The sequence below is a fragment of the Nonomuraea sp. NPDC005730 genome, from assembly GCF_040630865.1.
Lineage (GTDB): Bacteria > Actinomycetota > Actinomycetes > Streptosporangiales > Streptosporangiaceae > Nonomuraea.
Genome location: NZ_JBEXYK010000035.1, coordinates 1 through 54,362, shown reverse-complemented (window position 1 = coordinate 54,362; position 54,362 = coordinate 1). Strand labels below are relative to the sequence as shown.

At 73.8% G+C, this 54,362-nt stretch carries 61 protein-coding genes (1 of these 61 running past the window's edge); 41 read left to right on the top strand and 20 right to left on the bottom strand.

From position 1 onward, the window contains the following. Positions 1 to 239: the 5' end (the start) of a thiamine pyrophosphate-dependent enzyme gene (locus tag ABZ444_RS31650; protein WP_358004743.1), read on the bottom strand. Its footprint begins 1,375 nt before the window's first position; the window shows 239 of its 1,614 coding nt (coding positions 1-239); the start codon lies at positions 237 to 239; its stop codon lies beyond the left edge, outside the window. A gap of 305 nt (positions 240 to 544) precedes the next feature. Between ABZ444_RS31650 and ABZ444_RS31645 the strand changes: the two genes are divergently transcribed. Together ABZ444_RS31645 and ABZ444_RS31640 are read left to right on the top strand one after the other, a co-directional pair. Next, positions 545 to 1,681 (top strand): FAD-dependent oxidoreductase, encoded by a 1,137-nt coding sequence (locus ABZ444_RS31645; RefSeq protein WP_358004740.1) that lies wholly within the window; start codon positions 545 to 547, stop codon positions 1,679 to 1,681. A gap of 41 nt (positions 1,682 to 1,722) precedes the next feature. Then, on the top strand, positions 1,723 to 2,175 hold the full coding sequence (locus ABZ444_RS31640) for a hypothetical protein (protein WP_358004738.1): 453 nt from the start codon (positions 1,723 to 1,725) through the stop codon (positions 2,173 to 2,175). Between the two features lie 457 nt (positions 2,176 to 2,632). On the opposite strand, the gene ABZ444_RS31635 is transcribed toward ABZ444_RS31640, so the two are convergent. Beyond that, positions 2,633 to 3,403: a hypothetical protein gene (locus ABZ444_RS31635; protein ID WP_358004734.1), complete on the bottom strand. Its 771-nt coding sequence runs from the start codon at positions 3,401 to 3,403 to the stop codon at positions 2,633 to 2,635. Further along, positions 3,400 to 3,759 (bottom strand): hypothetical protein, encoded by a 360-nt coding sequence (locus tag ABZ444_RS31630; RefSeq protein WP_358004731.1) that lies wholly within the window; start codon positions 3,757 to 3,759, stop codon positions 3,400 to 3,402. Before ABZ444_RS31630 ends, ABZ444_RS31635 begins: the two co-directional genes overlap by 4 nt. Before the next feature lie 68 nt (positions 3,760 to 3,827). On the opposite strand from ABZ444_RS31630, the gene ABZ444_RS31625 reads away from it, so the two are divergent. After that, positions 3,828 to 8,387 carry a CHAT domain-containing protein gene (locus ABZ444_RS31625; protein WP_358004728.1) on the top strand — a complete coding sequence of 1,520 codons (4,560 nt, stop codon included), beginning with the start codon at positions 3,828 to 3,830 and terminating at the stop codon, positions 8,385 to 8,387. A gap of 17 nt (positions 8,388 to 8,404) precedes the next feature. On the opposite strand, the gene ABZ444_RS31620 is transcribed toward ABZ444_RS31625, so the two are convergent. The 6 genes from ABZ444_RS31620 to ABZ444_RS31595 all read right to left on the bottom strand — a co-directional run bounded on the left by ABZ444_RS31620 (position 8,405) and on the right by ABZ444_RS31595 (position 12,734). Next, complete coding sequence (locus ABZ444_RS31620; RefSeq protein ID WP_358004725.1) at positions 8,405 to 9,316, bottom strand: hypothetical protein; 912 nt, start codon at positions 9,314 to 9,316, stop codon at positions 8,405 to 8,407. Further along, a complete protein-coding gene (locus tag ABZ444_RS31615; RefSeq protein WP_358004722.1) occupies positions 9,313 to 10,167 on the bottom strand; it encodes a hypothetical protein in 855 nt (284 codons plus the stop codon). Before ABZ444_RS31615 ends, ABZ444_RS31620 begins: the two co-directional genes overlap by 4 nt. Before the next feature lie 159 nt (positions 10,168 to 10,326). Continuing rightward, on the bottom strand, positions 10,327 to 11,190 hold the full coding sequence (locus tag ABZ444_RS31610) for a hypothetical protein (protein WP_358004719.1): 864 nt from the start codon (positions 11,188 to 11,190) through the stop codon (positions 10,327 to 10,329). A gap of 284 nt (positions 11,191 to 11,474) precedes the next feature. Continuing rightward, positions 11,475 to 11,867 (bottom strand): hypothetical protein, encoded by a 393-nt coding sequence (locus ABZ444_RS31605; protein WP_358004716.1) that lies wholly within the window; start codon positions 11,865 to 11,867, stop codon positions 11,475 to 11,477. After that, on the bottom strand, positions 11,861 to 12,079 hold the full coding sequence (locus tag ABZ444_RS31600; protein WP_358004713.1) for a hypothetical protein: 219 nt from the start codon (positions 12,077 to 12,079) through the stop codon (positions 11,861 to 11,863). Before ABZ444_RS31600 ends, ABZ444_RS31605 begins: the two co-directional genes overlap by 7 nt. Before the next feature lie 79 nt (positions 12,080 to 12,158). After that, entirely contained in the window at positions 12,159 to 12,734 is a 576-nt protein-coding gene (locus ABZ444_RS31595; RefSeq protein WP_358004710.1) for a TetR family transcriptional regulator, read from the bottom strand. 63 nt (positions 12,735 to 12,797) lie between these two features. Here ABZ444_RS31595 and ABZ444_RS31590 point away from each other — a divergent pair, with 63 nt between their 5' ends. Further along, on the top strand, positions 12,798 to 13,751 hold the full coding sequence (locus tag ABZ444_RS31590; RefSeq protein ID WP_358004707.1) for an SDR family NAD(P)-dependent oxidoreductase: 954 nt from the start codon (positions 12,798 to 12,800) through the stop codon (positions 13,749 to 13,751). A gap of 140 nt (positions 13,752 to 13,891) precedes the next feature. Next, positions 13,892 to 14,290: a hypothetical protein gene (locus ABZ444_RS31585; protein ID WP_358004704.1), complete on the top strand. Its 399-nt coding sequence runs from the start codon at positions 13,892 to 13,894 to the stop codon at positions 14,288 to 14,290. Here the strand turns inward: ABZ444_RS31585 and ABZ444_RS31580 are convergent. Beyond that, positions 14,287 to 14,658, bottom strand: a complete 372-nt coding sequence (locus ABZ444_RS31580; protein ID WP_358004702.1) for a nuclear transport factor 2 family protein — start codon at positions 14,656 to 14,658, stop codon at positions 14,287 to 14,289. The two genes, ABZ444_RS31585 and ABZ444_RS31580, sit on opposite strands and share 4 nt — an antisense overlap. Before the next feature lie 70 nt (positions 14,659 to 14,728). Here ABZ444_RS31580 and ABZ444_RS31575 point away from each other — a divergent pair, with 70 nt between their 5' ends. The 17 genes from ABZ444_RS31575 to ABZ444_RS31495 all read left to right on the top strand — a co-directional run bounded on the left by ABZ444_RS31575 (position 14,729) and on the right by ABZ444_RS31495 (position 30,728). After that, complete coding sequence (locus ABZ444_RS31575; protein ID WP_358004699.1) at positions 14,729 to 16,123, top strand: LysR substrate-binding domain-containing protein; 1,395 nt, start codon at positions 14,729 to 14,731, stop codon at positions 16,121 to 16,123. A gap of 47 nt (positions 16,124 to 16,170) precedes the next feature. Then, complete coding sequence (locus tag ABZ444_RS31570) at positions 16,171 to 16,809, top strand: TetR family transcriptional regulator (protein ID WP_358004696.1); 639 nt, start codon at positions 16,171 to 16,173, stop codon at positions 16,807 to 16,809. Between the two features lie 12 nt (positions 16,810 to 16,821). Then, entirely contained in the window at positions 16,822 to 17,106 is a 285-nt protein-coding gene (locus tag ABZ444_RS31565) for a DUF6204 family protein (protein ID WP_358004693.1), read from the top strand. A 27-nt stretch (positions 17,107 to 17,133) separates the two neighbouring features. Further along, positions 17,134 to 17,694, top strand: coding sequence for an XRE family transcriptional regulator (locus tag ABZ444_RS31560; protein WP_358004690.1), 561 nt, complete (start codon positions 17,134 to 17,136; stop codon positions 17,692 to 17,694). A gap of 30 nt (positions 17,695 to 17,724) precedes the next feature. Next, positions 17,725 to 18,255 (top strand): GNAT family N-acetyltransferase, encoded by a 531-nt coding sequence (locus ABZ444_RS31555; protein ID WP_358004687.1) that lies wholly within the window; start codon positions 17,725 to 17,727, stop codon positions 18,253 to 18,255. Between the two features lie 79 nt (positions 18,256 to 18,334). After that, positions 18,335 to 19,633: an alpha-amylase family protein gene (locus ABZ444_RS31550; protein ID WP_358004684.1), complete on the top strand. Its 1,299-nt coding sequence runs from the start codon at positions 18,335 to 18,337 to the stop codon at positions 19,631 to 19,633. Between the two features lie 174 nt (positions 19,634 to 19,807). Then, a complete protein-coding gene (locus ABZ444_RS31545; RefSeq protein ID WP_358004681.1) occupies positions 19,808 to 20,446 on the top strand; it encodes a DNA/RNA non-specific endonuclease in 639 nt (212 codons plus the stop codon). A 61-nt stretch (positions 20,447 to 20,507) separates the two neighbouring features. After that, positions 20,508 to 21,101, top strand: coding sequence for a biotin transporter BioY (locus ABZ444_RS31540; RefSeq protein ID WP_358004678.1), 594 nt, complete (start codon positions 20,508 to 20,510; stop codon positions 21,099 to 21,101). Then, entirely contained in the window at positions 21,101 to 22,441 is a 1,341-nt protein-coding gene (locus tag ABZ444_RS31535; protein WP_358004675.1) for an AMP-binding protein, read from the top strand. Before ABZ444_RS31540 ends, ABZ444_RS31535 begins: the two co-directional genes overlap by 1 nt. A gap of 1 nt (position 22,442) precedes the next feature. Next, positions 22,443 to 23,567 (top strand): thiolase family protein, encoded by a 1,125-nt coding sequence (locus ABZ444_RS31530; protein WP_358004672.1) that lies wholly within the window; start codon positions 22,443 to 22,445, stop codon positions 23,565 to 23,567. Continuing rightward, entirely contained in the window at positions 23,564 to 24,238 is a 675-nt protein-coding gene (locus tag ABZ444_RS31525) for an ABC transporter ATP-binding protein (RefSeq protein ID WP_358004669.1), read from the top strand. Before ABZ444_RS31530 ends, ABZ444_RS31525 begins: the two co-directional genes overlap by 4 nt. After that, a complete protein-coding gene (locus ABZ444_RS31520; protein WP_358004666.1) occupies positions 24,235 to 24,840 on the top strand; it encodes an energy-coupling factor transporter transmembrane protein EcfT in 606 nt (201 codons plus the stop codon). The genes ABZ444_RS31525 and ABZ444_RS31520 overlap by 4 nt, the downstream gene beginning before the upstream one ends. Positions 24,841 to 24,973: 133 nt before the next feature. Further along, on the top strand, positions 24,974 to 27,232 hold the full coding sequence (locus tag ABZ444_RS31515) for an exo-alpha-sialidase (protein ID WP_358004663.1): 2,259 nt from the start codon (positions 24,974 to 24,976) through the stop codon (positions 27,230 to 27,232). Between the two features lie 86 nt (positions 27,233 to 27,318). After that, complete coding sequence (locus tag ABZ444_RS31510) at positions 27,319 to 29,358, top strand: prolyl oligopeptidase family serine peptidase (protein WP_358004660.1); 2,040 nt, start codon at positions 27,319 to 27,321, stop codon at positions 29,356 to 29,358. A gap of 32 nt (positions 29,359 to 29,390) precedes the next feature. Beyond that, entirely contained in the window at positions 29,391 to 29,729 is a 339-nt protein-coding gene (locus ABZ444_RS31505) for a metalloregulator ArsR/SmtB family transcription factor (RefSeq protein ID WP_352356418.1), read from the top strand. Beyond that, positions 29,716 to 30,333 (top strand): SRPBCC family protein, encoded by a 618-nt coding sequence (locus ABZ444_RS31500; protein WP_358004657.1) that lies wholly within the window; start codon positions 29,716 to 29,718, stop codon positions 30,331 to 30,333. Before ABZ444_RS31505 ends, ABZ444_RS31500 begins: the two co-directional genes overlap by 14 nt. Beyond that, positions 30,330 to 30,728, top strand: a complete 399-nt coding sequence (locus ABZ444_RS31495; RefSeq protein ID WP_358004655.1) for a VOC family protein — start codon at positions 30,330 to 30,332, stop codon at positions 30,726 to 30,728. Before ABZ444_RS31500 ends, ABZ444_RS31495 begins: the two co-directional genes overlap by 4 nt. A gap of 19 nt (positions 30,729 to 30,747) precedes the next feature. On the opposite strand, the gene ABZ444_RS31490 is transcribed toward ABZ444_RS31495, so the two are convergent. After that, positions 30,748 to 31,500 carry an SDR family oxidoreductase gene (locus ABZ444_RS31490; RefSeq protein ID WP_358004652.1) on the bottom strand — a complete coding sequence of 251 codons (753 nt, stop codon included), beginning with the start codon at positions 31,498 to 31,500 and terminating at the stop codon, positions 30,748 to 30,750. Here ABZ444_RS31490 and ABZ444_RS31485 point away from each other — a divergent pair. Both ABZ444_RS31485 and ABZ444_RS31480 read left to right on the top strand, forming a co-directional pair. Beyond that, positions 31,433 to 32,056, top strand: coding sequence for a TetR family transcriptional regulator (locus ABZ444_RS31485; protein WP_358004649.1), 624 nt, complete (start codon positions 31,433 to 31,435; stop codon positions 32,054 to 32,056). The two genes, ABZ444_RS31490 and ABZ444_RS31485, sit on opposite strands and share 68 nt — an antisense overlap. A 58-nt stretch (positions 32,057 to 32,114) precedes the next feature. Continuing rightward, positions 32,115 to 32,753, top strand: a complete 639-nt coding sequence (locus tag ABZ444_RS31480; RefSeq protein ID WP_358004646.1) for an SDR family oxidoreductase — start codon at positions 32,115 to 32,117, stop codon at positions 32,751 to 32,753. On the opposite strand, the gene ABZ444_RS31475 is transcribed toward ABZ444_RS31480, so the two are convergent. After that, entirely contained in the window at positions 32,750 to 33,346 is a 597-nt protein-coding gene (locus ABZ444_RS31475; protein ID WP_358004643.1) for a TetR/AcrR family transcriptional regulator, read from the bottom strand. The genes ABZ444_RS31480 and ABZ444_RS31475 overlap by 4 nt on opposite strands. Before the next feature lie 44 nt (positions 33,347 to 33,390). Here ABZ444_RS31475 and ABZ444_RS31470 point away from each other — a divergent pair, with 44 nt between their 5' ends. Further along, positions 33,391 to 34,338, top strand: coding sequence for a GNAT family protein (locus ABZ444_RS31470; RefSeq protein WP_358004640.1), 948 nt, complete (start codon positions 33,391 to 33,393; stop codon positions 34,336 to 34,338). A gap of 8 nt (positions 34,339 to 34,346) precedes the next feature. Here the strand turns inward: ABZ444_RS31470 and ABZ444_RS31465 are convergent, their stop codons facing one another. Beyond that, the gene (locus ABZ444_RS31465) at positions 34,347 to 34,844 is read right to left on the bottom strand and encodes an FBP domain-containing protein (RefSeq protein WP_358004637.1); all 498 of its coding nucleotides are present in this window, start codon (positions 34,842 to 34,844) and stop codon (positions 34,347 to 34,349) included. A 68-nt stretch (positions 34,845 to 34,912) separates the two neighbouring features. On the opposite strand from ABZ444_RS31465, the gene ABZ444_RS31460 reads away from it, so the two are divergent. Then, entirely contained in the window at positions 34,913 to 35,482 is a 570-nt protein-coding gene (locus ABZ444_RS31460) for a WHG domain-containing protein (protein ID WP_358004634.1), read from the top strand. A gap of 7 nt (positions 35,483 to 35,489) precedes the next feature. Here ABZ444_RS31460 and ABZ444_RS31455 read toward each other — a convergent pair whose 3' ends face one another. Continuing rightward, a complete protein-coding gene (locus ABZ444_RS31455) occupies positions 35,490 to 35,996 on the bottom strand; it encodes a ricin-type beta-trefoil lectin domain protein (protein ID WP_358004631.1) in 507 nt (168 codons plus the stop codon). Positions 35,997 to 36,103: 107 nt separating this feature from the next. Here ABZ444_RS31455 and ABZ444_RS31450 point away from each other — a divergent pair, with 107 nt between their 5' ends. Continuing rightward, positions 36,104 to 37,576 (top strand): pyridoxal-dependent decarboxylase, encoded by a 1,473-nt coding sequence (locus tag ABZ444_RS31450; RefSeq protein WP_358004628.1) that lies wholly within the window; start codon positions 36,104 to 36,106, stop codon positions 37,574 to 37,576. A gap of 23 nt (positions 37,577 to 37,599) precedes the next feature. Here the strand turns inward: ABZ444_RS31450 and ABZ444_RS31445 are convergent, their stop codons facing one another. After that, positions 37,600 to 38,748 (bottom strand): SWIM zinc finger family protein, encoded by a 1,149-nt coding sequence (locus ABZ444_RS31445; protein ID WP_358004626.1) that lies wholly within the window; start codon positions 38,746 to 38,748, stop codon positions 37,600 to 37,602. Continuing rightward, entirely contained in the window at positions 38,745 to 41,468 is a 2,724-nt protein-coding gene (locus ABZ444_RS31440; RefSeq protein ID WP_358004623.1) for a DEAD/DEAH box helicase, read from the bottom strand. Before ABZ444_RS31440 ends, ABZ444_RS31445 begins: the two co-directional genes overlap by 4 nt. Before the next feature lie 101 nt (positions 41,469 to 41,569). Between ABZ444_RS31440 and ABZ444_RS31435 the strand changes: the two genes are divergently transcribed. The 3 genes from ABZ444_RS31435 to ABZ444_RS31425 are packed head-to-tail and all read left to right on the top strand — an operon-like array spanning position 41,570 to position 43,906. Next, a complete protein-coding gene (locus ABZ444_RS31435) occupies positions 41,570 to 42,187 on the top strand; it encodes a DedA family protein (protein WP_358004620.1) in 618 nt (205 codons plus the stop codon). Next, the gene (locus ABZ444_RS31430) at positions 42,171 to 43,271 is read left to right on the top strand and encodes a histidine kinase (protein ID WP_358004617.1); all 1,101 of its coding nucleotides are present in this window, start codon (positions 42,171 to 42,173) and stop codon (positions 43,269 to 43,271) included. The genes ABZ444_RS31435 and ABZ444_RS31430 overlap by 17 nt, the downstream gene beginning before the upstream one ends. Then, on the top strand, positions 43,262 to 43,906 hold the full coding sequence (locus tag ABZ444_RS31425; RefSeq protein ID WP_358004614.1) for a response regulator transcription factor: 645 nt from the start codon (positions 43,262 to 43,264) through the stop codon (positions 43,904 to 43,906). The genes ABZ444_RS31430 and ABZ444_RS31425 overlap by 10 nt, the downstream gene beginning before the upstream one ends. Before the next feature lie 181 nt (positions 43,907 to 44,087). On the opposite strand, the gene ABZ444_RS31420 is transcribed toward ABZ444_RS31425, so the two are convergent. Next, a complete protein-coding gene (locus ABZ444_RS31420; RefSeq protein WP_358004611.1) occupies positions 44,088 to 45,029 on the bottom strand; it encodes a chlorophyllase in 942 nt (313 codons plus the stop codon). A gap of 161 nt (positions 45,030 to 45,190) precedes the next feature. Between ABZ444_RS31420 and ABZ444_RS31415 the strand changes: the two genes are divergently transcribed. Next, positions 45,191 to 45,751 (top strand): helix-turn-helix domain-containing protein, encoded by a 561-nt coding sequence (locus ABZ444_RS31415; RefSeq protein WP_358004608.1) that lies wholly within the window; start codon positions 45,191 to 45,193, stop codon positions 45,749 to 45,751. 81 nt (positions 45,752 to 45,832) lie between these two features. Beyond that, a complete protein-coding gene (locus ABZ444_RS31410) occupies positions 45,833 to 46,441 on the top strand; it encodes a dihydrofolate reductase family protein (RefSeq protein ID WP_358004605.1) in 609 nt (202 codons plus the stop codon). Between the two features lie 76 nt (positions 46,442 to 46,517). Here ABZ444_RS31410 and ABZ444_RS31405 read toward each other — a convergent pair whose 3' ends face one another. Next, positions 46,518 to 47,210: a TetR/AcrR family transcriptional regulator gene (locus ABZ444_RS31405; RefSeq protein WP_358004602.1), complete on the bottom strand. Its 693-nt coding sequence runs from the start codon at positions 47,208 to 47,210 to the stop codon at positions 46,518 to 46,520. 147 nt (positions 47,211 to 47,357) lie between these two features. On the opposite strand from ABZ444_RS31405, the gene ABZ444_RS31400 reads away from it, so the two are divergent. The 5 genes from ABZ444_RS31400 (at position 47,358) to ABZ444_RS31380 (ending at position 50,363) form a co-directional block, all read left to right on the top strand. Continuing rightward, positions 47,358 to 47,705: a hypothetical protein gene (locus tag ABZ444_RS31400; protein ID WP_358004599.1), complete on the top strand. Its 348-nt coding sequence runs from the start codon at positions 47,358 to 47,360 to the stop codon at positions 47,703 to 47,705. A gap of 50 nt (positions 47,706 to 47,755) precedes the next feature. Then, positions 47,756 to 48,355, top strand: coding sequence for an SRPBCC family protein (locus ABZ444_RS31395; protein ID WP_358004596.1), 600 nt, complete (start codon positions 47,756 to 47,758; stop codon positions 48,353 to 48,355). A gap of 105 nt (positions 48,356 to 48,460) precedes the next feature. After that, positions 48,461 to 49,378, top strand: coding sequence for an RNA polymerase sigma-70 factor (locus ABZ444_RS31390; RefSeq protein WP_358004593.1), 918 nt, complete (start codon positions 48,461 to 48,463; stop codon positions 49,376 to 49,378). 50 nt (positions 49,379 to 49,428) lie between these two features. Next, positions 49,429 to 49,857 (top strand): HIT family protein, encoded by a 429-nt coding sequence (locus tag ABZ444_RS31385; protein ID WP_358004590.1) that lies wholly within the window; start codon positions 49,429 to 49,431, stop codon positions 49,855 to 49,857. A gap of 68 nt (positions 49,858 to 49,925) precedes the next feature. Further along, entirely contained in the window at positions 49,926 to 50,363 is a 438-nt protein-coding gene (locus tag ABZ444_RS31380; RefSeq protein ID WP_358004587.1) for a GNAT family N-acetyltransferase, read from the top strand. A 31-nt stretch (positions 50,364 to 50,394) separates the two neighbouring features. Here the strand turns inward: ABZ444_RS31380 and ABZ444_RS31375 are convergent, their stop codons facing one another. Next, on the bottom strand, positions 50,395 to 51,219 hold the full coding sequence (locus ABZ444_RS31375; protein ID WP_358004584.1) for an alpha/beta fold hydrolase: 825 nt from the start codon (positions 51,217 to 51,219) through the stop codon (positions 50,395 to 50,397). A gap of 80 nt (positions 51,220 to 51,299) precedes the next feature. Here ABZ444_RS31375 and ABZ444_RS31370 point away from each other — a divergent pair, with 80 nt between their 5' ends. The 3 genes from ABZ444_RS31370 (at position 51,300) to ABZ444_RS31360 (ending at position 53,261) form a co-directional block, all read left to right on the top strand. Beyond that, a complete protein-coding gene (locus ABZ444_RS31370; protein ID WP_358004581.1) occupies positions 51,300 to 51,929 on the top strand; it encodes a TetR/AcrR family transcriptional regulator in 630 nt (209 codons plus the stop codon). A 392-nt stretch (positions 51,930 to 52,321) separates the two neighbouring features. After that, positions 52,322 to 52,858: a dihydrofolate reductase family protein gene (locus ABZ444_RS31365; protein ID WP_358004578.1), complete on the top strand. Its 537-nt coding sequence runs from the start codon at positions 52,322 to 52,324 to the stop codon at positions 52,856 to 52,858. Between the two features lies 1 nt (position 52,859). Further along, a complete protein-coding gene (locus tag ABZ444_RS31360) occupies positions 52,860 to 53,261 on the top strand; it encodes a hypothetical protein (RefSeq protein WP_358004575.1) in 402 nt (133 codons plus the stop codon). Positions 53,262 to 53,394: 133 nt separating this feature from the next. Here ABZ444_RS31360 and ABZ444_RS31355 read toward each other — a convergent pair whose 3' ends face one another. Further along, the gene (locus ABZ444_RS31355) at positions 53,395 to 53,862 is read right to left on the bottom strand and encodes a GNAT family protein (protein WP_358004572.1); all 468 of its coding nucleotides are present in this window, start codon (positions 53,860 to 53,862) and stop codon (positions 53,395 to 53,397) included. A gap of 197 nt (positions 53,863 to 54,059) precedes the next feature. On the opposite strand from ABZ444_RS31355, the gene ABZ444_RS31350 reads away from it, so the two are divergent. After that, positions 54,060 to 54,362 (top strand): hypothetical protein (locus ABZ444_RS31350; RefSeq protein WP_358004569.1); only part of this gene is annotated, 303 nt, incomplete at its 3' end.

Sequence of the window (54,362 nt, the reverse complement as noted above, 5' to 3'; positions counted from 1 at the left end):
ATCATGCTGAGCATGCCGACGCCGTTGGCCACCGCGGCGGCGCCGAGGCCCTTCGTACGCGCGTAACCGTCGGCCGCGTATCCCGCTTCGAGGTCGGTGGCGGTCACGACCGGCGTGATGTGGTGCGCGCCCACCGCGTCGAACAGCGGGGCACCATATGCGGCGGGCACACCGAACAGGGTGTCGACCTGTTGCTGGCTCAGCCGCTCGAGGATGTAGTCGGCAACGGTGAAGGGCACGATGACGCTCCTGGGCATGCCCGCCGTACGGCAGATCAGTCGGAAGGGACAGGCGCGGATCGTCCGGCCGCTTGGGACGCCTACCCGCGCGGCCGGCCGGGCGAACGCGCGGGAGCCGTGCCTTGACCTTACTCAGGACGGGTGTTTCCGCAGGTCAAGACGTCCATGTGCGGCACGGCCGGACGTCGTCGCCGCTCTGGAAACAGTCGTCCAGAGGCCGGTCAAGCGTTGGAGTCCGGGGAAAGCCCGGAGGCCTGCACGGGTATGCGTACCGATGGCCAAGCATCTGATCACCGGAGCCCGACATGCTGCTGGACGAGCGTGGAGTGAGCACACCTTCCAACCTGCCCACTCCGGACTTCACCTTCGATCCCCATCAGCCGGGCGCGTGCGTCGCGGGTCTGAGGCCCTACCGCAAGAACTCCTATCGGCTCGGCGGAGAGGAGCTCGGCGACAGGTTCGTCATCCACAACTACGGCCACGGCGGTGGAGGCATCACGCTGAGCTGGGGCTGCGCCGCCGCGGTGCGGGACATGGTCCTCAAACGTCAGGTGGACACCAAGGTCATCGAAAGGGAGATCGCGGTGATCGGCGCGGGCGTCATGGGAATGACCGCCGCGACCCTGCTGCTCGACCTCGGGCTGAACGTCACGATCTATTCCGACCGCAAGCCGGTCGAGACCACGTCGTACAAGGCCGGCGGCCAATGGGCCGCGTCGATCCTGGAGTATTCCAAGGACTTCGCCAAGGTGCAGGAGTTCCAGTACATCCTCGCGACCGCCTACACGATGTTCAAGGCCAGCATCGGCAAGGGCTTCGGCGTGTCCGAGGTCGACAACTACAGCGTCCGCCCCACGTCGGGCATCGACGTGGTGCATGAACTCGTGCCGGGACTGCTGCCGCCGCGCGAATATCTCCCGCGCCTGCCGTTCCAAGGACACAACATCTCCGGATACAGGTACCGGACGTTGCTCGTCGAACCGCCGATCCTCATTCCCAGGCTGGAACGCGACCTGAGGGCGCGCGGCGTCATGTTCGTGAGCCGGAGATTCATCAACAGCACGGACGTGCTCACGTCCCTGACGCAAAAAGTCATCATCAACTGCACCGGCCTCGGCGCGAAGGAACTGTGGAACGACAACGACATGATCTCGTACCGAGGACAGCTCGCGATGTTGCGGCCGCAGGTGAACCTGGAATACCTGTACGGGCAGAACGGGTACATGTTCCCGCGCCATGACCGCGTCGTCATCGGGGGCACCGTCGAGGACAACGACCACGAGGTGTTCGAGCCCGACAAATGCAAAGGCCTGGTGGACTACATGGCCGGCGTGTTCGGCCAGGGGCCCGCGGTGCCGATGCCGGACTTCCACGTTCACCATCCGCGCAACGAGCGCCTGGTCGATCCGAGACTGTCGATCGCCCATGACGCCGAGGACTGAACGCGGGAATGTCAGCAACCACAGGAAGTGACGAGGCGTCAATGACTCAGACAGTTCAGGGATTCAGCGTCCAAGCCAAGTGTCTTGCTCAGGACGGCAAGCCGTGGCATCTGCCCGGACCGGACGACACAGCAGAGAAGGGGGAGAGAGTGACCCTGTATATCACCGCTCGCCTTCTCAACTCGTCGCAGCCCTCCACGGACCTGGCGATGATCGACTGCGAAGTGCTCCGCGGATTCACGCCAGTCACGGACTCGCTCGACGCCCTCGTCGCAGGCGGCCTCGTCACCTTGTACGACATAGATGAGACAGATCAGTTGAACCAGCGACTGGAGCTCTACCTCAAGGAAGTCGGAAGCACCCCTACCGAGATCGCCTTCGAGATCGAGTGCAAACACGCGGTCCGCGACCTGAAACCGTCGACGATCGAACTCTCCGACTCCTACGACGCCGACAGCGGCGTTACCACCACGTATCCCACGGTCAAAGAATGACGAGCCAGTCGTTGGCGGCAGCGATGGGGATGGCGGCCTCGTAGCGGGCAGCACCGGCTCCGCGCCGCCTCCGGCAGTCCCGCGTACGACAGCTCGCACGCCACCCTGACCGCCACCTCTTCGGCAAGGGCACGGGCACCACCCCGAACGCCCATGAGCGCGGCTGATCGCGCCGGTCGCCCAGCCCTTCGTGGAGCACCTGTGCCAGAAGCCCCGCGCAACTGTTTCGCCAGCTGCACGACCTGTGGATGTTCGGCGGACGGTCCTTCCGATGGCCTTCTGGCACAGGTGACCCTGCCAAGGGGAGCGCGGGTGGCCAAGCCGAAGAAGGCCGGCTCCAACCGGGCCAAGGCCGAGAGCCTGGGAGTGCGCATCGTGACGCCGGAGGAGTTCGCCGAACTCGTCGCCTCCCTGCCGTAACTGCACGGGCCGGGCCCGGCCGCCCGGAGTCGGGCCCTCATTCCGGGCGGCGGCGGGGCGGGAGGTCGGGGCCGCCCTTGTGCAGCCGGGCGTTGATCTGACCGGCCTCCTCCGCCGTGATCACGCCGTGCGGCAGCTCCACGCCCAGCGCCGTGGCCAGGTCACGCTGGCGGACGTCCACCAGGCTCTCCACCAGGGTCGCGTACGCGTGGGCATGGCGCCGGCCGGCCGCCCAGCCGCCGGTCACCAGGCCCGCCGCGACCAGGGCGCCGGGCCACCAGGCGCAGCCGAGGAGCGCGTACAGCAGGCCCCAGCTCACGGTGAGCGCGGCGGTGTCGAGCGCCGCGCGGGCCTCGCGTACGGGCACGCGCTGGTGATCCTCCAGCAGCGACCACAACCGGGGCCACACCAGGGAGATCCGCAGTCCGTGGTACTCGGCCCGCACCCGCTGCTCCAGCAGCGCGAGCCGACGCCCCGGCCAGGTGAGCCTGCGCCCGCGCCGTTCCAGCAGCCACAACCGCTCGACCGCGCCCACCGCCAGCCGGGCCAGGCCCGCCGCACCGGCGGCGGCCAGCACCGCGACGACCCCCACCGTCACCAGCGCCACCGGGTCGAGGCCGATCCGGGTCAGGTCGGCGCGGGTGCGCCGGACGAGCAGGCCCAGATCGACGGCGTGGGCATGGCCGAGGGTGACCGCGCACCAGGCCGCCACCGCGAAGCAGAGACCGAGCGGCCAGGCCGGGGACAGCCAGCGTTCGGTGGCCTTCTTGCCCACCTCGGTGAGCAACCCGTCGAGCACGGCGGTCACGACTCCGTGAAACGCATGGGCCGCCGGCGCAGGTCACAGACGGGGGGCCGGTTCGCGGCGTCGCGGCCCGACCGGCGGGAGCACCAGCCGTCGGGGCAGACGTACACGCCGTGCAGCTCGGGCCCGGCGGCGCCGAACAGCAGATACGGCTGCGGGTCTCCGCGCCACTCGTCGGCCTCGTCGGCCTCGTCGGCCGTGGCGGGGTCGAGCAGCGTCAGCACGTCGCGGGCCGTGCCGCCCTCCTCGAGCACGGTCAGCGCGTCGGCCAGGGCCGCCAACCAGCCGCCGGCGGCGGCGTCCCGCCGCAGGGAGGGAAGTTCGGCGCAGAGGTACGCCCGCGCCTCGTCCTCGGTCATGGTCACATCGTCCACGATGGACGGCCCTCTCCGGTATCCCGCGATTCCTCCGGCCGCTCTGAGCGGACATGGAACCCGACCCGGCCGAGCTGCTGGCCCGCTTCGAACGCGAGGACGACCTCGAAGCCCTCGACCAGGCGGTGGACCTGTACGCCCGGCAGGGCGGCACGCCGTACGGCAGGGCGTTGCTGATGCGCCACGGCCGCACCGGCGCCCGGGACGACCTGGACCGGGCCGTCGCCGCCTGCCTGACCGCGCTGGAGAATCCTCCCGCGGACGTGCGGGAACGACTCACGGGCCTGATCGCCGCGGCTGACGCGCTGGTCGCGAAGTGGGACCTCACCGCCGCCCCGGCCGACATCGACGCCGCGATCGTCCGGTATCGGCAGGCGGCCGACCTCGCCCCCGGCTCCGCCGCGGCGCTGTCGAAACTGGGACTGACCATCGCCAGACGCCGCATGATGGGCGGGGGAGAGCCCGGCGACCTCGCCGGCGCGCTGGAGCTGTGCCGCCGGGCGATCGCCCTGGGCCGTCCCGACGGCGACTCCGACCTGGACCGGGCGGCGGATCTGAACCGGCTGTCGGTGGTGCTGAGCGTGCGGGCGACGGAGGCCGGGGACCCGGAGCTCGCCCGGACGGCGATCGAGACCATGGACGAAGCGATCGCGCTCCTGCCCCACACAGGGTTGCACCGCCGACGGTACGAGATCGGCCGGTTGACGATCGTCGGCAACCGCTACGCCGTGCTGGAACGCCCCGAGGACCTCGACGACCTGCTCACCGGCTGGGCCGCCCTGGCGGACGACCTGCCCGCGGACCTGCCCGCCCGCCGCTTCGCCGTGCTCCAGCACGGTTTGATGCTGTACGCCCGGTTCGGCGTGACCCGGCTGCCCGCCGACCGGGACGCCGCGATCACCGTCCTGCGCCGGGCGCTCGGCGATCCGCGCCCGGGGTTGTCCGCGCTCGACCGGTTCGCGGACCAGGTGCTGCGCAACCTGCTGTGGAACCGCATCTCCGAGGGGACGCGTCTGGAGGACGTCGACGAGCTCGCCGCCCGCGTCCGCGCCCTCCTGCGGGACCGGCCCGACGACCAGGAACTGCGCGAGGAGTTGCAGGCGACGAGCACCGCCCGCTTCTCCGTCACCGGCGACCAGGCCGACCTGGGCTCGGGCGAGGACCTCCAGGACGAGGTGAGCCGGGCCACGGCCAGGGTCATGAGGGCGATCACCGCCGATCCGGACGAGTTGGAGGCGGCCATCGCCCAGGCCGACCGGGCCCTGACCACGCCCGGCCACGACGAGGACCGGCTCCACCTGCTGCGCTTCACCCTCACCGGAGCCCTGTACGCCCGCTACGCGGCGCGCGGCGACCGCCGGGACCTCGACCGCTCCGCGGACATGCTCGCCGATCTGACCCGGACCGACCTTCCGGTCACCGGCCACCTGAAGGTGCAGCTCGCTCTCGTCCGGTGCGCCGTCCACGACCTGACCGGCGAACGGGCCGTCCTCGACGACGCGCTCGCCCTGGTCGCGGAGGCGGACGCGCTCGTCCCGCCCGGTCACGACGACCGCAGGCTCGTCGAGCACGTCCGGGGCATGACGATGTCGCGCCTGCACCGCCAGGACGGCGATCCGGCCCACCTGAAGGCGGCCGTGGACGCGTACCGGACGGCGCTCGACGCGACGCCCGCGAACCACCCCAACCGCAGCGTGCTCGAGTCGGAGCTCAGCATCGTGCTGCAGGACGGCGCCGCCCACTCCGCCGGTGCCGGCGCCGACGCCGCCCTCGACCTGGCCCGGCGGGCCGCACGTTCGGCGCCGCCCGGCGAGCGGCGCTTCAACGCGCACCTGGCGCTGGGCCGGGCCCTGGCCCAGAACTCCCGGCTCGCCGCCGACCCCGGCACGCTCGACGAGGCGATCTCCGCCCTGCGCCGGGCCCTGCCCGAGTTGCCGGACGGGCACCCCAACCGGGCCTTCGCCCTGAACGTGCTGTCGCAGGCCCTCACCGCGCGGGCCGAGTCGACCGGGTCCCCGGCCGCCCTGGACGCGGCGATCGCGGCGGGCGAGGAGGCGCTGCGCCTGCCGGTGCGCGGATCCGTCCGGGCGAACGCCATGCTCAACCTGGCCGAGGCGCGGCGCATCCGCGGCCAGCGCACCGGCGACCGCGCCGACGTCGAGTCGGCCGCGCGGACCCTCACGCAGGCGCTCGACGAGCTGCCCGAGGACCACCCGCAACGGCCGCCCTGCCAGACCCAGCTGGCCATCGTGCTGTCGCAGCGGTACACGATGCTCGGCGAGGTCGCCGACCTCGACAGGTCCGTCGACCTCGCCCGCTCCGCGCTGGCCGCGCTGCCGTCGCGCTCTCCGCTCACCGGCCCCGCGCTCCAGGCGCTCAGCGGCGGCCTGTGGAAGCGGGCCGACCACCGCGGCGACAGGGGGGACCTCGACGAGGCGGCCGAGACGATCGAGCGGGCCCTGGCCGCTCCCACCGCCGACCTGACGCAACGGGCGCCGATGTTGTACCACAAGGCGGGCGTGCTGCGCCGCCGCGCCGACGTGCGCGGCCGGCCCGGCGACCTCGACGAGGCGATCGCGGCCGGTCGCGAGGCCCTGGCGATGCTCCCGCCCGGCCACGCCTTCCGGCCCGTCCTCACCAAGGGCCTGTCGCTGCTGTACGTCAGCCGCTACGACGACCACCCCGGCGACCTGGAGGAGATCGTCCGCCTGGGCCGGGAAGGGCTGGCCGCCACGTCCAGGGACGATCCGTCGTGGGCCGGCCAGCAGCACGTGGTGGGCCACGGCCGGCTGCTGCGCTTCTGGCGTACGGACCGGATGCGCGACCTGCGCGCCGCCATCCGGCACCTGGAGGCGTCGGTGGACGCGACCCCGCCCGACGACCCCCTGCTGGCCGCCCGCGCCTCCCAGCTCGGCCTGGCCCTGAACGAGACGTACGAACGCCGCCGCCGCAGCCGCGACCGCGACCGCGCCATGGCCGCCTTCCGGCTCTCCGCCGGTGTCACCTCGCAGGACTCCCTGGCCCGGCTGGAGAACACCCGCATGTACGCCGGCTACAACCTGCACCACGGCCACCCGGTCGAGGCCCTGGAGCAGTACCGGGTGTGCGTGCAGGAGCTGCTGCCGCTCGCGGCCTGGCGCGGGCTCGACCGCGGCTCGCAGGAGTACCAGCTCAGGCAGGCGGCGGGGCTGGCCACGGAGGCGGCCGCCGCGGCGCTGGTCGCGGCGGCGCCGAGGGCCGCCGTTCAGCTGCTCGAACAGGGACGCAGCGTGTTGTGGGCCCAGCTGCTCCAGACCAGGAGCGACCGGAGCGAGCTGCGCGCCCGTCATCCCGGGCTCGCCGCCGAGTTCGACGAGGTGAGCGCCGTCCTGGACAGGCCGTCGGCCGGCGAGTCACTGCAACCCGACGAACTCGGCTCGATCGGACGTCCCGACCGGCGGCTCGAAGCCGACCTGCGGCGCCGGGCGACGGCCCGCTTCACCGAGTTGTGCGACCGGATCAGGGAGCTGCCGGGCTTCGCGTCGTTCCTCCGGCCACCTGACTTCACGGCCCTGCGCACGGCCGCCGACCGCGGTCCCGTCGTCCTGGTCAACGTGGACCGGCGGCGCTGCGACGCGTTGCTCCTCACCTCCGGCGGGCTGCGCGTGCTGCCGCTGCCCCGGCTGAGCCACGAGGAGGCCGCCGGGCGGGCCCGGGAGTTCCGCCGCACGCTCGGAGCGGCGCACGGCGGCATGGCGGCGCGCATCTCCGCCGCCCAGACCGTGCTGACCACCCTGGAATGGTTGTGGGACGCCGTCACCGGCCCGGTGCTGCACGAGCTCGGCCTGCCCGCGGCCTCGGAAGGAGACCCGCCCAGGCTCTGGTGGTGTCCCACCGGGCCGCTGGCGGGCCTGCCGCTGCACGCCGCCGGACGGCACCGCGACGGCGGCCCATGGGCGGGCGACCACGTCGTGTCCTCCTACACGCCGACCCTTCAGGCCCTGCTCCGCGCCAGGGCCATGCCGCCGGCGCCGCCGTCCGCGCCGGTCCTGGTGGCCGCGCTGGCCGCCACCTCGCGCCCCGACCGGCAGTACGCGAACCTGCCCCAGGTCCCCGCCGAGGTGCGGGCCATCCGCGACGCCCTGGGGCCACGGGCGGTCGTGATCGAGGACTCGGCCGCCACCCGGCGCGCCGTGCTCGACGCCATCCCCGCCTACCGGCGGGTCCACTTCGCCTGCCACGGCGACCAGGACGACGCCGCCCCCTCCGCCAGCCGCCTGGCGCTGCACGACGCCGACCTGACCGTGCTCGACCTGACCACGGTCGGCGTGGACGGGGGCGATCTGGCCTTCCTGTCGGCCTGCGAGACCGCGCAGGGCGACGCCGCGCTCACCGACGAGGCCATCCACCTGGCCGCGGCGTTCCAGCTCGCGGGCTACCGCAACGTGATCGGCACCCTGTGGTCGATGTACGACGCCTCGGCCGCCGAGGTGGCCGCGGACGTGTACGCCGTCCTCGCCGCGGGCGCCGCCGACCCCGCGGTGGCGCTGCACCGGGCCGTCACCCGGCTGCGCGGCACCGCCCGCTTCGGCAGCCCGATGTTCTGGGCGCCGTACGTGCATATCGGCGTGTGACCGCGACCGGCGGTCGGTCAGGGCGGGCAGTCGGGGGGCAGCCGGAACACGCCGAACTCCAGGCGCAGCGAGTCGTCGGCGGGCAGGGCGATCGCCCGCGCCGACAGGTCGGACATCCAGCAGGCGGGCAGGAGGAAGTACCGCTGGTTGGAGCTGATCAGCAGGCGCAGGCCGGTGTAGCGGAAGCGGTACATCGCGCCGGGGTCGGGCAGGGCGGTCTCGGTGATGCCCGGCCCCTGCAGGTTCAGGCGCCGGGCCGCGTAGACCACCGTGCTCGGCAGCCTGCGCATGTCGGCCAGCGTCCGGTCGGCCTCCCGCTCCCCGCGTGACTGCGCGAACAGGGTGATCCCCCACAGCAGCAGGAACAGCAGGAGCGCCGTGCAGAGCGTGCGCCGGACGAGCCGGTCGGTGGCGGAGGGCGTGAGACGCGCATCGAGCCGTTGCCGCAGGGAGGAGCCGTAGACCAGCAGGAAGACGCCCAGGCCCAGGCAGAGGGGCATGGCGTAGGGCGGCAGCGGCCGCCATCCGGCCAGGCTCGCGATGCCCACCGCGGCCCCTGCCGCCCCGAGGACGGCCATCACCCTGACCGCCCACCTGGCGAAGGCACGATGCCGCTCGGCGGACCGGGTCAGCCACGCGTGCGCCGGCGGCGCGACCAGGGCCGCCACCAGCACGAGGATCAGCGGCTCGGCCGCCAGCGTGACGCTGCGCAGCGCGTAGTCCTGCAGGGACAGGCCCAGCATGCTCTGGTCCACGCCGAGGCGGGCGTACATGGTGTTGGTACGGACCGCCCCGAAGTACACCATGATGGCGGCGATGAAGGTGGTCGGCGTCACGACGTGGGCGAGGATCCGCCACAGGCGGGACACGTCCTGGCCGGTGCCGCCGTCGTCGTCCGGGGGTTCGGCGGCGGGCGGCGGGGCGGTCACGACGGGCCCGGCGCCGGGCCGGTCTCCTCCGGCGGCGGCTCGGAGTGGTCGCCGGGCGGCCCGGTCCCGCCGCCGGTGTCCGGAGGTTCGCCGGGCGGCTCGCTGGCGGGCGCTCCGGAGGACGGCTCGCCCGGCTCCGACGGCTGCGAGGGCCCGGACGTGACTTCGGACGATGGCCCGGACGATGGCCCGGACGAAGGCCCGGACGATGGCCCGGACGAAGGCTGCGCGGAGCCGGGCGAGGCGGTGAGCGTCGCGCACTCCGGAAGGGTCTCGGTGCCGGACACCACCGCGCACGCGTTCCTGAGGTAGCCGTCCGGGACCTGGCCGCCTTCCCGCTTGATGCGGGCGATGACCTGCCGGACCCTGTCGCGTTCGCCCAGCGCGGCGGCGCTCTCCAGTTCCGCCTGGTCGATCATGGCGAACAACGGCGCGCGCATCTGCTGGGGAACGGCCTTCCTGAGACGGTTCGCGGTGTCGGCCCGCTTGATCGACTCCTCCCATTTCCCGCTGTTCGCCTTTATCACCGCGCCGCAGGCGTTGGCCACCGCCTTCTGGCTGTCGGAGCTGCCGGGGTCGGCGGCCACCTCGTCGATCTTCCGCGCCGCCGGTCCGGCGAAGTCCCGGTCCTGGAGGATCTTCTGGCAGTCCAGTCCCACCTGCGCGGTGGGGTCGGGGAGGTCGCCGGCGTCGTCGGGGACGATCGGGGCGTCCGGCGTGATCACGGGCCGGGCCTGCCTGGGCGCGCCGGGCCCGGCCTCGCCCGCCCCGGAGCCGTCCGGACCGCCGTCGCCGCAACCGCCGGCCAGCGCCACGGCGGCGAGCAGCGTCACCGCCGTCCGCCAGGACATCCCCACCGTTCCCCCGAATGCTCCACGACCTACCGGAAACAGGTCATACCGCTGCCAGGAGCACGCCACTCCCGGACGGCCCGAAGCTGGGGAATCCTTTGTCCTGCGGGATCGGCGCGGAAGGCGGCCGGGCCGGTGGTTCCGGCCCGGCCGGGTGCGTCAGCCGGGCGGCACCGCGCCGTTCTTGGAGACGGGCACGGCGAGCTGCGAGGCGCCGGTGAGCCGCAGCTCCTCGGCGGGCAGGTTCGCCAGCACCGGGTTCAGGTGCTTCAGCGTCAGCGACACGATGGGGGTCGCCGGGCTGACGACGTCGAACTTCTCCAGGTCGACCCAGCGGACGAGGGCGAACACGTCCGCGGGGATCTGGTCGCCGCTCTTCTGCACCGGGACGCAGAGCTGACGGGCGGCGGCCACCTGCACGGTCCTGGGCGGGATCTGGTTGACCAGGACGGGGTTGAGCTGGGTGAGGTTCAGCGCCTTGTTCATCGACGGGTTCGGCGTGTGCGCGTAGCACAGCAGGTCGATGTGCGAGACGACGTTCAGGACGTCCGGCGGCGGGACGACGCCGTTCTTGCTGACCGGCACGCACAGCTGCTGGGGTGAGCTCAGCGTGACGCTGAGGCCCGGCAGGCCCTGCAGGACGGGGTTGAGGTGGCGCAGCGACAGGGGCAGGTTGATCTGCGGGCCGGTCACCCGGTAGCAGGACAGGTCGACGTACCTGATGAAGTTGAGCACGCTCCCCGGCGGGATGACGTTGTTCTTGGCCACCGGCACGCAGAGCTGCTCACGCGGGCCGAGCGTGACCTGCACGGGCGGCTGGTTGGCGAGCACCGGGTTGATGTGCCGCAGCGACAGCGCGACGGCCGGCGGCTGGTACGTCGTGGTCTTGAAGCAGTCGAGGTCGAGGTTCGACACGAACTCCTTGGCCGTCGGCAGCGCCATGGCCCCGGCGGGGGTCGCGACGAGGAAGGCGGCGGCGAACATGGCCAGACCAGCGGATAAGAGACGTCTTACCGCGGTCATGGCGTGACGGTGGGGGGCAGGTCTTCCGTTCATCCATCCTCCTGGGCGGTGATGTGCCTTGACTGTGCGCCCGCGCGACCTGCCCGACAAGGTGGGTGGCCGCTGTTTGACAGGCGCCTGTCAGCAGGCCCGAGGCGTTCACGTGATCTTCGGGCGGCGGCTCCGGGGGCGGCGCCGACCAGACGTTGGCCTACAACGGGACCGTCCGCGCCAACCCGCGCTCGATGGTCGGGCTGGACGGCCGTGGCCCGCCCCGTACTCCCCGGGGTGGGCCACGGCCTTTTTCACGACAGGGTGACGGTCCCGACCAGCACGCGGTGGTCGGAGCACAGGCCGCCCGGGTTGCCGGCGCACGTGGTCGCGGGGGCGAGCGAGTCGGCCGAGTAGGCGCCGCCGATCCGGTCGGCCCTGGCGAAGATCATGTCGAGCTTCGTCCCCGCGCCGCAGGGGCCCTTGCCGTCCGGTGAGCTGACGGTCAGCTCGCCGTAGCCGGGGCAGTTGCCCGCGTCGGCGTCGTCGAGCTCGTGGTAGCGGCCGGTGTTGCCGCGGTTGTTGGGGGTGTTCACGGTGGGGGAGTAGTAGCCGTTCAGGCGGGCGGCGTCGGGCGGGAGGTTGAAGTCGCCCGCGACCACCACGGTGTCGCCGGCCGCGTGGTACGCCTCCAGCCTGGTCAGCACGGCGTCGAGACGAGGGTCGCGCCCCGCGCCACGATCGAGCCCACGGCGGCCCGGACCATGCCGTTGCCGGTCGAGCCGTGGTTCAGGGTGTTGCCGGCCGCGTTCCAGTGCCAGACGGTGACGGGCGTGGCGGCTCGGGCCGCGCCGGGCACGGCCGAGGCCGCCAGAACCGACGAGACGATCACGGCGGCCAGGCGCCTGGGAAACCACACGGGCTCGCTCCCCGAAGTCGATGATCAGTGACGTACAGCGGACCAGAGCCGGGTCCGCCGCGTCAACGCCCCGACGGCGTCAGCCGCGCTCGGGCCAGCCGGACTCCAGGAGGTCGAAGACGGCGTCCAAGGCGGCGCGCGGGTCGGGCTCGGCGCCGGCCAGCTCGGGGATCTCCAGCACATAGCGGGCCAGCGCGCGCACGGTCATGTCGGCGGGGTCGCGCCCGGTCTCGGCCGCGATCGCCTCGGCCAGCGGGCCCTCGGCGGCGATCCAGAGCCGGCGCGAGTACTCCCGCAGGGCGGGCGTGCCCACGATCAGGTCGCGTTTGCGCCGCTGCTCGGACGGCAGGTCGCCGGCGAACGGCCCCCGCTCGGCCAGGCAGCGCCGCAGGGCCGCCAGCACGCTCTGCCCGGGGGGCCGCTCGCGGACGGCGGCGGCCAGCCAGACGTGCCGCTCGTCGCCGTCGTCGAAGATCAGCGCGTCTTTGCCGTCGGGGACGTGCGCGAACAGGGTGGCGATGGAGACGTCGGCCTCGTCGGCGACCCGGGCGACGGTGACGCCGTCGTAGCCGTGCTCGGCGAACAGCCGCACCGCGGCCTCGGCCAGGGCCTTGCGGGTCTGCGCCTTCTTGCGTTCGCGGCGTCCTGTCGTCATGCTCTCATCGTAGCAAAAACTAGAATGATTCTGAATTCATAGCGACTACAGAAATGAGCTCCCGTGTCCTCCCACCCCGCGCCCTGGGACGTCAGGCGCCTGCCGTCCGCCCAGGGCAGGCACTTCCTGGTCACCGGCGGCAACGCCGGCATCGGTTACTTCGTGGCCGAGCAGCTCGCCGGCACCGGCGCCACCGTGATCCTGGGCAGCCGCGACCCCGCCAGGGCGGAGACCGCCGCGCTCTCCATCCGCAGCCGGGTCCCCGGTGCGCGCGTCCGGCATGTGCCGCTCGACCTGGCCGATCTCGCCTCGGTCGAGGCCGTCGTCGCGGCGCTGCGGCTGCCGAGTCTGGACGCCGTCGTGTGCAACGCCGGCGTGCTGCTCGACCACCCGCCGCGGCGCGAGACGAAGGACGGCCACGAGCTGATGTTCGCCACCAACCATCTCGGCCACTTCGCGCTGGTCGCGCACCTGGCGCCGCTGCTGGCCGCCGCCCCCGCCGCCCGCGTCGTGACCACCGGCAGCCTCACCGCCAGGTCCGAGACCCTGGACCTGGACGACCTGCAGAGCCTCGGCGACATCCGCCCCAAGCGGGTGTACGCGCGCTCGAAGCTGGCGCAGATGCTCTTCGGCTTCGAGCTGGACCGCCGCCTGCGCGCCGCGGGCGCCACCACGGCGAGCGTGGTCACCCATCCCGGCGGCGCGCTCGACTCCCTGACGCCCTCGCGGCCGGTCAGCCCGCGTACCACGGGCGAGCGGCTGCGCGGCCTGCCCGCCGGGCTGCTGCTGCAGGGCAAGGAGGCAGCGGCGTGGCCGGCGGTGCGGGCCGTGCTGGATCCGTCCGTACGCGGGGGTGAGCTGTGGGGGCCCAGGGTGCTGGGGATGCGCGGCCTGCCGGCCCGCGAGGCGGTGCGCGGGCACATGGCCGACCCCGAACTCGCGGCCCGCCTGTGGGCCGCGAGCACCGCCCTGACCGGGCTCGCCCCCTTCGCGCCCGGCCGCACGCCTTCCGGGTGACCGGCGGGCCGTGGTGCTACGCTTCGACGATCGTGCCCGGACGAGGGCTCAACGACGGCTCAACACAGGCTCAACGCCCCGATCGCCATGCTCAGGGCAGTCCCACCCGTTCAAGGGGAAGGGCGGCCGGAGGAGATGCGATGACGGGCCTCATGGACAAGGCCAGGCCGGCGCTGGCCGGGGAGCTGGAGAGCCTGTGCGGCCGGTGGTCCGAGCGCACGGGGATCACCGTGGAGATCTGGGCGCTGCCCGCCGGTCCCGTGGCGGCGGCGTTGCGGCGGGCCGTGCTGGCGGTCGCGGAAGAGGCGCTGGGCAACGTCGAGGCCCACAGCGGCGCGAGCACCGCCTCGCTCGCCGTGACCGCCGGGCCCCAGGGCCTGCGCCTGACGATCAGCGACAACGGCCGCGGCTTCGCCGCCACGGCCCGGGGCGGCGGCGTCGGCCGGATGCGCGAGGCGTTCGCCGCGCTGGGCGGGCGCCTGTCGGTGCGCGGCGTGCCCGGTGAGGGCACGACCGTCAGCGGCACCGTCCCGGCCTAGGCCCGCTCGCCGGGCTGGACGAACTCGGGCTGGTCGAGGACGCGCAGCCAGCTCCCGTCGGGCTGGCGCCGCACGACCTGGGCGCGGGCGCCCGTGCCGTCCTTGGGTGGGGTCGAGGTGAGGGCGAGGTCGCCGCTGACCAGCGTCGGCAGTGGCTGCTCCGGCTCGAAGTGCGGGCGACCGGCCAGCACCTTCTCCCACAGCTCCTGGATGGCGGCCCGTCCGACGGTGCGGCTGCCGGGCGGGTAGGCCAGTACGGCGTCCTCCTCGTAGAGCGCGGCGACGCCGGCCGCGTCGCCGGCGTTGGAACGCTCGACGAACAGGCGGGTGATGTCCTCGGGCTGCATGGCCTTCTCGTATGCGGTCATGGTGCCAGCCTGCCGTCCGTCGCGGCAGAAGTCCAACAGATGCTTCTGATGGCCTCTAGAATCTCTAGTTATGGAACTCAGGCAGCTGGAGTACTTCGTCGCGGTGGCCGAGGAGCGCAGCTTCACCCGTGCGGCCGAGCGGGTGCACATCAGCCAGTCGGGCGTCAGCGCCCAGATCAGGCAGCTCGAACGCGAGCTCGGGGCCGAGCTGTTCGACCGGTCGGCCCGGGTGGCCACGCTCACCGTCGCGGGCAAGGCGGCGCTCGAGCACGCCCGCGCCGCGCTGGCCGCCGCCGGCGCGGTGGGCCAGGCGGTGGGCGAGGTGACCGACCTCATCCGCGGCACGCTGACGGTCGGCATGGTGCTCGGCTGCACGGTCACGCCCCTGTTCGACGCGCTGGCCGCCTTCCGCCGGGCGCATCCGGGCGTGGAGCTGTCCCTGCTGGAGGACAACTCCGACAAGCTGGTCGAGGGGGTCCGCGGCGGCGCGCTCGACCTGGCGCTCATCGGCGTCGCGAACGCCGTCCCCGAGGGCCTGGAGGCGTTGACGATCGTCGACGAGCGGCTGGTCGCGGCCGTCCCGCCGGAGCACCCGCTGGCCGGGCGGGGGCGGATCGCCCTGCGCGACCTGCGCGAGCACCCGATCGTGTGCATGCCGCGCGGCACGGGGCTGCGGGCGGTGTTCGACGAGGCATGCGCGGCCCAGGGGCTGCGGCCGCCGATCGCGTTGCAGGCCGGCGCCGCCGACGCCATCGCCGGCCTGGCCGTCCGCGGCCTCGGGGTGGCGATCCTCAGCGAGTCGATGGCCGCGCTCCACCGCGACCGGCTCACCGCGCTGCCCATCGACGACGTGCGGACGCCCGCGCTGCTCGCCCTGGTCTGGCGGGAGGGCGGCGGCCCGGCGGTGCGGGCGCTGCTGCCGCACGCCCGCCGCGCGTTCTCCGGCGGCCCCGATGGCCGTCAGCCAACCCTTGACACGGAGAGGCGTCAAGGAAAGGCTGACAGCATGATGACACGCAGCGAGAGCGCCCGGAAGATGACGCCCGTCGAGCAGCTGGCGACGAGATGTTCCTTCTGCGGCAAGCCGCACGAGGAGGCCAGGAAGGTCGTCGCCGGGCCAGGCGTCTACATCTGCGACGCCTGCGTCGACCTGAGCCAGCAGATCGTCCAGGCCGAGCTCCACAAGGCGGAGGAGGGCGAGGCCGCGCCGGCCGGCGACGACAGGTCGCGGGTGCACTGGGGCCCCGACCCGGCCGACAGGTACGTGACCGGCATGTCCGACGACGACGTGCTGGCCGCCCTGCCCCGCCAATCGCTCACCGTCGAGCAGGCCGAGCGCGACCTGCGCGCCTGGGTGAGCATCCTGCGCGGCCGCAACGTGACGTGGGCCAGGATCGGCGAGGCCCTCGGCATCACCCGCCAGGCGGCGTGGGACCGGTTCGCCGCCGACGCCGAATCCCGATGACGGCCCCAAAACTGCAATCCACTTCAATTTTGCAGTAGAGTCCTGCCATGACCGAAGGGCTTCGCGAGCGCAAGAAGCGCAAGACCCGCCGGCACCTCTCCGACGTGGCGATCGGGCTGTTCGTCGACCGCGGCTTCGACCAGGTCACGATCGCCGAGATCGCCGCGGCGGCCGAGGTGTCGGTGAACACGCTCTACAACTACTTCACCGCCAAGGAAGATCTCGTGCTGCCGCCCGAGGAGGCCTCGCCGCAGCGGCTCGCCGACATCGTGCGCGAGCGCGCGCCGGGCGTGTCGGCGGTGCGGGCGGTGCTGGCCCGCCTGCGCGAGGAGGTGCGCGGGCGCGAGCGCAGCCTGGGGCTGACGGCCGGGTTCGGCCAGGTGCTGGAGATGATGCTGGCCGCTCCCACGCTGCGGGCGCGCCTGGAGGAGCTGGGCCGGCAGATGACCGACGCGCTCGCCGACACGCTGGCCGCGGAGACGGGGGCCGAGCCGGGCGATCCGCTGCCGCGGGCCGTCGCCTGGCAGATCGGCTGCCTGCACTCGCTGGTCTACGCCGAGGTCGGCCGGCGGGTGGCCGCCGGGGAGGGGCCCGACGCCATCGCCGAGGCCGTGCTGGAGCTGCTGGACGTGACCGAGGGGCTGCTCGGCGAGCCGTTGCTGACCTATGCCGTACGGGAGGGCTGAGCGTTGTTCCGGGTGACCATCCGCGGGAAGTTCGACGGCATCGACGAGGAGGGGCGGGCCGCGGTGCTGGCGGCGCACGACACGGCGTTCACCGAGGCGGGCACGTTCACCCACGACGGGACCGTGTCGGCGTTCACCTTCCGCTGCCAGGTGCCCGCCGGGCCGGACGACGGGGAGCACGAGGCCACCGGGCGGGCGGTCGCGGCGCTGGAGGCGTACGGGGTGCCGTACCAGGTGCTGCAGGTCGCGGTGACCGACATGCGGGACATCAGGATCCGCAGGAAGGGGCGCCGCTGATCCCATATTTGGGATATGGTCCCGAATGTGGGACACGATCTGGATGAGCGGCTGGCCGGGCGGCTCGCCGAGTTGCGGGTCGAGCGCGACTGGTCGCTCGACGAGCTGGCGCGGCGGGCCGGGATCAGCCGTTCGACGTTGTCCCGGCTGGAGCGCGGGGAGATCAGCCCCACCGCCGCCCTGCTCAACAAGCTCTGCGCGGTCTACGGACGCACGATGTCGCGCCTGCTGGCCGAGGTGGAGCCGGAGCCGGCGCAGGTGGTGCGGGCGGCGTCCCAGGCGGTGTGGCGGGACGAGAGCTCGGGCTTCGAGCGACGTTCGGTCTCGCCGCCGCATCCCGGGCTGCGCGGCGAGGTCGTCGAGGGGCGGCTGCGGCCGGGCGCGGACATCGCCTACGACGAGCCGCCGGTCCCCGGGCTCGAACAGCACGTCTGGGTGCTGGAGGGCGTCGTGGAGATCACCGCCGACAGCCGCCCCCACCGGCTGGAGGCGGGCGACTGCCTGCGGTTCCGCCTGTGGGGGCGGTCGCGGTTCCGCTGCCCGGGGCCCTCGCCGGCCCGTTACGCCCTGCTCGTCGTCCTGCCCTGAGCGCAGCCCGGACACAGAAGGAGCCCTCTCGTGCACACCGTCACCCGCATGTCCGCGCAGGAGTTCGCCGGCAGCGTCGAGGAACTGGCCGTGCTGCTGGCCGACGCCGTCGACAGCGGCGCCTCGGTCGGCTTCCTCAAGCCGTTCGGCCCGGCCGAGGCCGCGGCCTGGTGGCGGGAGCAGACGGCGGCGGTGGCCGAGGGCGGCATGGCGGTGTGGGCCTGCCGCGACGCCGACGGCTTCCTGGCCGGCACGGTCAGCCTGGTGCCGGCCCGCAAGCCCAATTCATGGCACCGGGCCGAGCTGGTCAAGCTCCTGGTGCACCGCCGGGCGCGCGGGCGCGGCCTGTCCCGCCTCCTGCTGGCCGCCGCCGAGGCCGGCGCCGTCGCGGCCGGGGCCGGCCTGCTGGTGCTCGACACCGAGACCGGCAGCGCCGCCGAGCACGTCTACCTCACCGGCGGGTGGACCCGCTACGGCGTCGTGCCCGGCTACGCCGGCGCCCCCGACGGCACCCTGCTCGACTGCAGCTTCTTCTACAAGCGCCTCCCGGCTCGCGCGTGAGCCGGTCGAGCCCCCCGGCGGGCGGCTCGCGGCGGGGGCCCGCCTAGAATGGGCTTCGGATCTTCATCGGGGGGTTGACGTGCCGTCCTGGGCAGAGCAGGCGATCTTCTGGCACGTCTACCCGCTGGGCTTCCTGGGCGCCGAGCGCGCCGCCGTGCCGCGGGTCACCCACCGGCTCGCGGGCCTGACGCCGTGGCTCGACCACGCCGCCGCGCTGGGCGCCGACGGGCTGCAGCTCGGCCCGATCTTCGCCGCCGAGACCCACGGCTACGACACCCTCGACCACTTCCGCGTCGATCCGCGCCTGGGCGACGACGGCGACTTCGACGCGCTGGTGTCGGCCGCCCACGAGCGCGGGCTGCGGGTGGTCCTCGACGGCGTCTTCAACCACGTGGGTCAGGGATTCCCGCGCTTCCAGCAGGCCCTGCGCGAGGGGCCGGGCTCGGCGGCCGCGCGCTGGTTCCGGCTGCGCTGGCCCGCCGGCGGCGGCGCGCCCGCGCACGACGACTTCGAGGGGCACCAGTCGCTCGTCGCGCTCGACCACGCCGAACCGGCCGTCGCCGAGCACGTCGCGGCGGTGCTGGCCCACTGGCTCGACCGCGGCGCCGACGGCTGGCGGCTGGACGCCGCCTACGCCGTGCCGCCGGAGTTCTGGGCGCGGGTGCTGCCCGAGGTGCGCCGCGGGCGGCCCGAGGCGTACGTGGTGGGGGAGGTCATCCACGGCGACTACGTCGCGTTCGTGGCCGAGACCGGCGTGGACGCGGTCACCCAGTACGAGCTGTGGAAGGCGATCTGGAGCTCGCTCAACGACCGCAACGCCTTCGAGCTGGCCTGGGCGCTCAAGCGCCACGCCGCCTTCGCCGAGTCCTTCGTGCCGATGACGTTCGTCGGCAACCACGACGTCACCCGCCTGGCCAGCCGCCTGGCCGACGAGCGCCACCTGCCGCACGCCCTGGCCGTGCTGATGACGGTCGCCGGCACGCCCTCGCTGTACGCCGGCGACGAGTACGCCCTGCGCGGCGTCAAGGAGGAGCGCGAGGGTGGCGACGACGCCGTGCGCCCGGCCTTCCCCGCCTCCCCGCTGGAGATGCCGCCGGCCGGCCTGCCGGTCCTCGACCTGCACCGGCGGCTCGTCGCGGTGCGCCGCCGCCACCGGTGGCTGCCCCGCGCCCACACCACCGACCTGGTCCTGTCCAACCAGCTCTACGCCTACGAGAGCCGCTCCGGCGGCCACGCGCTGGCCGTCGCGCTGAGCACCTCCGACGAGCCGTCGCAGGTCACGCTGCCCTTCTCCGGGAGCCTCGCCGCCGGCGACGGCGTCCTGGACGGCTCGCTGCTGACCCTGCCCCCGCACGGCTGGGCCGTCGTCGAACCCTGAACAGGGCGACCTACCTGTAATCACTACGAACAGTAGCGTTACGGCAACGTTCCGCTACGACTTCTTCGGGCATCAATATCGCGACAAAGCCGACGCGGTCGCCAATAGGGCGAAGCAGCCTGCCGAAGCGGGCCCGTCGTGCGTCCCCCGCGAGAGGAATGCCTTCTCATGCCCATGACCCGGCTCCCCCCTGTCCTGTGCGCCGCCGCGCTGGCGGCCGCCACCCTGACGGCCCCCGCGCTGGCGGCCGGCCCCAGCACGGACGCCGCCGCCTGCATCCGGAACCTGGCCAAGAACCACACCTACAAGGACGGCTCCCGCACCTACACCACCGACGGCGCCGGACGGCCCGCCCAGGCCCTGGCCCCCCGGCTGGCCAGGAAAGCGGCCGCGCGCAGCGGGTGCGAGGCCACCGTCGGCAACTGGGGCGGCAGCGGCGACTGGCAGGGCGGCCATCTCATCGCCTCCTCCTTCTCCGGCGCCAGCCTGCGCTACAACCTCGTCCCGATGCGCGGCAGGCAGATCAACCAGGGCCTGATGCTCCGCGTCGAGAACGGCGCCCGCGCCTGTCTGGAAGCCAAGGGCGGCGCGGTGGCCGACTACCGCGTCCAGGTGCACTACCCCGACGGCACGACGGTGATCCCCGACCGCATCCACGTCTCCATGGCGGCGACGATCTCAGGGGTGTCCCGGCGGGTCACGGTGACCTTCCCGAACGCCACCCTGTCGGCCCGCGAGCTGGACTCCTGGCACACGAAGATCACCAACGCGTTCCGGACGGCGCACTGCATGAGCGCCTCTGACAAGGCGTAGCCACCGGCGTTGTGGGAACCCTGCATGCGGGACAGGCCCGTTCTGGTGTGGGATCGTCCTCATGACGAACGCAGGAAGACAGCGGCGGTTCCCCACCGGCGACCTGGCCAGGATCGCGGTGTTCGCCGCGCTGATCGCGGTGCTGGGCGCGCCGGGCGCGGTCAACATCCTCGGCAACGCGGTGCCGATCACGCTGCAGACGCTCGGCGTCATGCTGGCCGGGGCCATCCTCGGCAGCCGGCGGGGGGCGCTGGCGGTGGTCGTGCTGCTGGTGCTGGTCGCGGCCGGGCTGCCGCTGCTGGCGGGCGGGCGCGGCGGGCTGGGCGTGTTCACCGCCGCCTCCGCCGGGTTCCTGCTCGGCTGGGTTCCCGGCGCGGCGGTCACCGGGCTGCTGGTGGAGCGGGCGGGCCGGACGCCGAGCGTCCTGCGGCTGCTGGTGGCGTGCGCGGTGGGCGGGATCGGGGTGGTGTACCTCGTCGGCGTGCCGGTGCAGGCGCTGGTCACCGGGCTGCCGCTGACCAAGGCGCTGGCCCTCAGCGCCGCGTTCCTGCCGGGCGACGCGCTCAAGGCGGTGGTGGCCGCGCTGGTGGCCAGGGGCACGCAGCGCGCCTATCCCGACGCCGTTCCGGCGGTCCACCGCGAACGGGTGCGCTGATGCCGGTCGCCGAGCACGTCCTGCGGCACGCCGCCGACAGCCCGTCCCGGGTCGCGCTGCGCGGCCCGGGCGGCTCGCTGACCTACGGCGAGCTGGCCGGACGCGTCCAGGGCGGCGCGCGGCACCTTCGCGGGCGCGGCGAGCTGGCCGCCATCGCCCTTCATGACCCGGTCGAGCTGCTGACCGCCGTGCTGGCGGCCGATCTGGCGGGGGTGACGCCGCTGGTCGGCGACCCGGCCTGGAGCCCGGAGCGGTGGGCGCGGGTGGCCGGGGCGGCCGGCGCCGACCTGCGGGTCGACGAGCCGCTGCGGTCCGCGCCGGGCGCCCCGCTGGTGCCCGAGCCCCGTCCCGGCGACCGGGCGTGGGCGTGCTTCACCTCGGGCAGCACGGGCCGGCCGCGCGCGGTCGCGCGCACCCGCGCGTCCTGGACGCGTTCCTTCCCGCACCTGACCGAGCTGACCGGCATCGGCCCGGCCGACGTCGTCCTGGTGCCCGGCCCGTTGGTCTCCTCCCTGTACGCCTTCGCCGCCGTGCACACGCTGGCCGTCGGCGCGACCGCGGTGGTGCCGGGCGGGCGGCCCACGGCGGCGTCGCTGCGCGCGGCGACCGCGATCCATCTGGTGCCCCACCGGCTGCCCGAGGTGCTGGAGCAGGCTCCCGACCTGCGGACGGCCGTCGTCGGCGGCGCGGCGCTGAGCGGGCGGGCGCGGGAGCTGGCCGGGCGGGCGGGGGTGCGGGTGATGTCCTACTACGGCGCGACCGAGCTGTCGTTCGTGGCCTTCGACGCCGACGGAGGCGGGCTGCGCGCCTTCCCGGAGGTCGAGATCGAGGTCAGGGCCGAGCCGGGGCGCACGCTGGGCGAGGTGTGGGCGCGCTCGCCGTGGCTGGCCGAAGGCTATCTGGGCGGCGCGAGGGGCCCGCTGCGCCGCGACGGCGCGGGCTGGATGACGGTCGGCGACCTGGCCGAGCCGTACCGGGCCGGGCAGGTGCTGCGGGTGCGCGGGCGCGGCGACGGCGCGATCCAGACCGGCGGCGCGACCGTCGTGCCCGAGGACGTCGAGGCGGTGCTGCGGAACGTGCCGGGTGTGGGGGACATCGTGGTGATCGGGTCGCCGCACCCGTCGCTCGGCTCGGTGGTGACCGCGGTGGTCGAGGGCGCCTCGCCGCCGCCGCGCGCGCTGCTGGAGGCCGTCGCGCGCAGCGGGCTGGACGTGGCGCAGCGGCCCCGCCGCTGGTACGCCGTCTCCGCCCTGCCGCGTACCGGGTCGGGCAAGCCGGCGCGTGGCCTGGTGGCCGACCGGCTGGCCGGCGGCGACCCCGAGCTCCGGCGGCTGGTCTGACGTGGGCGGGCGACCCGTCATCGTGGCGGCCCGCCGTACGCCCATCGGCACGGCCGGGCACGCCTTCAAGGACGTGACCGTCGACCGGCTGGCCGCCCGCGTGATCGAGGCGGTGGCCGCCGAGGCCGGTCGGCCGGTGGACGACGTGGTGCTCGGCAACTGCATGGGCCCCGGCGGGAACGTGGCCCGGGTCTCGGCGCTGGCCGCCGGGCTCGGCCACGGCGTGCCCGGCCTGACCGTCGACCGGCAGTGCGGCAGCGGGCTGGCCGCGATCCTGGTGGCCGGGCAGGCGGTGGCCGCGGGGGAGATGGATCTGGTGATCGCCGGGGGAGCCGAGAGCGCCTCGACCGCGCCGCTGCGCACGCCGCGGGGCGCGGACCGCCCCTACGACCGGGCGCCCTTCGCCCCCGAGGGCCATCCCGACCCCGACATGGGCCCGGCCGCCGAGGCCCTGGCCGGCGCGTACGGCATCAGCCGCGCCCGCCAGGACGACTACGCCCGCCTCAGCCACGCCAAGGCGCTGGCCGCCCGCGCGGCGGGCGCCTTCGACCGGGAGATCGTGCCGGTCGGCGACCGGGCGGAGGACCAGCGTCCCAGGGCGCTGCGGGCGGCCTCGCTGGCCCGGTTGCCCGCGGCGTTCGTGCCGGGCGGTACAGTGACCGCCGGTAATTCCTCCCCGGTCAGCGACGGCGCGGCCGCCGTGGCGCTGGCGCCCGAGCGGGCCGGCCTGCCGGGGTTGCGGCTGTTGGCCGGGTCCGTCGTCGGGTGCGATCCGGCGCTGCCCGGGTGGGGGCCGGTGCCCGCGGTCCGCCGGGTGCTGGCACGTGCGGGGGTGGACATGGGACGGGTGGCCGCGGTGGAGATCGTGGAGGCGTTCGCGGCGCAGGTGCTGGCCGTCACCGACGCGCTCGGCCTCGACCCGCTGGAGGCCGACCGCGATCGGGTGTGCGCCGGCGGCGGCGCGCTGGCGCTCGGCCATCCGTGGGGCGCGACCGGCGCGGTGGTGGTGACCAGGCTCTTCTCCAGGCTGGTGCGGGCCGGGGCGCCCGCGGGCACGCTGGGGCTGGCGGCCGCGGCGGTGGGCGGCGGGCTGGGCGTGGCCGCGCTGTTCGAGGTGGTCGCGTGATCGAGTTCGCCGACGTGCACGTCCGGCTGGGCGTCCGTGACGTGCTGCGCGGCGTCACCGCGAGCCTGGCCGAGCGCCGGGTGGGCGTGGTCGGCGCGAACGGCTCGGGCAAGAGCACGCTGGCCCGGCTGATCAACGGCCTGGCGCTGCCGACCTCGGGCGAGGTCACCGTGCTCGGCCTGGACACCCGGCGTCAGGCCGCGCGGATCAGGCGGCGGGTGGGGTTCCTGTTCACCGACCCCGACGCGCAGATCGTCATGCCGACCGTGGCCGAGGACGTCGCCTTCTCCCTGCGCCGCAAGGGCCTGCCGCGCGAGGAGGTCGAGCGCCGGGTGCACGACGTGCTGGCCCGGCACGGCCTGGGCGGGCACGCCGACCATCCGGCCCACCACCTGTCCGGCGGCCAGAAGCAGTTGCTGGCCCTGTGCGCGGTCATGGTGCTCGAACCCGACATCCTGGTCATGGACGAGCCCACGACGCTGCTCGACCTGCGCCATTCACGGCAGGTGGCCGAGTTGTTGCGGGAGATGCCGCAGCAGGTGGTGGCGGTGACGCACGACCTGCCGCTGCTGGCCGGGTTCGACCGGGTGCTGGTGCTGGACGAGGGCCGGGTGGTCGCCGACGGCACGCCGGCCGAGGCGATCGGCCACTACACCAAGCTGATGGCGTGAACGGGCTCACCGGGGCGTACGTGCCGGGCGGCTCGTGGCTGCACCGGCTGCCGGCCGGGGTCAAGCTGGCGGGGCTGGCGGTGTCGTGCACGGCGCTGGTGCTGTTGCGGCCGCCGGTGGCGCTGGCGGGGGCGGCGGTCGTGGCGGCGGCGCTGTACGCGTCGGCGCGGGTGGGGGGACGGGCGGCGTGGGCGCAGGTCCGGCCGGTGCGCTGGTTCGCGGTCATGCTGTTCGTGCTGCAACTGGTGTTCGCGGACCTGGACGCGGCGGTGTCCTCGACGTTGCGGGTGGTGCTGGCCGTGGCGCTGGCGGGGCTGGTGACGCTGACCACGCGGACGGCGGACATGCTGGCGGCGCTGGAGCGCGTCCTGTCGCCGGTCAGATTCGTGGGGCTGGACCCGTTCCGGCTGTCGTTGCTGCTCTCGCTCACCGTGCGCAGCGTGCCGGTGGTGGCGTCGCTGGCGGTGCGGATCAGGGAGGCGCAGCGGGCGCGGGGGGTCGAGCGCAGCGTGCGGGCCTTCGCGGTGCCGCTGGTGGTGGGGGCTCTGCGGCACGCGGACGCGCTGGGCGAGGCGCTGTCGGCCCGCGGGCTCGACGACTGACCCCCACTACATCACAAAGCGGACATAAGGCAGTTACAACTTACACCTCCATTTTTGGTCAAATATAGCCTTCTTGCGTAAATAAACGACAAAACGGACGTCGATCGTTCGTTGCGCAAGGAGTCCTTCCCCCGTGCTGCCCACAAGAGCGCTGCTCGCCGCCTGCCTGCTGGTCCCCCTTCCCGCCGTCCTGCAGGGGACGGCGCACGCGGCCGCGTACTGCTCGATTCCCGACACGCCCGCCCTCACCGCCCAGGAGTCGGGGCCGCGTGAGGGCTACCTGGCCGGATCGGGCAGCGACGCCTTCGTGGACTGGGTCTACCCCAGCCCGCGCCCGGCGGCCAAGGAGCCGACGGCGGCCCAGCGCCGCGACTACGCCGGCTTCCCCAACCTCACCGCGATCGACGTGGTCCGGCCCGACGGCACGCCCGGCCAGAAGCTGATCGCCACCTGGTCCACCAACGTGGACGCGGTCATGGCCCAGACCAGCGGCATGGCCGTCTCCGACGACGGCGGACTGACCTTCGGCCCGGCGCGCAGCACGCCGCTGCGCGAGGCGCCGGTGCAGTTGCACGACGGCCGCCTGTTCGGCACCGCCTACTACCTGTCGAAGGTCGACGCCCACACCAACGAGCTGGACGTGCACACCTCCACCGACCTCGGCCAGACCTGGGACACCGCCAAGGCCACCTTCACCAGCCCGGACGAGCTGGTCGGCGGCGGCGTGGCGCACGGCGTGCCGATCCAACTGGCTGACGGGACGGTCCTGGTGACCGTCTACGCCCGCTACACCGCCACCGGCGGGAAGAACCAGGCCGAGCTGTACGCCAGCGCCGACGGCGGCCGGACCTTCGCCCGCCGCGGCGTCATCGCCCGTCCGGCCGGCGAGGCGACGTACAACGAGACGGCCGTCGAGCAGAGCGCCGACGGCAGCCTGCTGGCGGTCATGCGCAAGGACGGCGGCACCTACTCCACGCTGGCCTGGAGCCGCTCGACCGACGAGGGCCGCACCTGGTCGGCGGTGCGCGACCTGCAGCTGTCCGGCCAGAGCTGCACGGTGCGCGGCGTGGCCCCGCGCCTGCTGCTCATGCCCAACGGCGTGCTGGTGCTCAGCGCGGGCCGCCCGGACGACTGGCTGGCGATCTCCCCCGACGGCCGCGGCGACTCCTGGACGCAGCAGCGCGTGACCTACCACAACCGCGACGGCGTCTACGACACGCACGGCTCGTCCGGCTACACCGCGCTGGCCGCCGTCGGCGCCAACCGGCTGGTCCAGCTCTTCGACAACTGCAAGCTGCCCGGAGTCAAGGCCGACGGCACGCTGAACGAGACCGCCTGCCCGGCGAGCGGCAGGTTCGAGAACGGCGGCTGGTACGCCGTCAAGCGCCGCCACCTGGACGTCCTGGCCCCCGGCGCGGGCCGGATCGACCTGGCCGCCATGCAGCGCGCCGGTGAGCTGACCGTCGAGACGAACATGACCTGGGCCGACGCCCGGCGGCCGCGGGTGCGCCCCGACGGCGCCTTCGACGGCAGCACCGCGTACTGGTCCAGCGCCGTCTCCCAGGGCCCCGGCGAGTACGTCCTGCACCTGGACCGCGAGCAGACCTTCAACCGGATCGGCCTCAGCCTGCGCCCGGGGCACCCGGCCTCGGCCAGTGTCTACGTCTCCAAGGACGGCGCCGACTGGGGCCGTCCGGTGGCCACGGTCACCGGGCGCACCGACTACGCGCTGCGCCACCAGCCGGTGAACGCCACCGGCCGGCACGTCAAGATCGTCGTCGAGGCCACGCCGGGCTGCGACGCCGAGATCGGCCCGAGCTGCGCGATGCTCAACGAGGTCGAGCTCCACTCCACGACCGACACCTTCGACAACGACCCGATCTGGCTGCGCCCGCGCGGCTACCAGAGCCTGTCGGCGGCGTGGGTGTCGCCGTACGAGGTGGGCGCCGACCGGGCGCTGACCCTGTCCGACAGGTCCACCACGCTCATGGCCAAGGCCGCCCGCAGCACGACCGCGAGCGCGCGCAAGACCCTGGAGTTCCGCTACAGGCCGGTCAGCGTGACCAACTCCTTCCTGTTCACGGTGACCAGCGGGACGACGTCGGCCTACCACCTGAGCATCAGCAGGGCAGGCGCGGTCAGCCGCTACGACGCCGCCACCAAGAAGTGGACGACCCTGGCCCCCGCCGGGACGGTCGGCGAGGGCTGGACCAGGATCCGCCTGGAGGCCACCACCTCGGCCGCCACCCTGTACGCCGGTGACCGGCAGATCGCCACGCTGCCCCGTACGGCCGCCGTGACCTCGATGGACGGCTACGCCTTCAGCAGCGCGGGCACCGCTCCGACCGGCGACGAGGCGCTGTTCGACGACGTGCGGTTCGAGGACCGCTGACCTCGCGCGGCGGCGCGGGAGCGTGCCCGCGCCGCCACCTTGGCCTGCCTTGCGCCGCCTCGACGGGCCGTGCCTATGATCGCGCCATGCCTCCCCTGACGCTTCCCCGCCAGCACGCCCGCACGGCCCGCTTCACCTACGGCGTCCCGCGGAACTTCACGATATCCCCGGACGGCGCGCGGGTGATCTTTCTGCGGTCGTCCTCGGGCGAGGACCCGGTGCACCGGCTGTGGTCGTTCACGGTGGCCACGGGGGAGGAGCGCCTGCTGGCCGAGCCGGGCGCGCCCGTGCCCGGCGCGCGGATGTCGGAGGCCGAGCGCGCCCGGCGGGAGCGCACCCGTGAGCACGCCGCCGGCATCGTCGCCTACGCCACCGACGCGGCCGTCACCAGGGCCGTCTACGCGGCCGACGGCGCGCTGCACACCGTCGACCTGCTGACCGGCGAGGTGACCCCGCTCGGCCTGACCGGCTCCGACCCGCGGCTGGACCCCACCGGCGAGCACGTCGCGTTCGTCTCCGGCGGGGCGCTGCACGTCGGCGAGCGGCCGCTGCTGGTTCCCGACGGCACCGACGTGACGTGGGGGCTGCCCGAGCACGTGGCGGGCGAGTCGATGGGCCGTCACCGCGGCTACTGGTGGGCGCCCGACGGCACCCGCCTGCTGGCCGCCCGGGTGGACAACGCCGCGGTGCAGAAGTGGTGCCTGGCCGAGCCGGCCGACCCCGGCCGGCCGCCGCGGACCGTGGCCTACCCGCCGGCCGGGACGGCCAACGCCGACGTGTCGTTGTGGCTGGTCACGCTGGAGGGCCGGCGCACCCGGGTGGTGTGGGACCGCGCGGCCTTCGAGTACGTGGCGGCGGTGTCATGGACCGGCCAGGGCCTGCTGGTGCTGGTGCAGAGCCGCGACCAGCGCACCACCCGCGTCCTGGAGGTCGATCCGGCCACCGGGGCGACCACGCCGGTGCGCGAGGACACCGACGACGCCTGGCTGGAGCTGGTGCCCGGCGTGCCGTCGCGCACGGCCGCGGGCGAGCTGGTCTGGACGGTCGACCGTGACGACACCCGCCGCCTGATGGTGGGCCAGGACGTGGTGACCCCGCCCGGCCTGCAGGTGCTGGCGGTGCTGGCCGTCGACGGCGACACCGTGCTCCTCCAGTGCTGCGAGGAGCCCACCGAACGGCACCTGTGCACCTGGTCCAGGGCCGAGGGCCTGGTCAGGGTGACCGCCGAGCCCGGCGTGCACACCGGTACGCGGGCGGGCGGGGCGACGGTCGTGGTGCGCCGCTCCCTTGAGGAGCACGGGGTGCGGGTGGGCGTGGGCGGCCGGGTGGTCGCCTCCCACGGCGCGGTCCCGGTGCTGCGGCCGCGGGTGGAGCTGGTGGCGCTGGGCAAGCGCGACCTGCGTACGGCGATCCTGTTCCCGTCCGGGCACGTGCCGGGGTCGGGGCGGTTGCCGGTGTTGTTGTCGCCGTACGCCGGGCCGATGGCGGCGCGGGTGCTGCGCGGCCTGGACGGCTTCGCGATCGAGCAGTGGTTCGCCGAGCAGGGCTTCGCCGTGCTGGTGACCGACGGCCGGGGCACGCCGGGCCGGGGGCCGGCCTGGGAGCGCGCGGTCCGGTTCGACAAGCTGAGCGCCGCGCTGGAGGACCAGGCCGACGCGCTGCAGGCCGCCGCCGCCCGCCATCCCGACCTGGATCTGGGCCGGGTGGCGATCCGCGGCTGGTCCTATGGCGGTTACCTGTCGGCCGCGGCGGTGCTGCGTCATCCCGACGTCTTCCACGTGGCCGTCGCGGGCGCCCCGGTGACCGATCCCCGCCTGTACGACACCCATTGGCAGGAGCGGTACCTGGGCCACCCCGACGAGCATCCCGAGGCCTACGACCGCTGCTCACTGCTGGCCGACGCGCCCGGCCTGACCCGTCCGCTGATGCTGGTGCACGGCCTGGCCGACGACAACGTCTTCGCCGCCCACACGCTGCGCCTGTCGGCGGCGCTGCTGGCCGCGGGCCGTCCGCACACGGTGCTGCCGCTGAGCGGGGTGACGCACATGGCCCCCCAGGAGGACGTGGCCGAGAACCTGCTGCTGCTGGAGCTGGACTTCATCCGCCACCACCTATCCCAGGTTTGACTTATATAAGTAGAGCCTGAAACACTGAGGTCGTGCACGCGTTCGACGTCCTCGGGGATCCGGTCCGCCGCCGGATCCTGGAGCTGCTGGCCGGCGGCGAGCAGAGCTCCGGCGAGGTCACCGCAGTCATCCAGCGAGAGTTCGGCGTCTCACAGCCGGCGGTCTCCCAGCACCTGAAGGTGCTGCGCGACAACGGGTTCGCCAGCGTGCGGGCCGAGGGCACGCGACGGCTCTACGCCGTGGAGCCCGCGCCGCTGCGGGAGGTCGACCTCTGGCTCGACCGTTTCCGCGGCTTCTGGGAGCAGCGCCTCGACGCGCTGGCCACCGAGCTGGCGCGGGGCAGAAGAAAGAAGCACGATGGACAGCCTTGACGAGATATCCCGGATCAGGCGCGAGCTGAAGGACGGCGAGCGCAAGACCGTGACACTGACCCGCCACTACGACGCGGAGGTGGAGGACGTCTGGGACGCCTGCACCGACGGTGAGCGCATAGCCCGCTGGTTCATGCCGGTCTCCGGCGATCTGCGGCTGGGGGGCACGTACCAGCTGGAGGGCAACGCGGGCGGGGAGATCCTCGCCTGCGAGCCGCCCTCCTACCTCAGGGTGAGCTGGTTGTTCGGGCCCGACCCCGGCTTCTCCGAGGTCGAGGTGCGCCTGTCGGCCGAGGGTGGGGGCACCCTGTTCGAGCTGCGCCACACCGCCGAGGTGCCACCGGAGATGTGGGGCCGGTTCGGGCCCGGGGCGGTCGGCGTGGGCTGGGACCTCGGGCTTCTGGGCCTGGGGCTGCACCTTTCCGGGCTGCACCTGCCCGACAAGGCCGGCTTCGAGCTGACCGGCGATGGCCGCCGCTACATCACGGCCAGCAGCCGGGCGTGGGGCACGGCCTTCGAGGAGGCCGGGGCGCCGCCCGAGGCCGCCGCCGCCGCGGTCGCCGCCACCACCGCTTTCTACCTACCGACGGAGGACCAGTCATGAGCCAGAAGACCACGACGTTCCTGATGTTCCAGAACCGCGACGCCGAGGAGGCGATGAACTTCTACGTGTCGCTGTTCGAGGACTCCAAGGTGGTGGCCGTCTCCCATTACGGCCCGGAGGGGCCGGGGCCCGAGGGCACCGTCATGCACGCCACGTTCACCCTGGCCGGCCAGGAGTACATGTGCATCGACAGCAGTGAGCGGCACGCGTTCGGCTTCACCCCCTCGATGTCGATCTGGGTCGCGTGCGACACCGAGGAGGAGATCGACCGGCTCTACGCGGCGCTGGCGGAGGGCGGCCAGCCGCTGATGCCGATCGGCTCGTACGGCTTCAGCACGAGATTCGGCTGGGTCAACGACCGGTTCGGCGTCTCCTGGCAGCTCAACCTGGCCTGAGGGCCGCTCCCGGCGGAGGTCAGACCAGGCTCTGGCCTCCGTCGACGGTGAGCACGGTGCCGGTCGCGAAGTTGTTGGCCATGAGGAACAGCGCGGCCGAGGCCGCCTCCTGCGCGGTGCCGAACCGGCCGAGCGGCGTGTTCCGGCCGGCCGCGGCGACCGCCTCCGCTCCGTCGAGGCCGAGGCTGCCGCGCGAGAGCGGCGTGTCCACGATGCCGTACCTGACGGCGTTGACGCGCAGCCGCATCGGGGCGAGCTCGACGGCCAGGGTCCTGGTGAGCCCTTCGACGGCGCCGAGGATCGCGATGGCGGCGGCCGCGCCGGGGACGGGCCGCTGGAGGTAGAGGCCGGAGCTGAAGGTGACCGAGCCGCCGGGGGGCATGGCGCGGGCGGCGGCGCGGGCGGCGGCGTAGGCGCCCCAGAACCGGCCGTCCACGGCCTGGCGGAGCCGGTCGACGGGGGTGTCCAGGAACGGGCCGCCGGCCAGGCCGCCCGCGGTGACCAGCAGGTGGTCGACGGGGCCGCCGACCTCGTCCAGGACGCGCTCCAGGTCGCGTTCGTCGGTGCCGTCACCGGCGATGCCCGTCACGGTGGCGCCGGGGGTGCGCACCTGCTCCACTGCCGCGGCCAGGCGGTCGCGGTCGCGGGCCACCAGCGTCACGCGCGCCCCGGCGGAGGCCAGCAGCGCGCCGGCCGCGAGCCCGATGCCGGAGCTGCCGCCGACGACCACGACGGTACGGCCGGCCAGCGCGGCGGCGACCAGGCGGCGCATCCTGGCGGCCGCCACGGCCGAGTACGCCGAGCACGGCCTGGCCGGCGCCAGGATCGACCGCATCGCGACCGCCGCCCAGGCCAACAAGCAGGCCATCTACCTCTACTTCGGCGGCAAGGAGAAGCTGTTCGGCACGGTGGTGCGGAACAAGCTCGACGAGATCTGCCACGCGGTGAGCCTCGACCCGCGCACCCTTCCCGAGGCCGTCGGCGTGCTGTTCGACTGGTACCAGGAGCATCCGGAGCTGGTCCGGTTGCTGATGTGGGAGGCGCTGGAGGTCGGCGAGGCGCCGGTCGAGGGGGAGCGCGAACGCAGGGAGTCCTACGTCGAGCACGTCGAGGGCCTGGCGGCGGCCGGCATGCGCGACCGTGCTACGGCCCAGGACTGGCTGTTCACCGTGCTGGGCCTGGTGGCGTGGAACTTCGCCGCCCCGCAGATGCGCCGGCTCATCCTCGACGAGCCCGACCCGGGCCGGGCGCTGGCCCGGCGCCGTGCGGCGGTCGTGGCGGCGGCGCGGGCCCTGGCGGCGGCGCACGCCCCGGCCGACGCCGTCTGAGAGCTGCGGCGAGTAGGGTGAGTAAGTGTTCACCCACCCCTCTCGCGAAGGGCACGACATGAGGCTCGTCATCTTCGGGGCGACCGGCCGCACGGGACTGGAGCTCGTCCGGCAGGCGCTCGACCTGGGCCACGAGGTCACCGCCGTCGTCCGCGACCCCGCCCGGTTGCCGGCCGGGCTGCGCGATCGCGTCGAGACCGTGACCGCCGACCTGGCCGACTCCCAGGCCGTCGCCCCGGCGATCAAGGGCAGGGACGCCGTCCTGATCGCGCTCGGCCCGCGCGGGCGCGGCCCGACGACCGTGCACACGACCGGCATGCGCTCGATCCTCCAGGCGATGACGCGGGTCTCGGCCCGGCGGGTGCTGCTGGTGAGCGCCGCGGGCATGGTCGCCGACGCCGGCGACGGCCTGTTCACCCGGTACGTACTCAAGCCCCTCATCCTGCAACCGCTGCTGAAGAGCTCCTACACCGACCTGGCCGAGTCCGAGCGCCTGCTGCGCGCCTCGGGCCTGGACTGGACGATCGTGCGCCCCTCCCGCCTGCTCGACGGCGGGCTCACCGGCCGTTACCGCACGGCCGTGGATCTCAACCTGCGCGGCGGCCGCTCCACCACCCGCGCCGACCTGGCCGACTGCATGCTGAAGCTGGCCGGCGACCCCGCCTCGGCGGGGCACGTCGTCTCGGTGGCCACCTAGGGACGGGCCGCGATCGAGGCGAGGAAGCCGTCGAGCAGGGCGGTCTGGACGTCCTCGGGGAAGCGGCCGGGGTCGAACAGCGCCTGGACGACGAGCCCGTGCGTGAAGGCCACCGCACCGGCCGCCAGCCGTTCCGGGTCGGCCTGCGGGGGCAGTTCGCCGAGGTCGCGGGCGGTCTCCAGGTGCGCGCGCAGCGCCGAGCGCAGTCGGGTGTAGCGGGCGGCCTGGCCGGCGCCGAGGTCGTCGTCGGCCAGGGCCAGGTCCCATGAGCTGACCCAGATGCGGTTGCGGGCGACGTCGGCGGGGCTCAGCGGCAGGATGTCGAGCAGCGCGGCTCGCAGCGCGGCGAGGCCGGCGGCCGGGGGCTCGCGGCGGGGACGGGCGGCGGTGCGCTTCTCCAGCAGGTCGAGCGCGTGCCCGACCAGGGCCCGCTTGGTGGGGAAGTAGTGCATGAGCAGGCCGGTCGACACGCCCATGGCGGCGGCGACGGCGCGCAGCGTCAGCCCGCCGAACCCCTTGTCGGCCAGCACCTGCCAGACCGCCTGCGAGACGTCTCCGCGGCGGGCTTCACGGTCTCCTGCGGCGGGCGGCATGCTGCTACCTTACATACCGAACGCTCGTTACGTACCTTGGGACGGTGTCCGTGTTCGCACTTCCGCTCGGCGACGAGGCCGAGCTCCGCCCGCTGGAGCCCTGGCGGGCCCAGGAGTTCCTCGATCACATCGACCGCGCCCGCCCGTCGGTGGACCCGTGGATCCCGTGGGCCTCGCGCAGCACCGACCTGGCCTCGGCCACGGCCGTCCTGCAGCGCTACGCCGACGACCAGGCCGCCGACGGCGCCCGCATCTACGGGATCTGGCTGGCCGGCACGCTGGTCGGCGGCGTGATGTTCACCCGGTTCGAGACGGTCTCGGGGGTGTGCGAGATCGGCTGCTGGCTGGAGCCGGCCGGGGCGGGCCGGGGGCTGGTGACCCGGGCCTGCCGGCTGCTGATCGACTGGGCGTTCGCCGAGCGCGGCATGGCGCGCGTGGAGTGGTGGGTCTCGCCGGGCAACACGCGCAGCATCGAGGTCGCGCGCCGGCTCGGCATGACCCGTGACGGCGTGCTGCGCGAACGTTTCCCCCACCGGGGCGAGCGGCACGACAGCGAGGTCTGGTCGCTGCTGGCCGGCGACGCGCCCGCCTCCGGCGTCAAGGCCGAGCTCGACCGGCTGATGGCGGCCTTCATGGACGCCTTCACCAACACCGGCGGGCGCCGCCCGGACGTCGGCGCCGTCCGGGAGCTGTTCGTCCCGCAGGCGGTGATCGTCAACAACACCGGGTCCGAGCCGGTGGTCCACGACCTGGACGGTTTCGTCGAGCCCCGGCAGCGGATGCTCACCGACGGGACGCTGACGGAGTTTCGCGAGTGGGAGGTCGCCGAGCGCACCGAGATCTTCGGGTCGGTCGCCCAGCGGTTCAGCGACTACCGCAAGTGCGGCGTCCGGGACGGCGTGCGGTTCGAGGGTGGGGGCAGCAAGACCACCCAGTTCGTCCGGACGCCCGCCGGGTGGCGGATGAGCTCGATGGCCTGGGACGACGAGTAGCGGGCGGGTCAGGCGGCCACCTTGTCCAGGAACGCGCGCACGTTGGCGTGCGCGCGGGCGACCTTCTCGGCCGGCGTCAGCGACTCCTCCACGACGCCGGCGCCCGCGGCCTCCTTCCTGCCGCGCAGGTAGAGGGGGCAGGCCAGGTCGGCGCACAGGTACTGCCCGACGGTGTTGCCCTGGCGGCCGGGCTCGCCGGTGCGGCGGGCGGTCATCAGGGCGACGCCGCCGGCGGTGTGCGTGGTCAGGCAGAAGGAGCACATGCTGCGCGAGGTGAAGGACCGCGAGGCGCCGGAGGTGACCCGCAGGGCGACGCCCACCAGGGAGCCGTCGGCCTCGGCCACCAGATAGGCACGCTCGGGGGCGCCGGGATCTCGCCAGCCGAGGAAGTCGAGGTCGTCCCAGGGCAGGTCGGCCAGATCCCTGGGCAGGCCGGCGCGTTTGGCCTCGCCTTTGGAGCAGTTGATGAACGACGTGCGGATGTCGCGTTCGGTCAGAGGTCTCATGAGTGTGGAGGCTAGCTTTTCTTAACGGTAGTATGCAAATACTTAAAGCCTGTAAGAAAGGTGCTGCCGTGGCCCGCGCGGGAGTGACCGTCGACCGCCTGACCAGGGCGGCCGCGGACCTGGCCGACGAGGTCGGCTTCCAGAACGTGACCGTCTCCGCGCTCGCCCGCGGCTTCGGCGTCAGGCCCGCGGCCCTGTACGCGCACGTCAAGGACATCCAGGAGCTGCGGGTCAGGGTGGCCGAGCTGGCCCTGGGCGAGATGGCCGACCGGGCCGCCGCCGCGCTGGCCGGCCGGTCGGGCAAGGAGGCGCTGGTGCCCTTCGCCGCGGCCTACCGCGGCTACGCCAAGGAGCATCCCGGCCGGTACGCCGCCACCCAGCTGGAGCTGGACTCCGAGTCGCTGGACGTCAGCGCGGGCCGCCGGCACGCGGAGCTGACGCGGGCCGTCCTGCGCGGCTACGACCTGTCCGAGCCCGACCAGACCGACGCGCTGCGCATGCTGAGCAGCACGCTGCACGGCTACGTGACCCTGGAGATGGCCGGCGGGTTCCGCCGCCATCCCCGCGAGGTGGACGCCTCCTGGTCCAGGGCCCTCGACGCCCTGGACGCGGTGCTCAGGAACTGGCCGCCGGCCTGAACGCGGGTCAGACCGCCGCCCAGAGCTGGGCCTTGTTGGTCAGCCCCGGCGAGCAGGGGAAGATCTTGACGAAGGTGTCCAGGGTGTCCAGGCAGCTTCCCGGCGCCAGGGCCGAGCGGATCTGGTTGAACCCCGACCCCTTGACGAACGGCACCCCGCCCAGCGTGAACCAGCGGACGGCGGGGTCGGTGTCGCCGCAGGCCCGTTCCACCACCTGCGCGCCGAAGCCGGCCGACTCGGCCGCCACGCAGAGCCGGGTCAGCGGGTTGCGCAGCACGAACGAGTCGCTCGCCAGCGGGACGATCTCCCACTGCTGCTCGTTGACGCTGTGGCAGGTGAAGCGCTGCAGCCGGGCACCGGGAACGAAGATGTTGTCCTCTGTCCGGATGTCGAGGCATTTGCTGTGCTCGGCCTCCTTGACGTGGACGGGGGTGGCGGCGTGCGCGGTGGCGGGGACGAGGCCGAGGGCCAGCGCCGCGCCCAGGGCGTACACGATCCGGCGCAGGTGTCGCATGCGGGTCTCCTTGTGGTCGATGGGGTGCCTGTCTTGGAGGGCGTTCCATGGCGTTCCACCGGGGGTGCCTGTTGGCCGCGGCGCCGCCGGTGCCGCACAGTGGCCGGGTGAGCGATGTGACGAAGGACCAGGCCCTGTCCGGTGGCGTGGGCGGGGCGGCCGCGCTGGAGCCGCTGCTGCGTGACGTGCTGGCCGCCCTGGCCGAGGGCGCGCGGCGGCGCGGCGGCCCGCTGCCCGCCCGCACGCCCCAGGAGCTGGCCGCCGAAGTGGCGCGGGCGTTCGCGCCGGAGGGCGAGCGGCTGGGGGCGCTGACCGAGCTGCTGGCCTACGGGAGCGCCGATCCGGCCGATCCGTTCTGCGCGGCGCATCTGCACTGCCCGCCGCTGGCCGTGGCGGTGGCGGCCGATCTGGCGGTCTCGGCGCTCAACCCGTCGCTGGACTCCTGGGACCAGGCGCCGGCCGCGACCGCGCTGGAGACGTCGCTGCTGGTGGAGCTGGCCCGGATGGTGGGGTTCGGGGCGGCGGCGGCCGGCGTGCTGACCTCGGGCGGCACCGAGTCCAACCTGATGGGCCTGATGCTGGCCAGGGACCTGGCGGTGGGCCGGTCGGCGGGCGTCCGGGCCGAGCTGGCGGGCCTGCCGGGCGGGGGGCCGCGGCTGCGGATCTTCGCCTCCGAGGCCGCGCACTTCTCCACCCGGCGGGCCGCGGCGCTGCTCGGGCTGGGCGAGGACGCGGTCGTCGCCGTCCCGGTCGACCGGGAGCTGCGGATGGACGCCGGCGCGCTGGCCGGGGCGCTGCGGGCGAGCGCCGGGCGCGGTGAGCTGCCGGTGGCGGTGGTGGCCACGGCGGGCACCACGGACACCGGGGCGATCGACCCGTTGCGCGCGTGCGCGTCGCTGGCCGCCGAGCACGGCGCCTGGTTGCACGTGGATGCCGCCTACGGCGGTGGCGCGCTGCTGTCGGAGCGCCTGGCCCCGCTCCTGGACGGTCTGGCGCTGGCCGACTCGGTGTCGCTGGACTGGCACAAGCTCGGCTGGCAGCCGGCCGCGGCCGGGGTGTTCCTGGTGCGCCGGGCCGAGACGTACGCCTCGCTGGCCCGGCGGGCGGCCTACCTCAACCCGGCCGACGACGAGGAGGCCGGTTACCCGAGCCTGCTGGGGTACTCGCTGCGCACCACGCGCCGGGCCGACGCGTTCAAGATCCTGGTGACGCTGCGCACGCTGGGCCGGGCGGGGCTGGGCCGTCTGGTGGAGGCCTGTCACGACCTGGCCCGGCACGGCGCGGCGGCGGTGCGCGCCCATCGGCGGCTGGAGCTGCACGCCGATCCGGTGCTGACGGCGTTGCTGTTCCGGTACGTGCCGGCGGATCCGGCGCGCTCGGACGAGGTGAACGCGGGGCTGCGGCGCAGGCTGCTGCGCGAGGGCAGGGCGGTGGTGGGCCGGACCGAGCTGCCGGGGGCGGGCCCGGGGCGGGTCCGGCTCAAGCTCACCCTGCTCAACCCGCACGCCACGCCGGGCGACCTGGACCGTCTGCTGGCCGTGGTCGCCGCGGCGGGCGAGGCCGAGGAGTCCGCCCCCTGACCCCGTTCCCGTGCCCGCCGGGGTCAGTGGAGAAGGCTGGACGGGTCGCGTTCCGGCGGGCCGGCCGGCCACCAGTGGCCGTCGTGCTCGGTGAAGGGGTACCAGCGGCCGTCGCGGCCGTAGCGGACCTGGCGGGGGCCGAACGTCCAGCGGTTGCGCCAGGTCTCCAGGTGAGGCGGCGGGTCGCCGTCCCAGCCGGACTCCAGCAGCGCCTGGGCCCTGGCCAGGTCCTGGCGGGCCGGGGTCCAGGGGGTTTCGAGCACGTCGAGCCCGGGGGCGCCGCCGTGGCGCCAGGCCTGGACGGCGGCTTCCAGGCCGAGGTCGAGGTCGTGCTCGGCGGCCAGGCGGACGCGGTCCTGGTATTCGGTCAGCGGTTCCAGGCTGCCGTGCAGCAGGATCTGGCGGGCGCGGCCGGCGGCGGAGGCGGCCAGCACGGCCAGGGCGGCCACGTCCACGCCGGGCGCGGGGTCGAGCGCGAGGGGGGTGAAGGCGGCCTCTCGCGGCGGCGGTTCGGGCAGCGGCGGCTCGCCGACCGCGAACGCCTGCGCGGCGGGCACCCCGCCGGAGGCGTCCTCCTCGGTGGTCCCGCCGCCGGGCGCGCGGGCGGGGGCCGGGATGGGCAGGTCGCGGTTCTGCAGGGCCTCGATCAGCTCCTGTTCGCCGCGTCCGCGCAGCAGCAGCAGGACGAACGGGTCGCCGTCCAGCAGCCAGGACGCCTGGTAGCACAGGGCGGCGGCGTGCTTGCAGGGGTGTCCCCAGTCGGGGCAGGAGCATTCGGGCTCCAGGTCGCCGACGGTGGGCAGCAGCGGCACGGCGGCGTCCTCGGCGGCCTCGACGAGGTCGTGCGGGACGTCGCGGTCGAGCAGCGCGGCGATGTGCCCGGCCTTGGCGGCGACCTGGTCGAGGAAACGTTCCCAGGCGGCGTCGGTGAGCTGTTCGACGCGGACGACGGTGTCGTACTCGTGCTCGGTGACGGCGGCGAGCCGGCCGGGGCTGACGGTGATCGGCCCGACCTGGCCGGTCTTGGCGTAGGCGCGGCCCTTGCGCAGCAGGGTCTGGTCGAGCGAGGTGTCCTCCAGTGCCTTGATCCACGCCTGGCCCCACCAGGTGGTGGCGAAGCGGGCGCCGGCGCGTTGCGGGGGGAAGGCGGCAAATCCGCGTACGGCGGTCATCTGAGCTCCACGAGTGCGGCGAGTTCGGCGTCGGTCAGCTCGGTGAAGGCGGCCTCGCCGGAGGCCAGGACGGCGTCGGCGAGCGAGCGCTTGGCGCCGAGCATGGCGGCGATGCGGTCCTCGATCGTGCCTTCGGCGATGAGACGGTGCACCTGGACGGGCCTGGTCTGGCCGATGCGGTAGGCGCGGTCGGTGGCCTGGTCCTCCACGGCGGGGTTCCACCAGCGGTCGTAGTGGATGACGTGGTCGGCGCGGGTCAGGTTCAGGCCGGTGCCGGCGGCCTTGAGTGAGAGCAGGAAGACGGGGACGTGGCCGTCCTGGAAGCGGGCGACCATCTCCTCGCGGCGGGCGACCGGGGTGCCGCCGTGCAGGAGCCGGGTGTCGACGCCGCGGCCGGCCAGGTGGCGTTCCAGGAGCCTGGCCATGGCGACGTACTGGGTGAACACCAGCACGGCGCCGTCCTCGGCGACGATCGTGTCGACGAGCTCGTCGAGCAGTTCCAGCTTGCCCGAGCGGCCGGTCAGGCGGGGGGACGACTCGTGCAGGTAGTGGGCGGGGTGGTTGCAGATCTGTTTGAGCCCGGTCAGCAGTTTGACGATCAGGCCGCGCCGGGCCATGCCCTTGGCGTTCTCGATCTGGGTCATGCTCTCGCGGACGACGGCCTCGTACAGGGCGGCCTGTTCGGTGGTGAGGGGGACGGGCCGGTCGGTCTCGGTCTTGGGCGGCAGTTCGGGGGCGATGCCGGGGTCGCTCTTGCGGCGGCGCAGCAGGAACGGCCCGACGAGCCTGGCCAGCCGGGCGGCGGTGTCGGTGTCGCCGGACTCGACCGGTTTGGCCCAGCGGGCCCTGAAGCGGGTCAGGGGGCCGAGCAGGCCGGGGGTGGTCCAGTCGAGGATGGCCCACAGTTCGGACAGGTTGTTCTCCACGGGGGTGCCGGTGAGGGCGACGCGGGCGCCGGCGGGGATCTCGCGCAGCGCCTTGGCCGTGCTGGAGGCGGGGTTCTTGACGTGCTGGGCCTCGTCGGCGACCAGCAGCCCCCAGGGGTGGGCGCCCAACGTGGCGGCGTCCAGGCGCATGGTGCCGTACGTGGTGAGCACGAACCCGTCGTCGGCCAGGGTGCGGGCGGCCCCGTGGTAGCGGCGGACCGGGACGCCGGGCGCGAACTTGGTGATCTCGCGTTCCCAGTTGCCCAGCAGCGAGGCGGGGCAGACCACGAGGGTGGGGCCGGTGCCGGCGCGGTGCAGGTGCAGCGCGATCAGGGTGATGGTCTTGCCCAGGCCCATGTCGTCGGCCAGGCAGCCGCCGAGGCCGAGCGAGGTCATCCTGGCCAGCCAGCGCAGCCCTTGGAGCTGGTAGTCGCGCAGGGTGGCGGCCAGGCCGGGCGGCGGGGGCACGGGTTCGGGGTCGGTGAGCCGGTCGCGCAGGTCGGCGAGCCAGGCGGTGGGTTCGACGGCGATCTGTTCGGGTTCGTCCCCGCCGTCGATCTCGACCGTGCCGGTGAGGGCCGCGCCGAGCGCCTGAAGGCCGGTCAGCGGCTTGAGGTCGCGCTGGCGGGCCTTGCGGGCCAGCGCGGGGTCGATGAGCACCCATTGGTCGCGCAGCCGTACGACGGGCCGGTGGGACTCGGCCAGCAGGTCCATCTCGGCGGCGGTCAGCGGGGCGCCGCCGAGCGCGAGCCGCCAGTTAAAGCTGGTCAGGTGGCGGCCGCCGAGGAAGGAGGGCAGGTCGGAGGGCGCGCTGTCGCGTTCGCCGACGACGGCCTGGGCGCTCAGGCCGCGTACCAGTGAGCGCGGCCAGTGGACCTCGACGCCGGCGCCGGCCAGCCGGTCGGCCGCGCCGGCCAGCAGGTCCTCCACGTCGCCGTCGGTGAGGGCGAGCTCGTCGGGCACGGCGTGCTCCAGCAGCCGTTCCAGGCGGGGCCAGGCGCGGGCGGCGCGGCGCACGGCGAGGGTGACCTCGATCCTGGCGCGGGCGCCGAACCCGGGGTCGCGGCCCTGCCACAGGTCGGCGGCGTCCACGACGAGCGAGGGGTCGGCCAGGCCGTGCACCTGGACGACGGCCCGGAAGTCAGCCTGGGCCAGGTCGTCGGCCTCCAGCCGGAGCGAGAGCCGCACGCCGGAGTCCAGCCCGGCCGAGACCTCCTCGGCCCAGGGGCGCAGGTGGGGCACCTTGACGGGCCTGACGGCGGCGAAGGCGGTGGTGCCGGTGGCGCGTACGGCTCCGGGCGAGCGCGGCATGGCGTCGGCCACGGCGTCCAGGAAGGCGCGCACGAGGGGCTCGGCGTCGGGCAGCAGCAGGTCGCCCACGGGGATGGCGCGGGCGGCGGCGGGCATGGCCGCGGCCAGCTCGCGCACCCGGCGGGCGTCGGCGGCGTCGAGGGGGCCGGCGCGCCAGGAGTCGTGGCCGTCGGGCGAGACGGCGGGCAGGATGCGGCCGCGGGTGACGAGCTGGAGGGCGACCAGCGCGACGGCGCCCCAGAAGCGGGTGGCCGGGTGGGCGGCGGCGTCGGTGCGCGCCCTGGCCAGCACGGCGACGGCGTCGGCGACGGGGATCTCGGTGGCGGCGCGCTCGCGCGCGCGGGGCCGGCCGTCGGCGTCCTGTTCGATCACCGTGGCCGTGCCGTCGCCCTGGTCGTCGAGGAAGACCAGGTGGCCGGACCTGGGGGGATCGCCGGGACGGAAGATCGCTGGGTGTTGCGCCAGATCCGGAAGAGCACTCATAGGCCGTACAGTGTACGGTACATCGGGGTGTGGTTTACCACAGTGCACATCGGCCGTCCGCCTCATTACCGCCATAACGGATCATTCGTAGCCTGGGGGACATGACGGATTGGTTGATTGCATTGATGGAGAACCTCGGCGCCTTCGGGGCCGGGCTGGCGATCATGCTGGAGAACCTGTTCCCGCCGCTGCCCAGCGAGGTCATCCTGCCCCTGTCCGGCTTCACCGCCAGCAGGGGCGAGCTGGACCTGCTCGACGTGCTGGTGTGCACGACGCTCGGCTCGGTCGTCGGAGCGCTGGCCCTGTACGGGGTGGGCGCGCTGCTCGGCCGCGAGCGCACGCTGGCCATCGCCGCCAAGCTGCCGCTGGTCAAGGTGACCGACATCGAGAAGACCGAGGCGTGGTTCCTGCGGCACGGCCGCAAGACCGTGTTCTTCGGCCGGATGATCCCCATCTTCCGCAGCCTGATCTCCGTGCCGGCGGGTGTGGAACGTATGCCGCTGGTGACGTTCACCCTGCTCACGACGGCCGGCAGCGCCATCTGGAACACCATCTTCGTGCTTGCGGGATACTTTCTCGGCGAGAACTGGTCGCTGGTGGAGGCGTACGTGGGGATCGGCACGTACGTGGTGATCGGCCTGGTGGTGCTGGCGATCGCGGTCTTCGTCGCGGTGCGGCTGACGGAACGACGTAAGGGAAGGCATGCGGACCGCCGCTGAGGGGTTGAGGGTGCTGGGCGCGGTGGTCCTGGGCGGTTTCACCGCCGTGGCGGGCGCGGTGTTCCTGCTGCTCACACTGCCCTTCCTGGGGCGGCCGCGGGTGCGGGCGCTCGCGGCGGGGCTGGCCGCGTTCGAGTCGCGCCGCCTGCGCCTGGACACCGCCGCGCTGGACGCGCTGTCCGGCTGGGACACCCGGCCGGCGCGTTACCTGGCCGCCAGGATCCCGGCCGGGGTGCTGGGCGGGCTGGTGGTGACGCTGCTGGTCCTCGGCGCGCGCACCGCGATCCTGCTGCTGGGGGCGTGGGCCCGTGGCGAGCCGTACGACGGGATGACGCCGACGCCGCCGCTGGTGCTGTACTTCGTGGTGGGCGGCTGCGTGTTGCTGTTCATCGCCGTGTCGGGGCTGGTGGGGGTGCACGCGCTGGAGCGGCGGCTGGCCGGGCGGTTGCTGGGGCCCGACCGTACCGAGGCGCTGGAGCGCCGGATCGCCGAGCTGGCCGAGAGCCGGGCCGGGATCGTGGCCGCGGTCGACTCCGAGCGCCGCCGGATCGAGCGTGACCTGCACGACGGGCTGCAGCAGCGCCTGGTGGCGCTGTCGATGCTCATCGGGCGCTCCCGGCGGGGGCGTCCGGAGTTGCTGGCGCAGGCGCACGAGCAGGCCCAGCAGGCGCTGGCCGAGCTGCGCGAGGTGGCCTGGCGGGTCTACCCGAGCGGGCTGGACTCCCTCGGGCTGGGCGAGGCGCTGGCCGGGGTGGCCGAACGCGCGGGCGTGCCGGTCAAGGTGGTGTGCGACCTGCCGCGCCGGCCGCCGATGGCGGTGGAGACGGCGGCGTACTTCGTGGTCAGCGAGGCGGTGACCAACGCCGCCAAGCACGCGGCCGCCACAATGGTGACGGTCGAGGTCAGACAGGAGGACGACAGGGTGCTCGTACGGGTGAGCGACGACGGCACGGGTGGCGCGCGCCCCTCGGGAGGCGGCCTTTCGGGGCTGGCCCGGCGGGTGGCGGCGCTCGACGGCGCCTTCGAGGTGGTCAGCCCGCCCGGCGGCCCGACGACGGTGGCGGCGGGGCTGCCGTGCGGGTGATCCTGGCCGAGGACTCCACGCTGCTGCGCGAGGGTCTGGTACGCCTGCTGGGCGAGGAGGGCCACGAGGTACCGGCCGCCGTGAGCGATGGCGAGGCCCTGGTGGCGGCGGTGGCCGAGCACGTCCCCGACGTCGTGGTGGTGGACGTGCGCATGCCGCCGACCCACACCGACGAGGGGCTGCGGGCGGCGCTGGAGATCCGGCGGCGCTGGCCGGGGGTCAAGGTGCTGGTGTTGTCGCAGTACGTGGAGAAGCGTTACGCCACCGAGCTGATGAGCGCCGACGTCGAGGGCGTCGGCTATCTGCTGAAGGACCGCGTGGCGCAGGTGGGCGACTTCCTGGACGCGCTGGAGCGGGTGGCGGCGGGCGGGGCGGCCTTCGACCCGGAGGTGGTGCGGCAGTTGCTGGCCCGTACCACGCAGGTCGATCCGCTGGCCCGGCTGACCGCGCGCGAGCGGGAGGTGCTGGAGCGCATGGCCCAGGGCATGACCAACGCCTCGATCGCCGGGCAGCTGCACGTGTCGCAGAGCGCGGTGGAGAAGCACGTCAACTCGCTGTTCGACAAGCTGGGCCTGTCGCACGCCAGCGGGTACAGCCGCCGGGTGCTGGCCGTCCTGCACTTCCTGAAGTCCTGAGGGGGGCGGCCCGTGCGTCGGCGCGCCTTCCGGCACGAGGACCTGCCGCGGCTGCGGTCGGTCCGGCTGCGCCTTCGGCGTTTCGCGGTCGGCTGGCTCGACGGGCGCACCGCGACCGGTCACTGGCCGCCCGCGAGCTGTACCGTTCGCTGGGTCTCCGCCGCCGGCACGAGACCTACGGCTACCGCCGTCCGGCCGGCTGATCGGCCTGCTTGCTGTCGATCCGGCCCAGGGGGCGGGGGTCGGCCTCCAGGGCGGCGCGGGCGGCGGGCCAGGCGGGGTCGCCGGGGTGCAGGGCGGTGCGCAGGTAGGCGGTGGTGAGCTGCTGCAGCAGGGCCAGGCGTTCGGGGTTCTCGTCGGTGGTCTCGGCGACGTGGTGTCCGGCGACGCCGCCGAGGGTGTGCTCGGCGCCGAAGAGCGTCAGCAGGCTCTTGTCCCCGGGGCTGAGGTGGTAGCCGTCGGTGAACCAGTCGGGTCCCCGCCTCGACAGCGGGGAGTCGTCCTTGTCGCCGGCGACGAGCAGGGCCGGGGTGGTCATGCCGTCGAAGGCGGGGTTCATGAAGGGGAGGTGCTCGGCGGCGAACGGTGACAGGTCCTGGCCGCCGGTGCCGGGCAGGGCGAGCAGCACGCCGGCCGTGACGCGCGGGTCGGACAGGTCCTGTCCCGGCCGTCCGTCGGCGTCCAGGATCCGGGCGCCGAGCAGCATGCCGGCGCTCTGGGCTCCCCAGGAGTGGCCGGCGACGGCGATGCGGCCGCGGTCCAGGCGTCCGGGCAGGCCCGGCAGGGCTGCTTCCAGGACGTCGAGGCCGTCGATGACGCGCCGGAGGTCCTCGACCCTGATGCGCCAGATGTGCGGGGTGCGGGGGTCGTCGGCGGGGCGGGCGAGGGTGCGGGAGTCGAGGTGGGTGGGTTGCAGGACGGCGAAGCCGTGGGCGGCCCAGTGGTCGGCCAGGGGGGCGTAGCCGTCCATGGACCAGCCGTGGCCGTGGGACAGGACGACGACGGGCAGGTGGTCGCCGGTGGCGGGGGCCGAGACGCGGACCTGGAGGTCCTGGCCCCGTCCGGGGGCGGGCAGGACGACCGGCCGGACCGACACGACGGGGGCGGTGGGCGATGCGGGCATGGTGGTGCCTTCCGGGTGGGGTTGCCGCAGGTGGGCGCGGGAGAGGGCAGGGCTTGGCCGTCGGGCCTCGGCTCTGGCATGATGTGCAAGCGGGACCGTGTCCCGTTTTCGACGATACGGGACCGTGTCCCGTTTAGAAATCCGACCCTGGGAGGAACGGCGTGGAGGAGTCGCGTCCCAAACGGGCCGATGCGCGGCGTAACGAGGAGAACCTGCTGCGCGCGGCCGCCGCGGTGTTCGTCACCTCGGGCGTGGAGGCGCCGATCCGCGACATCGCGGCCGAGGCCGGTGTCGGCACCGCCACGATCTACCGCCATTTCCCCACGCGGGCCGACCTCGTCATCGCCGTCTACCGGCACCAGGTGGAGTCCTGCGCCGAGGCCGGTCCGGCCCTGCTGGCCGCCGGCCCGGGCCCGTACGCGGCGCTGCGGCAGTGGATCGGCCTGTTCGTCGACTTCCTGGTCACCAAGCACGGGCTGGCCGCGGTGCTGCAGCCGGACAACACCGGCTTCCAGGCGCTGCACGCCTACTTCCTCGACCGCCTGGTGCCGGTGTGCGCCCGCCTGCTGGAGGCCGCGGCGGCCGCCGGCGAGATCCGCGGCGACCTGGACGCCTTCGAGCTCATGCGCGGCGTGGGCAACCTGTGCATCGGGGCCGAGGCCGATCCCCGTTACGACGCCCGCCGCCTGGTCGGGCTGCTCGTCGCCGGGCTGGCCCGGTGAGCGCGGGAGGAAGACCTTAAGAGATCCGTAAGCCGGCCCGGCGAGACTTCAGCCACATCCCGAGACGCATGGAGAACCATCATGAGGAAGATCAGCGCGAACCTGTTCATCTCGCTCGACGGTGTCGTCCAGGACCCGGCGGAGTGGCACTTCCCGTACTTCAACGACGAGATGGGCGCGGCGGTGACGGCGCAGATGGCCGACACGCTGCTGCTGGGGCGTGAGACGTACGACAGCTTCGCCGGGGCGTGGCCGGAGCGCGAGGCGGCGGGCGGCGAGGACGCCGACTTCGCCAGGACGATCGGCGACGCGCGCAAGATCGTGGTCTCCCGGCAGCCGCTGGAGTTCACCTGGCGCAACTCCGAGCTGCTGCAGGGTGACCTGGTCAAGGGCGTGACGGCACTGAAGGCCGAGCCGGGCGGCCCGATCGCGATGAGCGGCTCGGTCTCGGTGGTCCGGCAGCTCCTGGCCGCCGGGCTGCTGGACGAGCTGCACCTGCTGGTGCACCCGATCGCGGTGCGCAAGGGCGAGCGGCTGTTCGACGAGGGCGACAGCTCGATCCCGCTGGAGCTGGTCAGCTCGCAGACGTTCACCACGGGCGTGCTGTACCTGGTCTACCGGCCGGCCGCGGCGGCCGGCGAGGGCTCCTACGACGACGCCAAGACCCACCTGCCCCAGGACGCCCGATAACGCGCCTTCGACCGGCCCGTCACGACAGGCCCGGCATCGCCTCCTCCGGCGGGCCGGGCCTGTCGTGCGCGCGGGGTCAGCGGGCCAGCAGGTCGTCCAGCTCGGCGGCGAAGAGCAGGGCGGGGTCGAAGCCCATGCCGGCGAAGTGGCCGGCCAGCTCCAGGGACAGCACGCCGTGGATCCGGGTCCAGAAGCTGAGCGCCTGGTGCAGGACGGCGGGCGGGGCGGGGTGATCGCCGGCCCAGTCGCGGTGCTCGGCCAGGTGGTGCTCGAGCGGGGTTTCGGGGCGCCGGGGCGGGGTGGCGGAGCCGGCGTCGAGCAGGAGGGTCATGATCTGGGAGGAGATGGCGGTGATGTCGTCGGGGGCGTGGTAGCCGGGGACGGGGGTGCCGTAGATGAGGAGGTAGCGCTGGGGGTCGTGCAGGGCCCAGGCGCGTACGGCGTGGGCCAGCCCGGCCAGCCCGGCACCCCGGTCATCGCTTCCGGTGGCCTTTTCGCCGCCCTTTTCGCCGCCCTTTGCGGTGGCTGAGCGGAGGGTGTCGGCGAGGCTGCGGTAGGCGTCGCGGATGAGCTCGGTGATCAGCTCGTCGCGGTTGGCGTAGTAGCGGTAGAGCGCGGGGCCGCTCATGCCCATCTGTTTGGCGATCGCGTTGAGGGACAGCGCGGAGGCTCCCGTCGTGGCGATCTGCCGCCAGGCGTGTTCCTTGATCTCGCCGCGGATCTGGGCGCGGTAGCGCTCGCGTGGGGTCGCCGTGCCGGTGTCCGCCATGCCTTGCCGCCTTCCGACGCTACACCCAAAAGATTTAGTTAGAGGCTATCACGAACGTTGTTGACACTCCCTTCCCTGTGCAGTTATAACTTCTAACGAACGCATGAGCATCTAGCCGTTCGGGTCCGTTCAGGTGAAGGGAACGTCATGACCACCACGTACCAACCGTCCCCCCGTCCCGGTCGTGGCACGCCGGTGGCGGTGAGTGTCGCCGCCTGGGCGGTGCCCGTCATGATCGTCGGCCAGTTCGCGTTGCTGGCGATCGTTCCGGTGGCGCTCGTGCTGGTCGGCGCGCTGCTTCGCGCCCGTGACCGGGTAGTCCGGTGGGCGGCCGTGCTGGTCGCCCTCGCCTACGCGGTGCCGTTCGCCGTGTGGGTGGCCCGGCCGGACGGTGCGCCGAGCCTGTCGAAGGACATGCACCCCGCCTTCGCCGGGCTGATCGTCGCCGCCTGCGCCGCGCTCATCGTGGCCATCGTGCGGGCCGGACGGCGCTGACGGCCTCCCCGGCCGCCCCCTTTCTTCGATCCCTCAACGAGAGGTACACCATGTTCAGCAACGTCCGCGTCGCCTCGATCCTGATCCCGCTCGCCGTGGCCGGCGTCCTGGCGGGCAACGTCCCGGCCGCCCACGCCTCCACCGGCGCGGCCCAGTGCCAGGGAGAGGGCGTCGACGCCGCCGCCCGCATCCGTTACCGGGCCGACATCGTGATCAATGCTCCGCTGAGCAGGATCTTCGCTCTGCAGACGCGTGTGGAGCGGTGGCCCGACTGGCAGCAGCCGGTCCTGTCCAGCAAGCGCCTGGACCACGGCCCGCTGCGCGCCGGCTCGTCGTGGCGGTGGACCACGCCGGCTCCGGCCACCGACACGACCCCGGCCACCACCATGCACATCACCTCCACCCTCCGGCGCGTCAAGCGCGAGGCCTGCCTGCTGTGGAGCGGGCCGGCGGTCGGCACCGGCGTGCGCATCGACCGGGGCGTGCACCTGTGGACGTTCACCGAGGTCAACGGCGGTGTGCGCGTGCACACCGAGGAGACCTGGACCGGTGCCCAGGTCGAGGCCGACGTGGCCACCTCCACCGAGCTCCTCGGCGCGGGGCTGGAGGCATGGCTGCGCGACCTGAAGGCCGCCGCGGAGTCCCGCTGACCGCCGGCCAGATGTGACGGGCGCCACTGTTCCCGGATGTCACGCGACGGTGGCGACCGGCGTCTGGTGCGTGTGGCAAGGTCGAGAACCGACAGGCGGGAGCAGATGATGGACACCAGCGTCGAACCGGCGGACCAGGCCGACCAGGCCGACCAGGCCGACAGCGCGACCCGGGCGTTCGTCGAGCATCGCAACCTGCTGTTCACCGTCGCCTACGAGATGCTGGGCTCGGCCGCCGACGCCGAGGACATCCTGCAGGAGACCTGGCTGCGGTGGGCGTCGGTCGAGCTGGAGTCCGTGCGTGACCGGCGCGCGTTCCTGGTCCGCATGGTCACCAGGAAGGCGCTGACGCGGCTGCGCACGATGCGCCGGCGCAAGGAGTCCTACGTCGGTCCGTGGCTGCCCGAGCCGCTGCTGACCTCGCCGGACGTGGCCGAGGACGTCGAGCTGGCCGAGAGCGTCTCGATGGCCATGCTGCTGGTGCTGGAGACGCTCCATCCCACCGAGCGCGCGGTGTTCGTGCTGCGGGAGGTGTTCGGCCTGGAGTACGACGAGATCGGCGAGGCCGTCGGCAAGACCCCGGCGACGGTGCGGCAGATCGCCCACCGCGCCCGGGGGCATGTGGCCGCACGCCGTCCCCGGGCGAGCGTCTCGGCCGAGCAGGCGCGCCAGGCGCTGGCGGCCTTCCAGAGCGCGATCGAGACCGGCGACCTGCAGCGTCTGCTCGACCTGCTGGCCCCTGACGTCGTCCTGCTCACCGACGGCGGCGGCGTGGTGCGGGCGGCGCTCGCGCCGGTCGAGGGCGCGGTCACGGTGGCCGGGGTGCTGTCCAGGATCGCCGGCACGGCCCGTCTGCGCCCGGCCCACGTCAACGGTCATCCGGCGCTGCTCGTCGACATCGACGGCGAGATCCACAGTGTCGTGGCGATCCGCCTGGACGGCGGCCTCATCAGCGGCCTGTACGCCGTGCGCAACCCCGGCAAGTTGTCCCGGATCGGACACGAGACCGCCGTGAGCCGCTGACGAGGCCGCGGGGGAAATCCGGGTGCGGCGGCCGCCTGTCGTCGCCGATCATGACCGGTATGGAATCGTGCGTCTTCTGTGAGATCGTCGCCGGGCGGGCCGCGGCCAGCGTGGTCTACGGCGACGACGACGTCCTGGCGATCCTCGACCGTCACCCGGCCACGCCCGGTCACGTCCTGGTGATCCCGCGCGCGCACGTCGCCGGCCTGGCCGAGGCCGGTGACGCGGTCGGCGGGCCGATCTGGCGGGCGGCGCGGCGGGTGGCGGCCGCGCTCCGGGCCTCGGGGCTGCGTTGCGAGGGGGTGCGGCTGTCGCTGGCGGACGGCGAGGCCGCCGGCCAGGACGTCTTCCACCTCCACCTGCACGTGGTGCCGCGCTTCGCGGGGGACGGCGTGGTGGTCAGCGCCGAGTGGCGGAGCCCCTCGCGCGCCCGGCTCGACCAGGACGCGGCGCTGGTCCGCGCCGCGCTGCCCCGCTGACGCGGGGGCCGGCCGCGTGAGCGGCGACAGGCACCGAGGGGGCCGTGGCATGTTGTTATGCTCCGCGCATGTTCCGCGAGGCCCGGCTTGACGACTTCCAGCACATCGTCCGCCTCTACCGGCAGTTGCAGCCGGATGACCCGGATGTCGTGGACGGGTCCGATGCGGTGGCCTTCCGGCAGATCCTCGCATCGCCCGCGCTCCGCCTCTTCGTGCTCGAACTGGACGGGGCCGTCGTCGCGACGACCTACCTCAACGTGATCCCCAACCTCACCCGGTCGGCCTCGCCGTACGCCGTGATCGAGAACGTCGTCGTCGAGGCGTCGCGGCGGGGCGCCGGGCTGGGCAAGCAGATCATGGCCGCCACCCTCCAGGCCGCATGGGACGCCGGCTGTTACAAGGCGATGCTGATGACGGGCTCTCGCCGGCCCGCGACCCACGCCTTCTACCGCGCCTGCGGCTTCTCCGGCGAGGCCAAGCACGCCTACGTGGCCCGTCCCTCCTGACGGGCCGCTGCCCGGGGGCGGGGCGCGGCCGTCACAGGGAGCGTTCGAGGAAGCCGAGGATCGCGCGGGCCAGGGTGACGCGGTGGTCCGACAGGGCGTGGTCGGTGGGGAAGAGGTGGTCTTCGAGGCGTTCGACGGGGTGTGCCCGGTAGGCGGCGACCAGGGGGTCGTGGTGCACCTCGTGCGGCGTGACGACGTCGTGGCCGGTGCCGACGAGGAGCACGGGGCGGCCGGCCAGCCGGGGCGCGAGCCGGGCCAGCCGCCAGGCGTCGCCGCCCGCCTCCATCTCGCCGACCAGCGCCTGCCCGCTGGTGCCGCGCAGGGGGGCCAGCTCGCCGTCGAACGCCTTGACGTACCCGGCCCGCACCCCGGCGTCGGCGCGGCACAGCGCGGCGGCCACGCCCAGGTCGAACGCGGCGACGGAGGCGACGGCGGTCACGGACGGGTCCGCCGCGGCCGTCATCAGCGCCGCGAACCCGCCCATGCTGTGGCCGACCAGCACCAGGCGCCGCGGGTCGAGCCGGTGGGCGGCGGCCAGGCCGGGCAGCGCGGCGACGACGGCGGCGGCGTCCTCCAGCACGTGCCCCCAGGACCAGGTGCCGCCCACGCCCCATGATCCGCGGTAGTGGAACACCAGGCAGGCGTAGCCGGCGCGGCGCAGCGTCTGGGCGAGGTCGAAGTTGCGCTCGTTGCCGGGGAATCCGTGCAGCAGCACGACGACGGGGTGCGGGCCGCGCCCGGCGGGCAGGTGCAGCACGCCGAGCAGGCGCTCGCCGCCGCTGTCGAACGTCACCTCCGGCGTGGTGGCCGGGAAGTCGGGGTCGCGTGGCGGGTCGGCGGCAAGCGGGTCGGACATGGGCGAGCTCCCGAGATCGAACCGATCGGTACGACCCGAGACGTTAGCACCCGATCGAACCGACCGGTACTATCCAGGCCATGCCCGTGGCCAAAGGCTCCACGATCGACCCCGCCCGCACCCGCGCCGCCATCCTGAGCGCGGCCACCGACCTGCTGTACGAGCGCGGGCTCGACGGCATCGGCGTCGCCGGGCTGTGCGCCGGGATCGGCATCTCCAAGGAGACCCTCTACCGCCACTTCGGCACCAAGGAGGGCCTGGTCGAGGCCGTGCTCCGGGAACGCAGCGACCGGGTCGCCCGCTGGCTGGCCGGTTGCGCCGAGGCCGCGGGCGACGATCCGCGCGCCCAGCTGGCCGCGGTGTTCGACGCCCTGCGGCAGTGGTACGACGATCCGGCCTTCCGCGGCTGCGCCCTGCTGAACGCCGCCGCCCAGCACCACGCCGACCCCGTACGGGCCATCACCGCCCGCCACCTGGACCGCTACCTCGATCTGCTGACCGGCATCGCCGAACGCGCCGGGGCGGCCGATCCCGGGCTGCTGGGGCGGCAGCTGCTGATGCTGGTCGAGGGCGCGACCGTCGTCGCGGCCCACCATGACAGCGCGGCCGCCGCCGACCACGCCCGCCAGGCCGCCCTGACCCTCCTGTCGGTCGCCACACCCCACAAGCCCTCCGCCGGGCCCCACCCCCAGACCACGCCGCGCCCCTAGCAGCCCTCCGCCCCAGGGCCGGGGCCCGTTGCGTGCGACCCGCGATCGGAGGCCCGTTCGCCGCGCCCGAAGAGCCGTTCCCGCAGGACCACGGGCACCCCATCCGTGGCGGTAGCGGCTTGCGGCATGGCGAGGCGGTTCTCAGGGGCCATCGGTGGGAGGCGTCCACGGCTGGGAAGAACCGCCGTCCGCTGCGGGAGCGGGGTGCGAAGCAGCCACCCGGCCGCGCCGCCAAGGCCGCCTCGTTCGAGCAGCCGGCCCAGAAGGCCCGGCCCACCATCACCGAGCCGCGAGGCGCAGGAACATCCACTTCGGACAATCAAAGTCGTCTTGACAACTTCATTTGTCGGTGGGACGCTTGAGGCACCTCAGGAACTCAAGGAGCGACAACCATGCGAAAGATCACCGCGGGCCTGTTCATCTCCCTCGACGGCGTCGTCGAGGCCCCCGACACCTGGCACTTCCCGTACTTCAACGACGAGATGGGCCAGTCGGTCGGCGCGCAGATGCAGGCCGCCGACGCCATGCTGCTGGGCCGCCACACCTACGAGGAGTTCGCCGGGTACTGGCCGCACCAGGACCCCGAGAAGGAGCCGCTGGCCGAGGCGATGAACTCCTCGACCAAGTACGTCGTCTCCACCACGCTGACCTCGCCGTCCTGGCAGAACACCGAGGTCGTGAGCCTGGCCGAGCTGGCGGCGTTGCGGGAGCGCCCCGGCGGGAACATCTCCGTCGTCGGCAGCGGCACCCTGGTCGTCTCGCTGCTGCGCGAGGGCCTGCTCGACGAGCTCAACCTGCTACTCCACCCGATCGTCGTCGGCTCGGGCAAGCGGCTGTTCGACGACGTGCGCGAGCAGATCCCGCTCACCCTGACCACCTCCACCACCTTCAGCACCGGCGTGCTGAACCTGATCTACACGAGGGCATGACATGGCCACCAAGACCGTCGCCGACAAGCTGCTCATCAAGCCGACGACCACCGTGTGGGTCTCCGACCCCGCCCATCGGCCGCTCCTGGGGCCGCTGCCCGAGGGCGCGCGCGAGGCCGGATCCGTCAAGGAGGCGGACGTCGCGCTGATCTTCGCCTCCGACGCCGCCGCGGCCCGCCGCATCCTGGACGAGCACCGCGACGAGATCACCGCGCCGCCCGTGGTCTGGGTGGCCTACCCCAAGGGCAACAAGTCCGACATCAACCGCGACACGCTGTGGCCCATCGTCGGCGAGTACGGGCTGCGCCCCAACGGCCAGGTCGCGGTGGACGAGATGTGGTCGGCGCTGCGCTTCCGCGCGCCGAAGGACGGCGACCCCCCCTTCACGGGCGGCCGCGGCTGACCCGACCGCCGCCCACCCGACCGCCGACCCCCGCCGAGCCCAAGCCCAGCGGCGGCGAACGACCCAGCGGCGGCCCACGCTCACCCGCCAACAGGCCCGGTGCTCCCCGCGCCCGCCCCCGCCGCCTGACCGGTCAGGCGGACAGGTCGTCGCCCAGCACCAGCAGCAGATGCTCGTCCTCGCCGTGCCGGACCGTGCCGGCGCGCCGGAACCCGTGGCGTTCCAGCAACCGCACCGAGCCGGTGTTGCCCGCGAACGGGTCGGCGTACAGGGGCCTGGTCTTCTCCTCCGCCAGGAACAGCCCCAGCGCCGCGGTGCCGACACCGCGCCCCCAGAAGGGGCGGCCCAGCCAGTAGCCGACGAACCGCCGCTCGCCCTCCCACCAGGACACGACGTTCCCGGCCACCGCACCCTCGACCGTGACCGTCCGCACCAGGACGGTGGGATCGCCGAGCACCCGGGTGGCCCAGTGGGTCATGAAGGCCACCCGCTCGCGAGGGGCGAACCTGGACCGCCGGACGGCTTCCTCGTCGTGCTCCTGCTCCAGGAACACCTCCAGATCGGACTCCAGGACGGGCCGCAGCCGCACGTCAGCGCTCATGCCCGCCGAGTGTGCCACCAGGCGCCGACAGTTCCGGCGGACACGCCTTCCACGCCACCGTTTCCCTCACCCACCGTGATCGCAGCCCTGCCCTTGTGCTGCTGACCGGGGATTTTACCCGGCCATCGAGCTTCACGGAGAGTGACATGGGGTAGTCACGGTGCAGAGTCGCCCGCTCGGGCAGGGAGGAGGAGCGCATGACAGGCACAGCCGTCAGCGGGCCGGGGGCCGTCGTCGAGGTGTCGATGGCCACGCTCGCCGGCGGTGGCGTCGCGGCTCGGGCCGCGACGGGCACGGGCACGTCCCCGGCCAGGGCCGCGGGCCGCTGCGGCCATCACGGTCACCCCCACGGTCACCCCCATGACGCGGGGCCGGCCGTTGTCCGCAGCGCAACCGCGTACCGCCCGGCCGGCCGGCCGGAACACCCCGCGGACGGCCCGGCCCGGCCCGGCCGGGTCTCCACGCCGGGGGAAGAGCTGAAGATACAACGTATGAACACA

Coding starts and splice junctions, on each gene's coding strand:
- ABZ444_RS31395 (WP_358004596.1), top strand. CDS start 47,756: ATGTTCAGCAACGTCCGCGTCGCCTCGATCCTGATCCCGCTCGCCGTG.
- ABZ444_RS31400 (WP_358004599.1), top strand. CDS start 47,358: ATGACCACCACGTACCAACCGTCCCCCCGTCCCGGTCGTGGCACGCCG.
- ABZ444_RS31545 (WP_358004681.1), top strand. CDS start 19,808: ATGACCCGGCTCCCCCCTGTCCTGTGCGCCGCCGCGCTGGCGGCCGCC.
- ABZ444_RS31575 (WP_358004699.1), top strand. CDS start 14,729: ATGGAACTCAGGCAGCTGGAGTACTTCGTCGCGGTGGCCGAGGAGCGC.
- ABZ444_RS31500 (WP_358004657.1), top strand. CDS start 29,716: ATGGACAGCCTTGACGAGATATCCCGGATCAGGCGCGAGCTGAAGGAC.
- ABZ444_RS31640 (WP_358004738.1), top strand. CDS start 1,723: ATGACTCAGACAGTTCAGGGATTCAGCGTCCAAGCCAAGTGTCTTGCT.
- ABZ444_RS31485 (WP_358004649.1), top strand. CDS start 31,433: ATGCCGGAGCTGCCGCCGACGACCACGACGGTACGGCCGGCCAGCGCG.
- ABZ444_RS31475 (WP_358004643.1), bottom strand. CDS start 33,346: ATGCCGCCCGCCGCAGGAGACCGTGAAGCCCGCCGCGGAGACGTCTCG.
- ABZ444_RS31490 (WP_358004652.1), bottom strand. CDS start 31,500: ATGCGCCGCCTGGTCGCCGCCGCGCTGGCCGGCCGTACCGTCGTGGTC.
- ABZ444_RS31375 (WP_358004584.1), bottom strand. CDS start 51,219: ATGTCCGACCCGCTTGCCGCCGACCCGCCACGCGACCCCGACTTCCCG.
- ABZ444_RS31625 (WP_358004728.1), top strand. CDS start 3,828: ATGGAACCCGACCCGGCCGAGCTGCTGGCCCGCTTCGAACGCGAGGAC.
- ABZ444_RS31435 (WP_358004620.1), top strand. CDS start 41,570: ATGACGGATTGGTTGATTGCATTGATGGAGAACCTCGGCGCCTTCGGG.
- ABZ444_RS31615 (WP_358004722.1), bottom strand. CDS start 10,167: ATGTCCTGGCGGACGGCGGTGACGCTGCTCGCCGCCGTGGCGCTGGCC.
- ABZ444_RS31580 (WP_358004702.1), bottom strand. CDS start 14,658: ATGACCGCATACGAGAAGGCCATGCAGCCCGAGGACATCACCCGCCTG.
- ABZ444_RS31480 (WP_358004646.1), top strand. CDS start 32,115: ATGAGGCTCGTCATCTTCGGGGCGACCGGCCGCACGGGACTGGAGCTC.
- ABZ444_RS31465 (WP_358004637.1), bottom strand. CDS start 34,844: ATGAGACCTCTGACCGAACGCGACATCCGCACGTCGTTCATCAACTGC.
- ABZ444_RS31380 (WP_358004587.1), top strand. CDS start 49,926: ATGTTCCGCGAGGCCCGGCTTGACGACTTCCAGCACATCGTCCGCCTC.
- ABZ444_RS31540 (WP_358004678.1), top strand. CDS start 20,508: ATGACGAACGCAGGAAGACAGCGGCGGTTCCCCACCGGCGACCTGGCC.
- ABZ444_RS31445 (WP_358004626.1), bottom strand. CDS start 38,748: ATGACCGCCGTACGCGGATTTGCCGCCTTCCCCCCGCAACGCGCCGGC.
- ABZ444_RS31645 (WP_358004740.1), top strand. CDS start 545: ATGCTGCTGGACGAGCGTGGAGTGAGCACACCTTCCAACCTGCCCACT.
- ABZ444_RS31510 (WP_358004660.1), top strand. CDS start 27,319: ATGCCTCCCCTGACGCTTCCCCGCCAGCACGCCCGCACGGCCCGCTTC.
- ABZ444_RS31410 (WP_358004605.1), top strand. CDS start 45,833: ATGAGGAAGATCAGCGCGAACCTGTTCATCTCGCTCGACGGTGTCGTC.
- ABZ444_RS31355 (WP_358004572.1), bottom strand. CDS start 53,862: ATGAGCGCTGACGTGCGGCTGCGGCCCGTCCTGGAGTCCGATCTGGAG.
- ABZ444_RS31570 (WP_358004696.1), top strand. CDS start 16,171: ATGACCGAAGGGCTTCGCGAGCGCAAGAAGCGCAAGACCCGCCGGCAC.
- ABZ444_RS31585 (WP_358004704.1), top strand. CDS start 13,892: ATGACGGGCCTCATGGACAAGGCCAGGCCGGCGCTGGCCGGGGAGCTG.
- ABZ444_RS31595 (WP_358004710.1), bottom strand. CDS start 12,734: ATGACGACAGGACGCCGCGAACGCAAGAAGGCGCAGACCCGCAAGGCC.
- ABZ444_RS31405 (WP_358004602.1), bottom strand. CDS start 47,210: ATGGCGGACACCGGCACGGCGACCCCACGCGAGCGCTACCGCGCCCAG.
- ABZ444_RS31390 (WP_358004593.1), top strand. CDS start 48,461: ATGATGGACACCAGCGTCGAACCGGCGGACCAGGCCGACCAGGCCGAC.
- ABZ444_RS31495 (WP_358004655.1), top strand. CDS start 30,330: ATGAGCCAGAAGACCACGACGTTCCTGATGTTCCAGAACCGCGACGCC.
- ABZ444_RS31420 (WP_358004611.1), bottom strand. CDS start 45,029: ATGCCCGCATCGCCCACCGCCCCCGTCGTGTCGGTCCGGCCGGTCGTC.
- ABZ444_RS31535 (WP_358004675.1), top strand. CDS start 21,101: ATGCCGGTCGCCGAGCACGTCCTGCGGCACGCCGCCGACAGCCCGTCC.
- ABZ444_RS31455 (WP_358004631.1), bottom strand. CDS start 35,996: ATGCGACACCTGCGCCGGATCGTGTACGCCCTGGGCGCGGCGCTGGCC.
- ABZ444_RS31630 (WP_358004731.1), bottom strand. CDS start 3,759: ATGACCGAGGACGAGGCGCGGGCGTACCTCTGCGCCGAACTTCCCTCC.
- ABZ444_RS31370 (WP_358004581.1), top strand. CDS start 51,300: ATGCCCGTGGCCAAAGGCTCCACGATCGACCCCGCCCGCACCCGCGCC.
- ABZ444_RS31360 (WP_358004575.1), top strand. CDS start 52,860: ATGGCCACCAAGACCGTCGCCGACAAGCTGCTCATCAAGCCGACGACC.
- ABZ444_RS31365 (WP_358004578.1), top strand. CDS start 52,322: ATGCGAAAGATCACCGCGGGCCTGTTCATCTCCCTCGACGGCGTCGTC.
- ABZ444_RS31430 (WP_358004617.1), top strand. CDS start 42,171: ATGCGGACCGCCGCTGAGGGGTTGAGGGTGCTGGGCGCGGTGGTCCTG.
- ABZ444_RS31385 (WP_358004590.1), top strand. CDS start 49,429: ATGACCGGTATGGAATCGTGCGTCTTCTGTGAGATCGTCGCCGGGCGG.
- ABZ444_RS31440 (WP_358004623.1), bottom strand. CDS start 41,468: ATGAGTGCTCTTCCGGATCTGGCGCAACACCCAGCGATCTTCCGTCCC.
- ABZ444_RS31610 (WP_358004719.1), bottom strand. CDS start 11,190: ATGACCGCGGTAAGACGTCTCTTATCCGCTGGTCTGGCCATGTTCGCC.